Annotated in this window: 45 protein-coding genes, 1 rRNA gene and 1 pseudogene; 11 read left to right on the forward strand and 36 right to left on the reverse strand. The window is 55.0% G+C overall.

The window, feature by feature from the left end:
* Window positions 1–78 precede the first annotated feature (78 nt).
* Complete coding sequence (locus tag Q8W32_RS04425; RefSeq protein ID WP_303432976.1) at window positions 79–1,923, forward strand: ABC transporter ATP-binding protein; 1,845 nt, start codon at window positions 79–81, stop codon at window positions 1,921–1,923.
* Window positions 1,924–1,966: 43 nt separating this feature from the next.
* Here the strand turns inward: Q8W32_RS04425 and Q8W32_RS04430 are convergent, their stop codons facing one another.
* From Q8W32_RS04430 to Q8W32_RS04575, 30 genes and pseudogenes are all read right to left on the reverse strand, one after another.
* Window positions 1,967–2,833, reverse strand: a complete 867-nt coding sequence (locus tag Q8W32_RS04430; protein ID WP_305413863.1) for a crotonase/enoyl-CoA hydratase family protein — start codon at window positions 2,831–2,833, stop codon at window positions 1,967–1,969.
* Window positions 2,834–2,956: 123 nt separating this feature from the next.
* Entirely contained in the window at window positions 2,957–3,238 is a 282-nt protein-coding gene (locus Q8W32_RS04435; RefSeq protein WP_303432978.1) for an RNA-binding protein, read from the reverse strand.
* Window positions 3,239–3,556: 318 nt separating this feature from the next.
* Complete coding sequence (gene hemH, locus Q8W32_RS04440; RefSeq protein WP_305413864.1) at window positions 3,557–4,552, reverse strand: ferrochelatase; 996 nt, start codon at window positions 4,550–4,552, stop codon at window positions 3,557–3,559.
* A 66-nt stretch (window positions 4,553–4,618) separates the two neighbouring features.
* Window positions 4,619–4,771 carry a transposase gene (locus tag Q8W32_RS04445; RefSeq protein WP_305413865.1) on the reverse strand — a complete coding sequence of 51 codons (153 nt, stop codon included), beginning with the start codon at window positions 4,769–4,771 and terminating at the stop codon, window positions 4,619–4,621.
* Between the two features lie 314 nt (window positions 4,772–5,085).
* Entirely contained in the window at window positions 5,086–5,349 is a 264-nt protein-coding gene (locus Q8W32_RS04450; protein ID WP_305413866.1) for a type II toxin-antitoxin system RelE/ParE family toxin, read from the reverse strand.
* Window positions 5,336–5,569, reverse strand: a complete 234-nt coding sequence (locus tag Q8W32_RS04455; RefSeq protein ID WP_305413867.1) for a hypothetical protein — start codon at window positions 5,567–5,569, stop codon at window positions 5,336–5,338. Before Q8W32_RS04455 ends, Q8W32_RS04450 begins: the two co-directional genes overlap by 14 nt.
* Before the next feature lie 280 nt (window positions 5,570–5,849).
* Window positions 5,850–6,889, reverse strand: a pseudogene (locus Q8W32_RS04460) (IS3 family transposase); the annotation flags it as partial.
* Window positions 6,890–7,048: 159 nt separating this feature from the next.
* Window positions 7,049–7,654, reverse strand: a complete 606-nt coding sequence (locus Q8W32_RS04465) for a hypothetical protein (protein ID WP_305413868.1) — start codon at window positions 7,652–7,654, stop codon at window positions 7,049–7,051.
* A 1-nt stretch (window position 7,655) separates the two neighbouring features.
* Window positions 7,656–8,930, reverse strand: a complete 1,275-nt coding sequence (locus Q8W32_RS04470; RefSeq protein ID WP_305413869.1) for an ATP-binding protein — start codon at window positions 8,928–8,930, stop codon at window positions 7,656–7,658.
* A 400-nt stretch (window positions 8,931–9,330) separates the two neighbouring features.
* On the reverse strand, window positions 9,331–10,431 hold the full coding sequence (locus tag Q8W32_RS04475; protein WP_305413870.1) for a poly(3-hydroxybutyrate) depolymerase: 1,101 nt from the start codon (window positions 10,429–10,431) through the stop codon (window positions 9,331–9,333).
* Between the two features lie 138 nt (window positions 10,432–10,569).
* On the reverse strand, window positions 10,570–11,283 hold the full coding sequence (locus Q8W32_RS04480) for a metal-dependent hydrolase (RefSeq protein ID WP_305413871.1): 714 nt from the start codon (window positions 11,281–11,283) through the stop codon (window positions 10,570–10,572).
* 84 nt (window positions 11,284–11,367) lie between these two features.
* Window positions 11,368–12,789, reverse strand: a complete 1,422-nt coding sequence (locus Q8W32_RS04485) for an aspartate ammonia-lyase (RefSeq protein ID WP_303433930.1) — start codon at window positions 12,787–12,789, stop codon at window positions 11,368–11,370.
* A gap of 19 nt (window positions 12,790–12,808) precedes the next feature.
* A complete protein-coding gene (locus Q8W32_RS04490; protein WP_303433932.1) occupies window positions 12,809–14,443 on the reverse strand; it encodes a thiamine pyrophosphate-binding protein in 1,635 nt (544 codons plus the stop codon).
* Between the two features lie 34 nt (window positions 14,444–14,477).
* Window positions 14,478–15,956: an aldehyde dehydrogenase gene (locus Q8W32_RS04495; protein ID WP_305413872.1), complete on the reverse strand. Its 1,479-nt coding sequence runs from the start codon at window positions 15,954–15,956 to the stop codon at window positions 14,478–14,480.
* Window positions 15,957–16,064: 108 nt separating this feature from the next.
* Window positions 16,065–16,856: an aspartate dehydrogenase gene (locus Q8W32_RS04500; protein ID WP_303433936.1), complete on the reverse strand. Its 792-nt coding sequence runs from the start codon at window positions 16,854–16,856 to the stop codon at window positions 16,065–16,067.
* A gap of 56 nt (window positions 16,857–16,912) precedes the next feature.
* Window positions 16,913–17,707 carry an SDR family oxidoreductase gene (locus Q8W32_RS04505; RefSeq protein ID WP_305413873.1) on the reverse strand — a complete coding sequence of 265 codons (795 nt, stop codon included), beginning with the start codon at window positions 17,705–17,707 and terminating at the stop codon, window positions 16,913–16,915.
* Window positions 17,704–18,588 (reverse strand): alpha/beta fold hydrolase, encoded by an 885-nt coding sequence (locus Q8W32_RS04510; RefSeq protein ID WP_305413875.1) that lies wholly within the window; start codon window positions 18,586–18,588, stop codon window positions 17,704–17,706. Before Q8W32_RS04510 ends, Q8W32_RS04505 begins: the two co-directional genes overlap by 4 nt.
* Before the next feature lie 29 nt (window positions 18,589–18,617).
* Window positions 18,618–19,145: a cupin domain-containing protein gene (locus Q8W32_RS04515; protein WP_303433942.1), complete on the reverse strand. Its 528-nt coding sequence runs from the start codon at window positions 19,143–19,145 to the stop codon at window positions 18,618–18,620.
* A gap of 269 nt (window positions 19,146–19,414) precedes the next feature.
* Window positions 19,415–20,386: a PDR/VanB family oxidoreductase gene (locus Q8W32_RS04520; protein WP_303433944.1), complete on the reverse strand. Its 972-nt coding sequence runs from the start codon at window positions 20,384–20,386 to the stop codon at window positions 19,415–19,417.
* 12 nt (window positions 20,387–20,398) lie between these two features.
* Entirely contained in the window at window positions 20,399–20,851 is a 453-nt protein-coding gene (locus Q8W32_RS04525) for a RidA family protein (RefSeq protein ID WP_303433946.1), read from the reverse strand.
* Window positions 20,852–20,862: 11 nt separating this feature from the next.
* Window positions 20,863–21,888, reverse strand: coding sequence for an aromatic ring-hydroxylating dioxygenase subunit alpha (locus tag Q8W32_RS04530; RefSeq protein WP_303433948.1), 1,026 nt, complete (start codon window positions 21,886–21,888; stop codon window positions 20,863–20,865).
* 27 nt (window positions 21,889–21,915) lie between these two features.
* Window positions 21,916–22,137: a recombinase-like helix-turn-helix domain-containing protein gene (locus Q8W32_RS04535; RefSeq protein ID WP_303433950.1), complete on the reverse strand. Its 222-nt coding sequence runs from the start codon at window positions 22,135–22,137 to the stop codon at window positions 21,916–21,918.
* On the reverse strand, window positions 22,138–22,497 hold the full coding sequence (locus tag Q8W32_RS04540) for a hypothetical protein (protein WP_303433951.1): 360 nt from the start codon (window positions 22,495–22,497) through the stop codon (window positions 22,138–22,140).
* Window positions 22,494–23,654: an FAD-dependent monooxygenase gene (locus Q8W32_RS04545; protein WP_305413877.1), complete on the reverse strand. Its 1,161-nt coding sequence runs from the start codon at window positions 23,652–23,654 to the stop codon at window positions 22,494–22,496. The genes Q8W32_RS04540 and Q8W32_RS04545 overlap by 4 nt, the downstream gene beginning before the upstream one ends.
* 10 nt (window positions 23,655–23,664) lie before the next feature.
* Window positions 23,665–24,633: a VOC family protein gene (locus tag Q8W32_RS04550; protein ID WP_305413879.1), complete on the reverse strand. Its 969-nt coding sequence runs from the start codon at window positions 24,631–24,633 to the stop codon at window positions 23,665–23,667.
* A 47-nt stretch (window positions 24,634–24,680) separates the two neighbouring features.
* Window positions 24,681–25,445, reverse strand: a complete 765-nt coding sequence (locus Q8W32_RS04555) for an SDR family oxidoreductase (protein ID WP_305413881.1) — start codon at window positions 25,443–25,445, stop codon at window positions 24,681–24,683.
* 14 nt (window positions 25,446–25,459) lie between these two features.
* Window positions 25,460–26,230 carry an ABC transporter permease gene (locus Q8W32_RS04560; RefSeq protein WP_303433955.1) on the reverse strand — a complete coding sequence of 257 codons (771 nt, stop codon included), beginning with the start codon at window positions 26,228–26,230 and terminating at the stop codon, window positions 25,460–25,462.
* Between the two features lie 27 nt (window positions 26,231–26,257).
* On the reverse strand, window positions 26,258–27,316 hold the full coding sequence (locus tag Q8W32_RS04565; protein WP_303433956.1) for an ABC transporter substrate-binding protein: 1,059 nt from the start codon (window positions 27,314–27,316) through the stop codon (window positions 26,258–26,260).
* Between the two features lie 71 nt (window positions 27,317–27,387).
* A complete protein-coding gene (locus tag Q8W32_RS04570; RefSeq protein ID WP_303433957.1) occupies window positions 27,388–28,263 on the reverse strand; it encodes an ABC transporter ATP-binding protein in 876 nt (291 codons plus the stop codon).
* Window positions 28,264–28,651: 388 nt separating this feature from the next.
* On the reverse strand, window positions 28,652–29,449 hold the full coding sequence (locus Q8W32_RS04575) for an IclR family transcriptional regulator (RefSeq protein WP_303433958.1): 798 nt from the start codon (window positions 29,447–29,449) through the stop codon (window positions 28,652–28,654).
* Window positions 29,450–29,760: 311 nt separating this feature from the next.
* Between Q8W32_RS04575 and Q8W32_RS04580 the strand changes: the two genes are divergently transcribed.
* Entirely contained in the window at window positions 29,761–30,789 is a 1,029-nt protein-coding gene (locus Q8W32_RS04580; protein WP_303433959.1) for a hypothetical protein, read from the forward strand.
* A 185-nt stretch (window positions 30,790–30,974) separates the two neighbouring features.
* Here the strand turns inward: Q8W32_RS04580 and Q8W32_RS04585 are convergent, their stop codons facing one another.
* From Q8W32_RS04585 to argS, 3 genes are all read right to left on the reverse strand, one after another.
* Window positions 30,975–31,841, reverse strand: coding sequence for an alpha/beta fold hydrolase (locus Q8W32_RS04585; protein ID WP_305413884.1), 867 nt, complete (start codon window positions 31,839–31,841; stop codon window positions 30,975–30,977).
* Between the two features lie 42 nt (window positions 31,842–31,883).
* Window positions 31,884–32,459: an SPOR domain-containing protein gene (locus Q8W32_RS04590; RefSeq protein ID WP_303433961.1), complete on the reverse strand. Its 576-nt coding sequence runs from the start codon at window positions 32,457–32,459 to the stop codon at window positions 31,884–31,886.
* Window positions 32,460–32,529: 70 nt separating this feature from the next.
* Window positions 32,530–34,215 (reverse strand): arginine--tRNA ligase, encoded by a 1,686-nt coding sequence (argS, locus tag Q8W32_RS04595; RefSeq protein ID WP_303433962.1) that lies wholly within the window; start codon window positions 34,213–34,215, stop codon window positions 32,530–32,532.
* 678 nt (window positions 34,216–34,893) lie between these two features.
* On the opposite strand from argS, the gene Q8W32_RS04600 reads away from it, so the two are divergent.
* From Q8W32_RS04600 to Q8W32_RS04640, 9 genes are all read left to right on the forward strand, one after another.
* On the forward strand, window positions 34,894–36,147 hold the full coding sequence (locus tag Q8W32_RS04600; RefSeq protein ID WP_303433963.1) for a PucR family transcriptional regulator: 1,254 nt from the start codon (window positions 34,894–34,896) through the stop codon (window positions 36,145–36,147).
* 10 nt (window positions 36,148–36,157) lie between these two features.
* The gene (gene codA, locus Q8W32_RS04605) at window positions 36,158–37,408 is read left to right on the forward strand and encodes a cytosine deaminase (protein ID WP_305413886.1); all 1,251 of its coding nucleotides are present in this window, start codon (window positions 36,158–36,160) and stop codon (window positions 37,406–37,408) included.
* Window positions 37,409–37,749: 341 nt separating this feature from the next.
* Complete coding sequence (locus Q8W32_RS04610; RefSeq protein WP_305413887.1) at window positions 37,750–38,790, forward strand: isopenicillin N synthase family oxygenase; 1,041 nt, start codon at window positions 37,750–37,752, stop codon at window positions 38,788–38,790.
* Window positions 38,791–38,831: 41 nt separating this feature from the next.
* A complete protein-coding gene (locus tag Q8W32_RS04615; protein ID WP_305413889.1) occupies window positions 38,832–39,929 on the forward strand; it encodes a BMP family ABC transporter substrate-binding protein in 1,098 nt (365 codons plus the stop codon).
* Window positions 39,926–41,458, forward strand: a complete 1,533-nt coding sequence (locus Q8W32_RS04620) for an ABC transporter ATP-binding protein (RefSeq protein WP_305413891.1) — start codon at window positions 39,926–39,928, stop codon at window positions 41,456–41,458. Before Q8W32_RS04615 ends, Q8W32_RS04620 begins: the two co-directional genes overlap by 4 nt.
* Window positions 41,451–42,542: an ABC transporter permease gene (locus Q8W32_RS04625; RefSeq protein ID WP_305413892.1), complete on the forward strand. Its 1,092-nt coding sequence runs from the start codon at window positions 41,451–41,453 to the stop codon at window positions 42,540–42,542. The genes Q8W32_RS04620 and Q8W32_RS04625 overlap by 8 nt, the downstream gene beginning before the upstream one ends.
* Before the next feature lie 15 nt (window positions 42,543–42,557).
* Entirely contained in the window at window positions 42,558–43,484 is a 927-nt protein-coding gene (locus tag Q8W32_RS04630) for an ABC transporter permease (protein WP_305413893.1), read from the forward strand.
* A 678-nt stretch (window positions 43,485–44,162) separates the two neighbouring features.
* Window positions 44,163–45,998, forward strand: coding sequence for a dihydroxy-acid dehydratase (ilvD, locus tag Q8W32_RS04635; protein WP_305413903.1), 1,836 nt, complete (start codon window positions 44,163–44,165; stop codon window positions 45,996–45,998).
* Window positions 45,999–46,128: 130 nt separating this feature from the next.
* Window positions 46,129–47,163 (forward strand): hypothetical protein, encoded by a 1,035-nt coding sequence (locus Q8W32_RS04640; RefSeq protein ID WP_305413894.1) that lies wholly within the window; start codon window positions 46,129–46,131, stop codon window positions 47,161–47,163.
* 26 nt (window positions 47,164–47,189) lie between these two features.
* Here Q8W32_RS04640 and modF read toward each other — a convergent pair whose 3' ends face one another.
* From modF to rrf, 3 genes are all read right to left on the reverse strand, one after another.
* Window positions 47,190–48,626: a molybdate ABC transporter ATP-binding protein ModF gene (modF, locus tag Q8W32_RS04645; protein WP_305413896.1), complete on the reverse strand. Its 1,437-nt coding sequence runs from the start codon at window positions 48,624–48,626 to the stop codon at window positions 47,190–47,192.
* A 7-nt stretch (window positions 48,627–48,633) separates the two neighbouring features.
* Window positions 48,634–48,978, reverse strand: a complete 345-nt coding sequence (locus Q8W32_RS04650; protein ID WP_303433972.1) for a histidine triad nucleotide-binding protein — start codon at window positions 48,976–48,978, stop codon at window positions 48,634–48,636.
* A 194-nt stretch (window positions 48,979–49,172) separates the two neighbouring features.
* Window positions 49,173–49,281, reverse strand: a 5S ribosomal RNA gene (rrf, locus tag Q8W32_RS04655); the annotation flags it as partial.

The raw sequence follows: 49,281 nt of genomic DNA on the forward strand, positions 1-49,281 counted from the left end.
GCTTTCGTGAATCAGGCCATTGGGCCAAACCCGCCTTCCTGATTCACTCTGCCTGACGAGTGTCCGAGCTTTTATCCTATGCTGAATTTTTTCGAACGATTGGTTAACCCTTTCCCACCTGAGCAACCGGAACAGCCCCCCAAAGGCCTGTATGCCTTTTGTCGCCATTACAGTCATGGAGTTGAGATTCCACTGGTCTGCATGTCATTGCTGACGGCGCTGGCAGCGATTCTGGAGGTATCCCTGTTTGGCTTTATGGGTAATCTGGTTGACTGGTTATCGGAAAAAAATCCCGATACCTTTTTGCAGGAAGAATACGCCAGCCTGATCGGCATGGCGCTGGTGATTCTGGTGCTGATGCCATTAACCAGCTTTCTGCATTCGGCGCTGGTGCACCAGACCCTGATGGGCAACTACCCGATGAAAATTCGCTGGCTGGCACACCGTTATCTGTTGCGCCAGAGTCTGGCTTTTTATCAGGATGACTTTGCCGGACGTGTCGCCACCAAGGTGATGCAATCGGCCCTCGCCGTGCGCGAAACCGTCATGAAACTGCTGGATGTACTGGTCTATATCCTGGTGTATTTCACCGCCATTATTGTGATGGTCGCGGCAGCCGACTGGCGGCTGATACTGCCGATGCTGGGTTGGCTGCTGGCCTATGTGCTGATCCAGATCTATTTTGTACCACGACTCAAACGGGTTTCGGCGGCACAAGCCGATGCCCGCTCACAAATGACCGGCCGCATCGTCGACAGCTACACCAATATCCAGACCGTCAAACTGTTTTCCCACAGCCAGCGTGAAACCGCCTACGCCCGTGAATCAATGACTGGATTTATGGACTCAGTACACCAGCAAATGCGACTCGGCACCGGTCTGAATGTCGCCGTGCAATCCATCAACTACTTGCTGGTATTTACCATAGCAGCCCTGTCGATCTGGCTCTGGATGGAGCACGCCATCAGTGTCGGCGCCATTGCCATTGCGGTCAGCCTGGCCTTGCGTATCAACGGCATGTCGCAGTGGATTATGTGGGAAGTCGGCACCCTGTTTGAAAACCTGGGCACCGTCTCCGATGGCATCAATACCTTGTCGACACCATTGAGTGTGCTGGACAAACCGGACGCCCAGGCACTGACCGTCCAACGTGGAGAAATCACGCTGGACAAGGTCAACTTCCGGTATCAGGGCATCGACTCCGACACCCACCGGCAGATTTTCAGTGATCTGGACATTCACATCCAGCCAGGTGAAAAAATTGGTCTGGTCGGCCGCTCAGGGGCGGGCAAGTCCACCCTGATCAACCTGTTGTTACGGTTTTACGATATCGACAGTGGCACCATTCGTATCGACGGCCAGAACATTGCCGACGTTACCCAGGACAGCCTGCGCGCCAATATCGGCATGATCACTCAGGATACCTCGTTGTTACACCGCAGCGTGCGTGACAATATTCTGTATGGTCGCCCGGATGCCAGCGAAGCAGATATGATAGAAGCGGCCCGCAAAGCCGAAGCCCTCGACTTTATTCACGGCCTGCACGACCCTTATGGCAACAAGGGGTTTGATGCCCAGGTCGGTGAACGTGGTGTCAAACTGTCGGGTGGCCAGCGCCAGCGGATCGCCATCGCCCGGGTGTTGTTGAAAGATGCGCCGATCCTGATGATGGACGAAGCAACTTCGGCACTGGATTCTGAAGTCGAAGCGGCGATTCAGGCCAGCCTCTACAAATTGATGGAAAACAAGACAGTGATTGCCATTGCCCACCGGCTGTCGACCATTGCCGCCATGGATCGCCTGCTGGTAATGGATCAAGGCCGTATTGTCGAACAAGGGTCTCATCAGCAACTGCTGGCTCAGGGCGGAATTTACGCCCAGCTCTGGGCCCATCAGACCGGTGGATTTATTGGCGAAGACTGATACCTCTTACCTCTCTGCCATGCCATGCCGGTAATCACTGACCTCAGCGCCGCGGCTCAAAGGGTCGTGGCTCTTTCGAGCCTTTATTCAGGCCATTCTTCATCGCTATTTGCTGGTTTTTACGCCCCAGCAAGCCGTATTGCAGCCAACGCTCCAGTCGTAACGCCGACCATTCGCCTCGCTTCCAGCCTTGATTAAACAGCCGCTTGGTCGCCACAATCGCGTCCGGCGACTGCTGGGCCAACTTCTGGGCCAGGGCCATGGCGGCATCCATCGGCGTCTCACTCACTTGCGTTACCAGTCCATATGACTGCGCTTCCGCAGCATCGAACACCCGTCCAGTCATGGTCAGTTCTTTGGCAATATCCTGACGTGTGAGATTGGTCAGGCTGGTCAGAATACTCATATCCGGTATCAACCCCCATTTCATTTCCATAATGGAAAAACGGGTTTGCACATCGGCAAAACGAAAGTCAGCCGCCAGCGCCATCTGCAAGCCACCACCAAAACAGTTGCCGTGCACCACCGCAATCACGGGCACCGGTAAGTCTCGCCAACACATGGCAATTTGCTGGGCCAGATTGGTTTTGCTCCAGGGCCATTTCAGCAGCAGATTGGGAATCATCCAGCGGTCCTTGCTGACCGCCGCAAAATCCAGCCCGGCGCAAAACGAATCGCCCCTGGCGGCCAATATCACCACCCGGATCGAACGATCCCGACGAATATCACGGGCGCACTGAATCAACTGTTGGAACATGGGCCGATCCAGCCCGTTCAGTTTATCCGGCCGGTTCAGATACACCACGGCGATGTGCTGACTCACCTCCCAGGTCACACGCGGCGCAGAGGGTGAGCTAGTCGATGGGTAGGAAGAAGTCATGGCATGCAGTTCCGGCAGAAAGAGTGCCATCATGCTTCCACAAGAGGGTAACGGCGGCTATGACCAGAGAGGACAAAAACCGTCCTCTATCGTACAAAACCGGAAGCAATGTCTCGTTATGGAGATACCAGCAGCCCACTGCTGGCCAGAGACTCAGCTCGGCCGCGGTGCCCGTGGTGTACGAGGTCGATTCTCTCTGGGCTTGGCTTCGTTCACCCGTAAAACCCGACCATTCAAATCGGTGTTATTCAAGGCTTCAATAGCGCTGCTGGCATCACTGCTGCTGGCCATTTCGACAAAACCGAATCCTTTGGAGCGATTGGTTTCACGGTCGATGACTACCGTTGCCCGCTCTACCTCGCCAAAGCGGGAAAACAGCTCGTGCAGTTCATCCTGGGTTGTGGAGTAAGGCAAGTTGCCAACATAGATATTCATACGTCATTCCAGTCAACAGGGTTGTCCATGGTTTATTCCGCATCGTTTCACGGCACGGCCCACATCATCATTTGCAGGTGATATACCAGCCTGCTTCGTCTCTGTAGTCAGGCAGATTATTAAGCCGTTATAGCAAAGTCAAAGATGTTTTTATGACAATTGATCAACCCATGCGAAGAGGCAATCATGGGCATAATTGGCACCCGTCAACACCACCACACAACCCCGCTCGGGATGGATTTTGCTTGTCTATCCTCCGGCCCGACATCAACGCCTGCCGCCCTGTCAATCAGCCGTTTATAGCCCGGTTCCCCGGAATCAGCGCCAGCCCTGGGTGTTACTGCTGACCAGCTCCACCATCATCTGAATATGATCGTCACGATCGTTCAGGCAAGGGATGTAATGGAAATCGCTGCCACCCGACGCCAGATACAGCTCACGGTTTTCAACATCCAGTTCTTCCAGGGTTTCCAGACAATCAACGGCAAAGGCTGGACTGATAATATCCACCCGTCCGGCCTTTTCTGCGCCCCACGCCTTGAGCGTATGGTCAGTGTAAGGCTTGACCCACTCTTCCCGACCAAAGCGCGACTGAAAAGAACAGATCCATTGCTCTGGCGACAGCTTTAATGCGTCTGCCAGCAAGTGAGCCGTTTCCCGACACTGTGCCGGATAAGGATCTCCCTTATCTTCATAACGCTGCGGAATACCGTGAAACGACATCATCAAGCGGTCGCCCCGCCCATGTTCCTGCCAATAATCCCGCACCGACTGGGCCAGCGCCTGGATATACAAAGGATGATTGTAGTAACTATTGATCCAGCGCATGCCAGGCAGATGCGGGCAGCGTTTTAACCCTTTGGCCAACCGATCAAAAACCGCCGCCGTTGTGGATGAGGAATATTGTGGATAAAGCGGCAGCACCAGCATATTGCTGACACCATCCTGACGCAGGCTTCTGCCAACCTGTTCCATATCCGGCTGGCCATAGGTCATGGCGAGGGCAACCGGAATATCGCAGCCATAGTGCTGGCTCAGTGCTTCTTTTAATGCCTGCTGCTGTAACAGGGAAAAGTGCATCAGTGGTGAACCGTCTTCACGCCAGACCGAAGCATAGGCCCTGGCTACCCGGGCAGGACGAATACGCAAAATCACGCCATGTAAAATCAGCCACCACAATGGCCGCGCAACATCCACCACCCGGGGGTCCCACAGAAATTCCGCCAGATACTTGCGCACCGCCCCAGCGGTTGGGGCCTCTGGTGTCCCAAGATTGACCAACAGCACCCCGAACGGTGGTTGATTGGATGACATGAACGCTCCTTAGCAGCCGCTTGTATAAGTTTTGCGTAAGTTTACCCAGCTCCCTTTTAAAGGTCATTAAAAGTCTGACAATCGCTCACTTTCGATACAGAGGATATTGGTTTCACAGCACCACTGAATCTCACGGCTGGAAGTGATGCCTTTGGAATAAGCAAACAGGCTGATTTTTAGCAAAATGGCTGGATCGTACTGAGCGGCCTTCTTGGTCATTTTTGTAGGGCTGGTGAAACGCGGACAGATCCAGCTTTTCAGCCTCTTTATAAAAAACAGGGGTAATGCAGAGCGTGCTCAAATGCCCCCGGCTGTAACTGATCCAGGTAATTAATAACCATCGACGTTTGATTGTAGTCGTAGTGCTTGAATCGGGCCATCACCGCCTCCTGCGTTTCAAACGCCCGATCAGACCATCGTTCGGGAGGTTTTTCTACAGCCTGAACGCCTCGTTAAGAGGCAAAAAATTGTTGGCTAAAATTAGTGACGAAGGAGCAAAAGCCAACTGTTTTTTGTCCTGCTTAATTGACTTGTTAGTTGCTTTTATACACATGTGATCTATGAGCAACTTTTACTACATTAACAACAAGTACATCATCTTTTATTTCATACACTATTCGATATAAACCTTGGCGAACTCGATAATTTTCTTGCCCTGAAAGTTTAATACAACCTTCACCACGGGGGTCTACAGCTAATGTATCTATTTTACTTAGGATCTTTTTTATATCGTTTTTAGGTATAACTCGTAAATCTTTAGCCACTGACTTTTTAAACGTTATTCTATATTTTTCCATGTGACTTCAAATCATTTAATAAATCTTCATATGAAATATCAGGCTCATTGGCTCTTGCTGATACAGCGGCTAAATCTTCTTGATCTTCACGCATTAATAAACGAACAGCTTCATCTATTAACTCAGAAATTGATAAATGAGCTGAAGCAGCACGTATTTTTAGTGCTTGATGTATCTCCGGCTCAAAGTAAACGGTAGAACGTTTTGATAGGTTACTCATGATTATGTCTCCATTAATTCGACAAGAACATCGTAGCACCATGACACCATAATGTCACGACACCACAAGAAGCAACTAACGAGACTGCAGAAAAATCTCAGCCTCAAAAATTGATCATTTTTTGTACTAAAAATGGCGCTTCTACGTGAATTCTAGAGCGGTTTTCATTAGCGAATACGCTTAAATCAACGTAGCACCGCGATAAATTCTCAACAACCAGAACTGTAGGTTGGTAGTGTTCAAAATTCTGTGTCACCCCTTCTGTGTCACCCTGTAGTGGTCAACTAATCCCGGACAGTATTTTAAAGTTTTCCTCAGCTGCAACGGGCGAAATGCCGTCGTTGAATGTATGAGGTCGCTGCCGGTTGTAGTAGTCCATCAGATAACCACCAACATCCTTCTTGGCCTCGGCTAGGTTGCGATAGCCTAGGGCCGGTATCCACTCAGATTTCAGACTTCGGAACAGTCTTTCCATCGGTGCGTTATCCCAGCAGTTGCCACGACGGCTCATGCTTTGGGTCATTCGATAACGCCATAGCCTCTGACGGAACTTACGACTGGCATACTGGCTTCCCTGATCCGAGTGGAACATAACTTTCTCTGGCTGACCACGGTGTTCCCAGGCGTGATCCAGTGCTTTTACAACCAAGTCCGCATCCGGACTGGATGACATTGCCCAGCCAACAACACGACGGGCGTACAGATCCAGCACCACAGCCAGATAGCTCCATCGCTGACCGCTCCAGATGTAAGTGATGTCGCCACACCAAATCCGATCGGGCTGCTCTACTGCAAACTCACGATCCAGGTGGTTGGGAATATCCGGCCGTTCAACGGTGGCCTGCTTGTAAGCGTGAGGGCCTGGCTGCTTACAGATCAGGCCCAGCTCGCTCATAAGTCGTCGAACCTTGAAACGACCGACGGCAGTGCCTTCCTCCCTGAGCAAGCCTTTGATTGTCCGGCTGCCGGCAGAGCTTCGGCTCTTGGTGAACAGGCGGTTTACCTGGGCCCTCAGGGCCATGCGCTCCACATCAACGTGGTTCCGCCGATGGCGGTACTCGTAATAGCTGGAACGGCTGATATCAAACGCATTGCAGACCATTTCAACAGACATTCGCTCACTCAACTGGTCTATCAGCGCGTACGATTCATCTCGTCCGACATCAAAAGAGCGGTAGCCTTTTTTAGTATGTCTTTTTCCTGTTCAAGGCGCTTGCAGCGGGCTTCCAGCTCCTGAATACGACGCTGCTCCGGGGTTAAGGCCTTGCCCTTCGGGGTGATACCGTCACGCTCCTCGGTTAGTTGGTTAACCCAGCACCTGGCTAGCTTTTTCCTGTTTGTACTCAGGAGAAAAAGAACCTCGGCGATATTTCCACCGACGTTGGTGTCTGAAATCATTGGACTAGAGTGTCTGGGGTTATTTGACCACTACACAGCAGCACAGGCACTCGGCACAGCATCTCCAACTTGGTCTGAAACTCAACGACATAACAGTCCTTGCCGATTGGCTTCATACCAGACAAATGGCGACATTTTTTTCAGAAAACTGGCGGTGATATCCTCAGAGAGGTAATAACCAAAATGCTCTGCTCTCAGACTTCTACAACCAGCATCATCCAACCCAAGGCGAGCAATCGTATCGATAACCCTCTTTCTTGTTGCGGCACCCAGATCTGGGTTTGGGAAGATCCGACCACTCACCAGTTCAAGTTGGAAGTAGCCGTTTTCAATCAGGAACGGGTCGAGCACATCCTGAAACTCACGTTTACGGCTATTCATTCGACTACAAACCAAACGATAGTTTGACCATTCATACGCTTGGGCAGGCAGCTGTGATTTAGGGGCAAAATGATCGACACTGCCAGTCGCTGTTATCCGTTCAATATGAACAGCCAGGTAAGCACAGGTACTGCTGTATTGATCGAACAGATCATCGAGACAGCTCGTCCAGTAGGCTTCTATTTTGGCCTTGGGCGGCAAAGGCTGATCGAGAGCAAAGCCCTGTTTATCGAGATAGGCCAACCCTTTCTGGCGAACGTTGACATCGAAGTCGGCTGGCTCTGGCTGTGGAGGTACGTGCAGCATGTCAGAGCCACCCTTTTTTCTCGCCAACAAAGCGCCAGCGTATCCAGAACGGATCGGTATCACTGAGCACCTTCTGTAATTCCGAATGTAACGCGAGCGCATCCTGTTTGGAAAAGTTTGGGGCCGCCATAGCATAGGACGCTTTTTCGAGAGCCTGCTCTGCTTCCAGAGATCCAGCGCCTTTTTGATCAAAGGCTTCGCTGGTCAGCCAGCTCGCTGCATCGCCCTGACGGATAAACTCACGTCGGGTGAGTGCAACCTGCTGAGCTCTGAAGTCCAGGTCAAACCAGGCGTCTTTACGAGCATTAAACAACGGCTCTGCCGAGGCCATAATCAATGGAGAATGCGTTGCCGTTACCACCTGCACATCAGGGCCGGTAGCCAACTCTTCCATCACTCTGAGCAACGACGGTACAACTGACCGCTGCCAGCTTGGGTGCAGGTGAGATTCCACTTCATCAATCAGGAAAATTACTTGCTGTGTCGGTTCTTCGTCCAGCAATCTGGCGGCCATCTTGTGTTCTTGCCAAGCCCAAATCAGAAAGTAGGCCAAAGCCAGAATCCTGCGAATACCGGAAGAAGCATGAATAACAGCAACATCCTGACCATAAGGCATACGGATAGTTGGAATATCCCGAGCGTCATCGAGGCTAATCCGGGTAAGGTCACCAAGTGCCAAAGTCTCATGCTGTGAAGGTGACAATGTTTTGAGCACCTTTTGAATCAGGGAGAACGCTTCCCCCTTTTCCTTCTGCCAGGACGACAAATCATCAATCAAACCATTGCACAGCACAGTCCCGTCTACTTCCAATCCTTGCCAAACTTCCTGCGGCGTAAACACATAGGCTGGACGACGCTCCTGAACGTCCATATTTCCCTGTTTCTTCCAATAGTTTCGAGCAGGGTCCCATACTGCAAAACTGCCATCCGTCATGGCGTATAACACCAATCCAGGATTAGCCGGACGTCCAGCGCGACCGGTCCAGGATTGTTCCCGACGCTGGTACTTGCTGGTGTATATCTCTGGCTTTTTTTTACCGCTGAATTTGAATGAAATTTCCGCTTCACCACTGCTATGGGGCAAAACTTTTTTACCAACATTCAAACGCAAATTAATTTCTGCAGGCCACTTGCGCGTAAGAGACCACCACATAATGTCGAGCAAGAAGCTTTTGCCAAGACCATTGTCTCCAGTGATCAGATTCAGACGGTCGCCAAACTCCAGCGTCATACTGCTGGCAGGCCCGACGTTTTTCAGTCTGAGTTCTTTAAACATGGAATGCTCCACTCAATGTGTTCATAACGATTATTGCTTGTATCCTACTATGGTTCATCAGCCGGGATATCATAGATCAGGCTACTCATTTGCCTCTATCCTGTATCACTTCAATGCCACCCTGCTAAACAGAGAATATCAACGTCCCAGCGGCTGCTTCGTCATCACATTCTTTTACTCGTATAACCACTCTTTGTGTTGCTTTGGAAGTATTGGTGATCACGACCAAGCATTGGCATTGGATCGGATCGGATCGCGTACCACGACAAATCCAAACGACTCAACGACCTTGTTCATCGTTTGCCTTTGTTAATCTGCTACTTTTGGTATTCGGCTGGTCTGAAACGACCGGGTTGATTGGTTACTATTCTGAATCTCTGTCTGTTTGTCGAGCGGTTCGTTACGCGTCACTCAATCGCTGGATCATGGCGTAGATCGCTTGTATCTGCGGTGCTTTCTTGCTGTAAAAATCCGCATCAACCAGATCTTCCGATGAGTATCCCCAATAATCCCAGCAACCGAGCGGGTTCAGTGGTGCAAAGTCAGACACGTTCACCTGGGGGTAAAGCACAATCAGCCGATTACTGTCGGCCATCTGGTTGTAGCCAGTGGTGCGGATATAGGCGTCGCCAATTTCATCGTAGGATTGTTTGCAGCCATGCAGCGCCACATGAATACGGCAGCGGCTGTTTTGCTGACAATATTGCGGTACATACACATAGCCGGTCTCTGCCATGCTGGTTCGTTCACCGACCAGAAAGGGGCGCTGGTCAAATGCGAGCAGTTCTCCGGATACCTCTGGAGCCGGTGGAATCGCATCCATATACAGGTAGGAAAGAATGCGGGTGGACTGCATAAACTGGCAGTTGTTGATAAAGGGAGCACGGGTCAGGGCGCAATCGGTATCATCGCTGTTATTGGTGAGGATCGCATGGCCAGCGTTAATCTGGTCGTTGTAGAGTATTTGCTGGGCTGGTACGCCAAGCTGTACAAAATAGTCTCGGGTGGCGTCCACTACTCGACTGATCACGGTATCGTCACTGCGACCACTGAACAGGTATAGATGGTCATCCTGCAGGTTGATAACCGCATCGATGCGGCCTTGCTGCTCCAGCTCCCGGGTCAGGCCAACCAGCCGCGAGACATTGGGTCGCAACAGCTCGGATTGCGGTGTCATGCAGGTGGTGGTGGCAGTCAATGCCGGAGCGGCCATCGGCCAGGAGCGGGAACACAGATATGGACCACCGGCAATTACCCCGATGCCCACCATAATATCGGAGTGAGCCATATACAGCTGAGAGGCCATAAAGGCCCCGGATGACAGGCCAGAAACCGAGGTCTGTTGAATATCGGCGTTATAGCTGGCCAAAGCCGATATACCAGAACCGGCGGCGGTATCGGCTGCTGCAGCCGCTGGATCAGAGGCGTCATCCCTTGAGCAGCCACTGTTCAGGGCTGCCAAGCATACTATCAACGCCGTATAACGTACCAATGGGAACACACAGGCCTCCTTGCCGGGCTGATTATCGTTGTGTCATCCGTGTCATTACGATACCGCCAACATGGCGACTTGTCTGCGAGCCATACATCAGTTACGGGCCTACAATACGCCTGTTTCTACAAACGCCTATAGCCGTTGTTATGACTGTCCGACCAATGGTATCCGGGTCATAACCTGGTCAATCAGAGACTGAACCGGCTGCGTCAGTCGCATGGGTGCCGGAGCAACCTGATACAGCACGCCGCAAGTGATTAACAATACAATGGTTCCACGCCAGTTAACCAGACTGATGGGTTTGATGGCAGTACCAAAGGACTTTTTTAACCGCATCCCATTAAAATCCACGGCGTAGAGTTCATCCAGCAATAAATGTACAACAAAGCCACCGGTCACAAAACCACCACCAATCCAGCAGAAATCCGCGACACGATCAAACAGCTGATCAATGATCACAACGGTCAACAAACCACAGCAGAAAGCCGCCAGCAGGGAATGAATCACGCCCCGGTGCACCGTTAACCGCGTAAACAACTCCATCGCAGCAGGGCCAGCCAGGGCATAAGCCAGCGCCATGCCACCCCAGACAGTGGCCAGCGACGTCCAGCTGGCGTTGGCGTGAGGCAGTAGCAGCCACAACGCCACCCCCGCCGCCAACGATCCGAGACAGTTGAATACCCAGACCACCGGGCGGGATGTATCCGAGTCGATATCGGGCAAGATACCGCCCAACATCCCCAACAGAAACAAGACGAGGGCTTCAGGAAACGAAGCCCAGCTGGTCACGACTAACAATGATGAAGCCATCGCGCTGACGATCGCGGCACCGCCAAGATGGGTTGAGAAGCTGGCCATAAATACCTGTATATCCACACATGAAAGCTGCAAGGGTAACAGAATATCCGGGGCTTGCTGAATTAGTTGCTTTACAGCCTCAGACTATTGGACAGCGACGTCCTGTACCGCATGGATCAGGCGTTTTGGCTCCAGAATCCGGCGTAGTTCCGCGGCAGGCAAGAGTTGCTCTTCTTCCACCAGGTCGATCACTGTGCGATTTTCCTGCAAGGCCCGACGGGCAATCCGGGTCGCATTTTCATAGCCGATATAGGGGTTTAATGCCGTTACCAAACCAATGGAATGATGCACCATATCCGCACATTCCTGGCGATTGGCGGTAATGCCGTTGATACAACGTTTTTCCAGCATCACCATGGCACGTTTGATCAGTCGCATGGATTCCAGCAGATTGTAAACAATCAATGGCTCCATCGCGTTCAGCTGTAACTGGCCAGCTTCAGCTGCCATACAGATGGCCAAATCATGACCCATGACTTGATAGGCGACCTGATTAACGGCTTCCGGGATCACCGGGTTAACCTTGCCAGGCATGATCGAGCTGCCAGGTTGCTGCGGCGGCAAGTTGATTTCATTGATACCGGCCCGTGGCCCCATGCTCAACAAGCGTAAATCATTGGAGATTTTGGATAGCTTGATCGCCAATCGTTTCAACATGGAGGAGAACAGCACAAACGCGCCCATGTCCGATGATGCTTCAATCAGATCTTCCGACTGGGTCAGGGCGAAACCACTGATACTCGACAGGTGCTTGATGGCCAGTTTGCCATACCGGGGGTCGGCGTTAATGCCGGTGCCAATGGCTGTACCGCCAAGATTGACTTCCTTGAGCAGCTCCGACAGGGCCGCAATCACCCGTACATCTTCACCCAGGGTTGAAGCCCAGGCACCAAACTCCTGTCCCAGGGTCATGGGCACAGCGTCTTGCAACTGGGTGCGACCCATTTTGATCACATCGGCAAATTCGTGGCTTTTGTCTCGCAACGAGGCCTGCAGGCTGACCAGTGACTCGACCAGATCGCCATGGCTGAGCAGAATGCCCAGCCGGGCCGCCGTTGGGTACACATCGTTGGTCGATTGTGCCCGGTTAACGTCGTTGTTCGGGTGTAGATACTGGTAGTCACCACGGGCATGGCCCATCAGCTCCAGACCGATATTGGCAATCACTTCATTGGCATTCATATTGGTCGAGGTGCCCGCCCCGCCCTGAATCATATCCACCACAAACTGCTGGTGAAACTGTCCTTGCAGCAACCGGTCACCCGCCGCCACAATGGCGTTGCAACGTTGCTGATCCAACAAGCCCAGCTCGGTGTTGGCCAGCGCGCACGCCTGCTTTACCATCGCCAGGGCGTTGATCAATTTGGGGAAATGCGCCAGCGTCACCCCACTCAAGTCAAAGTTATCCTTTGCCCGCTGACTCTGAATGCCAAAATACGCGCTGGCAGGTACTTCTCGTTCGCCCAACAGGTCTTTTTCCAGCCGATATTCAACAGCATCCGTCATGACGTCAGCAATCTCCTCTCTAATACAGTTTTTTCTGGGGTGGTCCGGCAAACTCCAGCGGGCCAACCAGTGTCATGTCGACTTCAATCAGCGCCGGGCCATCCAGCGCAATGGCTTCCGCAATGGCGCTGCGGAATGCGTCACTGGAACCCACTTGCCAGCTTGGCATTGCCATCGCCTTGCCCACTTCGGCGTAGTTGGGGGTGTGCAGCTCGTTGTAATACTGACGGCCACCAAAGTAGTTGTTCTGGATACCGCGCATCACGCCATAACCACCGTCGTTCATCACAATCAGCACCATGTCGGTGTTTTCCTGCACCATGGTGGCCAGCTCACCAATACCCAGCATCAAGCCGCCGTCACCCACAATGGTGGCGACTTTTTTGTCCGGGTTGGCCAGCGCCGCACCGATGCCGTGAGCCAGGCCCAGACCAATGGCACCGGCCAGCGAGTGGATATTCTGGTTTGGCTGCTGGAACGGCAACAAGCGGCTGCCCCAGGTTGAGCCGGAAACCGTGATATCGCGAACAAAAATGCCATCAGCAGGCAAGGCATCACGCAACGCCTGACAGATATTGGCGTAGTTGCCGACCTGCTCAATCAAGGTGCTTTCGGCCTGTACAACGGCTTGTGTGATCGCTTGGTCATAATCGCTGTCGATACGTTCTGGCAGATATTCCGCCAGATACTCCAGTACCGGCGCACTGTCTGAGCAAATAAACTGGTCAACCTGATAATTACGATTATGGGCACCGGGATGAGCATCCACCTGAATCAACGGGCGGCCAAATTCAGTCGAATAGCTGGCTGTCTCATTACTGCGCAAGCGTGAACCCACCACCAGTACCAGGTCGGCGTCTTCCAGCAGTTGCTTGACCGATGGGCTGTTGTGGAAGGCTCGCAGGCTGCGCGGATGCGCATCAGGCAGCAAGCCCCGGGCATGTGTGGTCGACAATACCGGAATGCCTTTGTCGGCCAGTGCCGTAACGGCGGCAACGGATGCAACAGCACCACCGCCCACCCAGATCACAGGACGACGCGCCTGTTGCAGCTGCTGCAACAGGCCATTCAGTTCTTCCTGATTGGCAACTGGCATGGCCGGGACGGCAATCGGCCCCAGATTGTCGGGCAAATCAATAGTGGTGGCTTGTACATCGATCGGAATTTCAACACTGACCGGCCCCATCGGCACGGTACGGGCAACACGAATGGCCTCACACAGAATGCCAACGACCTGGTCCGGGTGCGTAATCCGGTAAGCTGCCTTGCTCGCCGCACGTAAAAACGTCAGCTGGTCTTTGGCTTCGTGGATAAAGCTGGCATCACGATCCAGATACGCCGACTCCACCTGACCGGTAATATGCAGCATCGGGCTGGCCGCATTGCAGGCTTCGATCAAGGAGCCAATGGCGTTGCCGGCTCCGGCTCCGGTGCTGGTCAAACACACACCCAGCCCCTGAAAACGGCTATGGGCATCGGCCATGGTGGCCGCACCGGCTTCACCCCGGGCGCAAACAAAGTGCATTTTTTCACGACGGCCAATCGCATCGGCGATGGGCAAGTTATGAATCGATATCACGCCGTAAATATCAGAGACCCGATGGGCTTCCAGAATACGAGCGACGACTTCACCGACGGTTACTTGTTCTTTCATTCTATTCACTCCAACAATAGCGGTTCGTCGCCCATCAGGCAGACCAGTTGTTGGGCTCGTCACTCAAGCCCACATAAATACTTTTTTGTTGCATGTATTCGAGCACTCCGGCGCGGCCTTTCTCGCGCCCCAGACCACTCTCTTTAAAGCCACCAAACGGCGCCGATACCGAGAATTTTTTATAGGTGTTCATCCAGATGGTGCCGGTTTCCAGAGTCCGGGCCAGACGCCAGCCGCGCCGGAAGTTCTCCGTCCAGATACCCGCAGCCAGGCCAAAAATACTGTCGTTGGCCTGGGCGATCAGGTCGGCTTCATCATCAAATGGCAGCACCACCAGCACCGGGCCAAATATTTCTTCCTGACAGACATAGCTGCTGTTGTTCAGGCCACTGATGATCGTCGGGGCATAAAAACACCCGGCGTCGTAATCACAGCTTGCTGTTTTTCCGGTCAGACGTTCTCCACCGCACAACACGGTGCCGCCATCAGTACGAGCCCGTTCAACAAATCCGGCCACACTGTCGAGGTGAGCCATATTGATCAGCGAACCCATATGGGTATCGGCGTGTTCGGGATGCCCGACCCGCAAACCCCGGGTCAATTCCAGCAAGCGCGCCATAAAAGTGTCGTATATGCTCTGATGCACAAACAGTCGGGCACCGGCGATACAGGCCTGGCCCGCGGAGCTGAAGATGCCGTAACACACGCCACGGGCAGCCATTTCAATATCGGCGTCTTCCAGCACGATGGTGGGCGATTTGCCGCCCAGCTCCAGCGAGATCGGAATCAGCTTTTCAGCGGCAATATGAGCCAGGTGGCGACCGGTTGAGGTGCCGCCGGTAAACGAAATCTTGTTCACTTTCGGGTGGCGGGCCAGCGCTTCACCCACGACCGAACCCCGGCCAGGCAAGACACTCAGCAAGCCTTTGGGCAAGCCGGCCTGTTCAAACAGTTTGGCCAGTTCCAGAGCAGCCAGCGGTGTGGCATCGGCGGGTTTGACGATCACCGCATTCCCGGCGGCCAGCGCTGGAGCTATTTTCTGCATCTCACTGGCAATGGGGGAGTTCCACGGCGTGATGGCCACCACCACTCCCAGCGGCTCGTGTACGCTGGCGGTCATAAAATCGCGGGAGCGTTGGCTCGGCAAACTTTCATCCAGCGTTTCACAGGCGGCGGCAAAGTAGCGAGCAGTGCCTGCGGCGCTCATCACCAGACCCATGGTTTCCGTCAACGGCTTGCCGTTGTCGCGGGTTTGTAACGCCGCCAGTTCGCTGGCGCGGGCGGTGATCAGATCCGCCACACGGTAGAGAATCGCAGCGCGCTCATGGGGCAAGCTGTTGCGCCAGGACGGATCACGCCAGGCCTGGTCGGCCGCTTGTACCGCTTCTTCGACATCATCGACATTGGCGGTGGCGATGTCGGCATTGCTGCTGCCATCCGCAGGAAAAAAGGTGCTGCGAAGATCGCCACGGCCATTTTTCCATTCACCTGCGATGTATATTGGCTTGACCATAATCCGCCTCCTCATCTGTTATTGCGGTCGAACGGCAAGGGGAGCCCCTTCCCACTCGGGAATCTTTTTTTGCACATCGGGTTAACTTGCCCAGTACGGGACGACGAACTAGATCACGATCGTCGACACACTCTGGCGACAGGCCCGGACCACACTCAACGCCGCCAGGGTCGAGGTTTTCGGGTTACGTTCCAGTGGTTTGCCACACAGCTGGATGCTCATTTCACCAAACCGGCCACGGGCTGAAATCTGGTGTTGGTTGGTGGTCGTCGTCGGGTCTACCACCAGCTGCACCCGGGTGTCGTCCAGACCCAGACTGGCCAGCGCGATCGTTGCGGCGACATTGGCATTGGCCGGAAAAGTCAGCGCGGCTTGCCGGGCGCTGCCTTCAAAAAACACCTGCGGCTGCTCAACACACGCCAGGTCAATCAGTTTTTCTGCCGGGCTGCCACGCCAGCTTTGCGGGCTTTTACGGCAGGTATAGGTCACCTGATCCAGACCACCTTCGCGAGCCGCAGCCAGACCGTCGATACCGGCAATGGCGCCAGGCAGGGCATGCAAACGGGCGTTACCCACCGTCGCGGCCGCTTGCAGTTGATCCGCCAGCTGACGATCCGCCAGCGCACCAATCGAAATCATCATCAGGTCCCAGCCACGTTTCAGCACTTCGACACCATGGGCGCGAATACCCGGCTGACCGGCACATTCCAAAACCAGATCGGGCTGGCCATCACATGCCGCAATGGCCGTAATTACCTGTACCTGATCGCCCAGTTGCGCGGCGATACGCTCGCGGCTGCGCTCTGTGGTCACGACCCAGCCCAGGCGCAAGCCTTCTGGCAGTAACGCCAGTACTTCTTCTGCCATGGCTCCAAAGCCAATCATCATCAGTTGTTTCATGTGTCGGTTCCCGGTCTGATTACCGTCTGCAGGTCGCTGGCTGAGTCAGCGACAATTCAAATCTGTTTGGCAAAACCGCCGGAGACATCCAGGGTTGAGCCGGTGGTGTACGAGGCCAAGGGCGAGGCCAGAAAAACCAGCGCCCGGGCCGGTTCTTCCGGACGACCCAGTCGACCCATCGGAATGCCTCGCTTGTTGGCAATTGCCCCGGTCCACTGTTCCCAGCTGGCATCGGTATCGGATCGATCCAGATAGCGGCGACGCCATTGGCCAGACTCCACCATACCGAGCAGAATTGAATTTACCCTTACGCCCTTTGGCGCATACTCGTGGGCCAGTGAGTGGGTAAAATTCAGCAACGCAGCTCGCGCTGCGGAAGTCGCCATCATGTGTGGCTCCGGTTGTTTGGCCAGCAAGGAGTTCACATTGGTGACAGAACCCATTCCCGATGCCAGCAACTGATCCATAAAAGCCCGTACCGGACGGATCACGCCAAACAGTTTTAACCCGGTTTCAGCCATCCAGTCATCGTCGCTGGTGTTATCAAAGCCGGAAACCCGCCCTTGCCCGGCGTTATTGATCAGGCAGTCGGTGTTGCCCAGCTGCGTCTTGACCGCTTCGGCAAACGTGGCAACGTCGTCGGCGTTCAGAACATCGCAAACCCGGGTCATAAACTGGCCATCAGGGAAGGCGGTACGCATCGCGTCTTCCGAGGCCAGCAGACGCTCTTCGTTACGGCCACACCAGGCAACTTTGGCTTGTTCCTGCAGCAGCAGCCGGACGGTTTCCAGGCCAATACCAGAGGAGCCGCCGGTGACAACCACAACACGATCTTTCAGCATAAAACTCATAACGAGGTACCTGTCCGGGAGGTCGCCGAAGACATCCAGTCCTTCAGCGCCTGATTCACTGCCGCCGCGGCTTCGACATAACAGGCGTGGCCTGCGGCGGCGATTTCAACAAATTCGGTAGTATCCAGGTCGCTGGCCAATTGCCGGGCGGCCTGCGGTGGAGTAATGGTATCGGCAGCGCCACAGATGACCCGGCGAGACTCAACATCGACGGGCAAGTACGACCAGATATCATCGTTGGCCAACAGCCAGGAAGCGGCCTGAAAGCCGGACAAACGCAGCTGGCGCATGCCATCGGCAACCAGACTCACCTGTGCGGCGCTGGCATTAACAGAAACCAGTGCGGCGGCACGTTGTGCAGCCAATCCGGCAGGCCCCAATTGTGCCAGCATGGTTGGGCGTTGACGGTACACCCGTTCCCGGGTTTCAGCATCGGCTTGGCCATACCCCTGGGCCGGGCTGGCCAGCATCAAACCGGCCAGACGCTGCGGATAACGAGCAGCAAAGGCGGCGGCAACCATGGCACCCAGCGAGTGGCCAACCAGCCAGCAACGTTGAATACCCAGCGCATCCAGCCAATGAGCCAGCCGTTCGGCATAATCTTTGGCGTTGGCCCCGGTTACACTCAGGTCATCACTGTCGCCATATCCGGGGGCATCCCAGGCCAGCACCCGGCAGTCAGTTTCCAGTGCGGCCAATTGTTGCACCCAAGAGCCGGAACCCGAGCTGATACCATGCAGTAACACCAGCACCTCACCATTACCACCACTCTCCGGGCCAGACTCGCGCCAGGACTGGTTAACGTCGCCCAGCCGGATGCTCTGACGGGGAAAGTCGTCGAGTTGTTGAATCAATGTGGTAGTACATGTGGCTGTGTTCATGGCTATGCTCTGGCTCCCGACAATTGAGCTTATTTTTTATCGCGTTTGATCTGTGACAGCGGGTGATCGGCCGGATAGGTCGGGATCACCGGCTTCGGCGTTCCCAGCATCACACACATCAGCGCGTCTTCCTGGGTGAAGTTGTACAGGCCCCGGTAGATGCCTGGTGGAATCGACACCAGATCACGTTCGTTCAAGACGGTCTCACAGGTCTCGCCGTTCAGTTCCATCGTCAAACGGATCGAACCACGCAGCATAAAGAACACTTCTTCAACATCGTCGTGCAAGTGCAGCGGGCCTTCACACTGCGCCGGTAACAACATGGTGGAGAAGGTGAAATGTTCCGATGGCACGGTATTGGTATCGCTGGTTACACCGGCAGCACCGGTGCCCATGTAGCGCATTTGGGCACGGCGGTATTTGGGGTCGTAATCTGCCTGGAATTTCAGTGCATTAAAATCGTAGGTACGATTTTCCTTGCGGGCAATCCGGCCAGCCATGAAGTCTTCAAGGCTTGTTTCTGCTGGCTTGTTCCAGCTTTCGAATGTCTCAGACATGCTGTTTTCCTCAGGTTAGTTCACCATATGTGGCGGGCGATAAAGCGGCCCGACTGGTCTGCTGCCGTACCCTCGGCGGCTTGCGTTACGGGGATCATGATCCATAACGCGGTCGTACTTATTATGCGACATTTGTTTTATATTTAAAACATCAGTCTTTATATGAAACATGCTAGGCAGATTTCCGCCCTCGGTCAAGGTGAAAATCTGACCAGTCGTGACTGTTTCGTCGTCTTTGTCGCTACCGCCGTACGGCAGCGACCAACCGATCAGATATCCAGTACCAACTTGCTTGATTTACAACCCGACACACAGATCATCATGGTGTTGTTGGCGGCCCGTTCGGCTTTGGTCAACACGCCATCGCGGTGATCAATCTCGCCTTCCAGCACTGCCACTTCACAAGCACCACAAACGCCTTCACGACAGGAGCAATCAAGGTCAAGCCCTTCGCCTTCCAGCCGTTCCAGCAAGCTGTCGCCCGGGTTGATCTGGATAATCTGGCCGGACCTGGCCAATTCCACTACATAGCTGCTGCGGGCATCGTCCGACGCCGCAATCTCGACGGCGGCAAAACGTTCGATATGCACATTGGCATGGTTCAACTGGGCACAAGCGGCTTCAAACGCATCCAGCATCGGCGTCGGGCCACAACAATAGAAGTGGGTGGAGGCCGCCTGACCCTGCAACAGCTGTTCAAGATTGGGCGGTGTACCGGCTTCGTCGTCAAAGCGGAAGCGGACAGTCCCGCCCAGCTCTGCTGTCAGTGCCTCGATTTCAGCAATAAAAGCAGCCTCTGAGCGAGTACGGGCGCAATAGATCAGTTCCGCCGATTGCCCTTGTTGCAGCAACTCACGGAACATACACAGCACCGGGGTGATCCCAATGCCACCCGCGACCAGCACGCTGTGGCCATTATGCGGCTGCAGCGGGAAGTTGTTCCGCGGAGCGCTGATGGCCAGGCGGGTGCCCACCCGCAACTGGCGATGCACCCACTCTGAGCCACCGCGACTCTTTTTGTCTCGCAGGATGCCCACCACATAGCGGTTTGGCTCCGCCGGTGAGTTATACAGTGAGTAGCTGCGCACCATGCCGTTGGGCAAGTTCAGATCAATATGCGAACCGGCCGTAAACGCCGGAAAATCGGCAGCCCCGGGCTCGGGACGCAGTTCGATACTGATGATGCCTTCCGCTTCGTAGCGTATCTGGGACACCAATGCGGTGAGAGTTTCATTGCTCATAGTCCGGCTCCGTTAATCAGCCTGTTTGATCGTGTTGCCAAGGTCGGCATCCAGATGAATACCGGCTTCGATTTCGACGCACAACTCTGGAAATACCAACCCGGACACTTCCACCAGGGTGGAGGTCGGGTATACCGATTGCCCCACAAAAAAATCCTTGCGGGCGCGGCTGATGGCGTCTTTATCGCGAATATCCGTCACGTACACCGTCAGCCGGTAGATGTTGCCGATATGACCACCGGCCGCTTCCGCCAGAGCCTGGATCTTGCCCAAAACCACCAGGGTTTGCTGGTACGCATCCAGTGGCTCACCCGCCGCCGCGGCTTGACGAGTCGCCGGGTGGCCGGTCATGCCGGATGTCACCAGCTCCCGCCCCAGTAACAGGGCATTGGACCAACTGGCGGTAGCCAGCTCCGGGACGCTGTCTGCCCGAACATGGGCGACCAGGTTGTTCATATCCGTCATCTCAATTCCGCCTACTTGCTGGCTTCCAGTTCTTGCTTGGCCAGGTTTTTCATATAACGACGCAAACGCACCAGTCCAAGATCGTGCTGGTACAGCATTTCACGCTGGTTGGCGTCCGGCTCCATGGCTTCAAGGGCAACCCGGTCTTGCTCCAGCACGTGCCAGTGACGGGCTTCCAGACGGTTCTTGTACAAGAAGCGCCAGGTATCTTCCTGCCAGCCGGTCAGCGGGCGACAACGCCAGTGGAACACGCCTGCCAGCTGTGGATTCAGGGGAACGTACATACCGATAATATGGAAGTTGCCACCAGGCCCACCGGTCTTGGGATAGGGAATTTCCAGCCGTTGCCACATCAGGTTGGTATCGGCAAATTCACTCCAGTCGAAGTTGACGCCACGCTGACCTTCTTTCTCAAAGATAAAACCGTGATCAGTATCGGTGGTTACAAATTTGGCCTGGGTTTCGCCTTCCGACATGGAATGCGACATCTTGTGCAGGAAAGCCCCGTGCATCGGATCAGCCACGTTATCCAGTACATAACGGTAATCGGCTTTCCATTCGCAGTAGCACAGGAAGCTGGAGTATTCGTCCGAGGTCAGCTGCTCTGGCAGGATCAGCTCTGGTGGCGTTTCCAGCTGTGGATCGACGGCGTTATAAAGAAAGATCGCACCGGCAACTTCCTGGGTGTGAAAACGACGGGTCGGTCTGCTACCTTCCAGTTTGCAGCCCGGGCTGCCCGGTACCTTGCGGACTTTACCACTGCAGTCCACTTCGACGCCGTGATACGGGCACTGCAACCGGTCGCCAAGATTGGCTCCCAGAGACAGGGGTGCACCCCGGTGTGGGCAGTGGTCTTCGACCGCATGCGCGGTATTGTCGGTATCGCGCCACAACGCAATCTTGTAGCCCAGAATCCGCAACGAGACCGGTTTGTCAGCCGTCAGCTGGTCGGATGGCAGCACCGGATACCAACGATCCTTGATGCCTTGCTGAAGAATTTTTTCGACCGGATCGGCGCTGGTTTGAATGATGTTCATACTTGATTCTCTCTCTGCTATGCCGCGTTACTCGCCCAGCTTGCTCATCAGGGTTTTATAAGACTCTTCGGTCCACAGACCAGTGGCTGTCGGGCACGGTGGGCCAACCACATTGAGAAAATTCACCAGGCCATCCAGGTCGTGAATTTGTTCTCCGAATGCACGCTCAATCGAATCGGCCAGCAGGTCTTCAAAGGGTGTGTTATCACGGGTGCGAGCCTGATGGGGCTCCAGATACGGTGCTTTCATTTATTGTCCTCCATTCTGTACACGTTCGCGGATCATGGCGCGTACCGGTACAAAGTCATACGTCGGGTAACATTCGGTGCGGAATACGCCCCAGGCGGAGCGCTCCAGTTCTACGTTGATTTTGGGCAGTAAGGCCGGTGGCAATCGCAAGGTCACGATTTGCCCCAGGCCCATGGCCACGGTCCAGGAAACGACCTCTACCCCGGCCACTGGAAAACGTTCCCACCAGTCCATTTTTTTCATATGGCTCTGGATGTCTTCCAGGTTTTTTGACTGATCATGCTTCAGCAATACCGTCAGCAACATGGTGTCCTGTGCTGGCTGGGTATCCTGTGTCAGCTCCTGAGATTCACTATTCATGCTGTCACTTCTTCTGCAGTGCCTTGCAGGGGTACCGTCCAGGCGTCATAACCATAAACCCAGTCGGCACTACCCGCGTTCTTGAGCCATTGGTTGGAGCGCGAACCGATCTGGATCTGACGCGCACGATCCTGACGCACCGCCTGATACAGGTGTAAAGCCGCTGCTGCTTCGTCGCCGTTGCTGGCGTGCTCCAGCGCCCGCGCCAATACGATGGCGTCTTCAATCGCCTGACCGGCACCCTGGGCCATAAACGGCATCATCGGATGACAGGCATCGCCCAGCAGGGCAATCCGGCCTTTGCTCCAGTATTGCAGAGGGTCCCGTTCGTACAGGGCGGTTTTCAGCACGTCATCACAACGATCCAGCAAGGCCCGGGCCTGTGGATGAAAATGAGTGTAGTGGCTGCGTAATTCGTCACAGTCACCTGCGCCAGTCCAGCTTTCTTCCGTCCAGCTGTCTTGTGCGGTGGTGGCGAAGATAAAGATGTCCTTGCCCTGATTCAGCGGGAAAGTGACGATCTGGCTTTCCGGAGTTTCACCCCACCATTTGGTGAATGCCTGGATATCGGGCAGGTCTTGCAGCTGTTCTGCCGGCACGACCGCACGATAGGCAACCACACCGGTAAAGCGCGGCTGTTCGGCTCCAAACAAATAAGCACGAACCGCGGAGTGAATACCGTCGGCACCAATCACCACATCCAGTTCATCGCAGCGGCCGCTGGTGGTGGTTACACGCACACCGGTGCCGGGCAGTTCAGTGATTTGATCGATACGGGCGTTGAAGACGACATTCTGGATATCAAAGGCATCCGCCAGCGCCACCAACAGGTCGGCCCGGTGAATGGTCAGCTGTGGTGCGCCGTATTTGAGTTCGGCTTCATTCGACATCGCCAGTCGTGAGGTCTCTTTACCGCTGTCCCACATCCGGCTGATACGGTGGGTCGGACGTGCGGCAGTTTTGCGAATCGCGTCGTTCAGACCCAGGCCATCCAGTGCCTTGACGGCATTCGGGGTCAGGTTGATGTCGGCTCCGATACGGGCGTACGCCTTCGACTGTTCATAAACAGTGACACGATGCCCCATTCTCTGCAGGGCAATGGCGGCGGTCAATCCACCAATACCACCACCCACAACACCAATCGATAGCTTTTCCATAACCAGCTCCTTACGATTTTTCGCGGGCAGTGATAAAAGTTTTGCTGGCGGCTTGCGGGCCATTGGCCTGACGCCGGGTATTGCCGTCGATGCCGCCTGAAATCGCCCATTCGGCGAACACGGTCGGGCCAGGCTCAAACTCGCGAGGCTGCCATTCAGCGGTCAGCAAGTCTTCGTCAGCGTAGTACTCCACCAGCGCACCGGCCGGATTGCGGAAGTACCAGAAAAAGGCCGATGAAATCGGGTGACGGCCGGGGCCCAGTTCGGTATCCCACCCTAACCGTGACACATTCATGCCGCCGCCAAAGACTTCGTGCAGATCCCGTACCGTAAAGGCGACGTGGTTGAGTCCGGCGCGTGGTTCGGGCGGCTGCAGCAAAAAGATATTGTGGTGACTGCCTTCCTCCGAGCAGCGCATAAAAGCGCCTTTGTTGGGGTAACGGTCGGAAATCACAAAGCCGAAGGTATCCCGGTAAAACGCTTCGCAGGCGTTGACGTCCTTGACAAAAAACACCACGTGACCGACTTCGATCGGTGTTGCCTTGTCGTACACCGGGCTTGGTGTATTGATACGGCCGCGCTCACCCCAGGTGTTATGGCCGACACATTCCAGCGTTACCGCCCGTTTGCGGCTTTTTTGCAGTCGTACGCCCATGCCGTTCGGATCGAGACAGCCAACCCGCTCGGTGCTGGAGAAGAAACCGGGCTTGGTGACCATGCGTCCGGCGTACAGATCCAGATCGTCGTCCGATTCTACCCCCCAGACCACTTCACGCAGGGTCGGGCCTTCTTCAAACGCCGGGGGCAAGGATGGATCATCCTTGTGCTTGATTACGACCCGACAGCCGTTCAAGGTTTCGAACACCTGTTCGGTATCCGACTGACTCAGCAACGTCAGCCCCCAATCGCTGAAAAACTGCTGACACAAGGCCAGGTCTTCAACACCGAAGGTGATTTCATCAATTCCTAATACACTCATTCGTCTGTTCCTGCTCAGAGCTTGCTTTAATCAGGTTTGCACCCGATTCATGGCATCACAAAACCGCCGTTCACCGGCAGGGTCTGGCCGGTGATAAAACGGGCCATATCCGACAAGGCAAAAATCACTGCGCCACACACGTCTTCCGGCACTTGAGTCCGTTTTAATGGACGTTGCTGGCAATACAGGTCCTTGCGGTCTTGCGGTACATATTCGGTGGCTTCCACAGCGACCAGTCCCGGTGCGATAGCGTTGACGGTGATATTGTCGTCACCCAGTTCGGTCGCCAGCGTGCGGGTCATGGCCATCACAGCCCCTTTGCTGGCGGTATAGGCCAACAACTTGGGCGCACCCCAGATCGCGGTATCCGACGCCAGGTTCACAATCGCGCCCCGGCCACTGGCCCGCAGCGCCGGCAAACAGGCGTTGGTGACCAGCCAGCAGCCCCGGACATTGACTTCCATCACCCGGTTCCAGGTATCCATATCCAGCTCTTCGGTGGTTTTGCCACCGGAGTTGGTGATGGCGGCGTTATTGACCAGACCATCCAGACCACCCAAAACCTCTATCGCCTGTGAGACAGCGCTGGCGACAGCGTGCGGATCACGGACATCGATGCTGACGCCGGTGGCGTTCAGACCGGATGCCCGAAGATCAGCAGCGGAAGCCATGACCTGCGCTTCCAGAATGTCGGCCAGCACCACCTCGGCACCGGCCAGTGCCAATTGTTTGGCGAAGGCAAAACCAAGGCCTCGTGCGGCTCCGGTGACCAGTATCTTGCGACCATCCAGCAGTTGGTTAACCGTATTCATTGCTGCATCCATCCTTACGCGGTGGCCAGATTGGCTTTCGGCATGTAATGCAGTACCCGCTTCTCTGCGAACACCACCGCGGCGTATGCCACAATGCCAATCACGGTCAGGCCCACAATGGCGACAAAGACCCCAGCGGTATTACCCTGCCCTTCGGAATCCACCAGCAAGTAGCCCAGTCCCAGGTTGCCGCCGACCAATTCACCAACGGTGACGCCAATCACCGCCAGAGTGGAGGCAATACGCAGGCCGGAGAACAGGGCTGGCATCGCGGATGGAAATTCCACCAGCCGGAAGATTTGCCAGCGACTGGCGTTCATGATGCGAATCAGATTGACCATGTCCGGGTCAACGGCACGGACCGCCGACAAGACATTGATCATGACCGGGAAGAACACGATCAGTACGGCAACCAGGATTTTCGGGTAGATGGTGTAGCCCAGCCACATCACAAACAGCGGAGCAAAGGCCACTTTCGGGGCAATCTGCAGCGCCAGAATGTACGGTGACAACATGGCTTCCGCGGTTGGCGACAAGCCCAGAGCCACACCGATTGCCAATCCGAGGAATGCCCCGATACCAAAGCCGAGCAGTACTTCTGCGGCGGTAATCAAGGTATGTTTGAGCAGTTCACTGTGCTGCCACATGATGAAAAACTCATGCCATACATTGCTTAGGCTGGGTAGCACGTATTCCGGCATACCCATGGCCGCAGGACCCCACTCCCAGCTTGCCAAAAACACCAACAGGATCGCGATGCTGCCAGCAATGGTTCGGTAATTCATGATTAGGTCTCCCGGTGTACGTTGGTATTACAGATTGTTATGTTTTTCAGGTGCCCGAAGGTGCGGCTTGACTGACTGAGATGTCACCGTGCTGCCAGGGCGTGCGTTTCTGGCGAACTCGTTGGTGAACAGGTCTTGCAGCGGCACTTCACGCTTGACGATGCCTTCGTCGAGGTAGAACCGGGCAACACCCGCCAAACGGCTTTCGTCAATCAGGCCAGGCATTAACTGGTTTTTGTAAACCCGCTCGTTAAACAGCATAAAGGCACGTTCAAGGTAGCTTTCCCGACCTTTGAATGACGGCACGGCAGCAGCAAAATCAATCGCGGCTTGCTTCGGATCGACCATGATGTCGCGCATGCCTTTCAGCGTCGCAGTCACTACGCCCTGCACCACGTCAGGATGATTCTTGATCGCATCATCCGAGGCCAGAATGGCCTGAGCCATGCTGTCGAACATATTGGCTTCGTCGACCAGGCTGGCACTGCGACCGCCATCACGAGCAGAAACCACCCAATCCGGCGCACCGGCCATGGCATCCGCCTTACCTGCTGCAAACAGCTTCCAGACACCGGCAGGGCCTGCCGCCTGAATGTCCAGATCGGTCTTGCTGAGGCCGGCTTTTTTCAGCGTCGCCAGCAAGGCGTAATAAGTAGTGTCGGAATAAGACATCACGGTCACGGTTTTGCCTTTCAAATCAGCCACGCTCTTGATACCGGCATCATCACCGGTCGCCAATACCGTCAGGCTGCCTGCACCCAATACCGCTACGGCCTTGACCGGAATACCATTGGCACGCACGATCAGTGGCGTATCACCAATAGCACCCCCCACCATGGCGTTACCGGTACCAATCTGTTTGGCAACGTCCACACCACCACGGGCGGTGACAAAATTCACTTTCAGATTTTCACTCTCGAAGTAACCCTTGTATTGGGCCAGGGTCCAGGGGGCAAATGCCGGCAAAGTAGGTGGAGCTGGCATCAAATAGGTAATTTCCTTCAGTTCTGCCTGAGAGAAGGCAGACCAGATTATGGCCGCGCTGGCCATCGTGACTCTGGCGAGGTTTTTGCTAAACAGCTTCATCGTATGCTCCTGTGGGTACAGTCGGTCAGTGTCTTGCGGTATTCGGGTTATTGCTCAGAGAGTTATGGCTCTCAGTGCATGGCGTCTTCATCACCCACATGCAGCAGCTCCATCAAGCGACCGATCAACGGACCAGTACCCGCCAGTTTGCGCCGTTCGAGAGGATTGTTGCGGTGAGGAAGGTCAACGGTGATTTCTTCGATAATGGTGCCGGGACGGCTGCTCATCACCAGAATGCGGTCCGACAGCGCAACGGCTTCGGCCAGATCGTGGGTAATAAACAGAGCGGTTTTCTGTTCGTTATAAAGAGTGTTGGCCAGATCCTGCTGCAGCACCATTTTGGTCTGGGCATCCAGCGCCGAGAAAGGTTCATCCAGAAACAGTACATCCGGTTTCATCGCCAGAGTACGGGCCAATGCCGCACGCTGACGCATACCGCCAGATAGCTGGAAGGGGTAATGTTTTTCAAAACCGGCCAGATGGCATTTATGCAGCATTTCCTGGGCAACAGCTTGACGCTCGGCCTTGGGAACCCGCGCGATTTCCATGCCGACTTCCACGTTTTTCTGAATGGTACGCCACGGCATCAGCAAATCTTTTTGCAGCATAAAGGCTACCCGTTTGACCGGGCCTTTGACTTCCTGCCCGGCAACCATCACGGTACCCGTGGTGGCTGAGTACAATCCGCTGCCCATGTTCAGCAGCGTGCTCTTGCCGCAGCCAGATGGCCCGATCAGTGAAACGACTTCGCCTTTACGAATCGAAAAGGTCAGATCCTTGACCACTGCAGGCGCATCTTTCTGGCCTTTTTGTGCAAACGCCTTGCTGACACCGCGAAACTCAATTTCAACCCGTTTTGAATGGTTCGAGCTATCAGGACCAGCCGCCACAGTGGACTCTCCGCTTGCGGATTCATTGACGACATACACAGGGCTGGTTGAGGTCATTGGTAGTACCCTTTGTTTCAGATATGAATTATTGATTTATATATGAAATTATAATGCAGATATAATGCCAGCCCGTCAAGATCCTTGGGTAACAGTCTAAAAAATAGTACAAATTTCTTTGTTTTCAATAAGTTATATAATCAAGACGAGTGCATCCAAGTTATCCGGCCAGACTCCTGATGGGTAGCCAGGTAACCATTTCAGCTCAATGTGTCGAGACGACACACTAATTTCGCGCACTCAAGGGGTGCTCGCACCAATAGTGAGCAGGTATTTGCCATATCCGCGCCATATCCGCGCCATAGCCTGCCCGGGGCACTCGTCGTACGGCAAACAGGCAAAAAAAAGCCCCGCATCTGCGAGGCCTGATCTGTTCTACATCCTTGATTCAGTATTCAAGCGCTCGTCGGCCCCTGGTATAACCCAGCAGGCGGGACAGCTCATCGGCGTTATTACGCACCAGCTTCACCAGCGGCTGCAGTTGGTCATCGATATGACCAGAAGGAATGGTCGCTCCCAATGCCGCAACCACTTTGCCGGTACTATCCCGTACCGGTGCCGCAATGGTGGAAATGCTGGATTCGAAAAACCCCTCACTCAGCGCATAACCGCGCTGCATGTCTTGCTGCACCATGGCATGCAAATCGGGCACGGTGCGCGGTGTACTGTCAGAATAGCCAGGTAACTGTTCCTCTGGGTACAGCTCGTGCAATTCCGCCAGACTCAGATCTTCCAGCAGGATACGCCCCAACACCGTCGCATGAGCCGGCAGACGAGTCCCCACGTTGACCGAACTGGCCAAAATCGTAGGTGGCGTCACCTTGGCAACATACACAATCGAGCGTTCATCCCGCACCACCAGGTTACAACTGTAGCCTATTTCCTGACTCAGGCGATTCAGTATTGGCTGACCCAGCTCCGTCAACTCCAGCGATGCCAGATATTCAAAGCCCAACCGTAACACCGCCATACCCAAACGGTATTCATTCCCGTGACGCGTCACAAAGCCCATGCTTTCCAGTGTTGCCAGCAGCCGGAAAACGGTGGTGCGTGGCAAGTCCAGCCGTTTGGCCAATTCTGGTGCCGTCAGCAAGGTATTCTGGCGGTTAAATTCCAGCAGCAGCTTCAGCCCACGTTCAAGGCCCGGTACCACATACCGCTCCAGGCCTTCTGATTTTTCACTCATGGTTTGCTCCGTATGCACTGTTCGATACCTGCCATCCTGCTGGCGGCACGACTCCGGGTCTGGAAATTCTCACAGCGAGACAAAGCTTGTCAAACCGATATATGCCGCAGCGGTGGTAATCCTGCGGAAAACAGGACGATTTATTCCATTCAATCGCCCAAAAGCCGATTTTGATGAGAAAAGCAGCAATCTCAACAATTTTACTCGTTCAGTAATTGACCTGAGGCCGTTTGACACTTAGTTTTATTTTAAATACAAAACACCGTTTCCTATATGAAACGTAAACAACCGGCACCCGAGGGAAATTCTGCATGAAACAGACTCTAACTGCTCTGACTGGCGCTTGTGTCCTGGCTCTTTCGACCCAGGCCATTGCAGACACCAAACCACCCCATGTCTACGGCACCATGAGTGCACGCGTCGTTGATTTCAGTGATACCAACTTCATTGGTCAGGATGTCGACGCCACACCGACCCTGTACGAAGGCATCGTCGGCCTCAAGGGCATGCACTTCCTGAGCAACGGCATGAAGCTGGCCTATCAGTTTGAGGCTGATTTTGCTCCGATTGCAGAAGCCGACGGTACCGAGAGTAAATACTACGGCTCCACATCAACCGAAGACCCTATTTTCATTCGCTACGCCGGTGCAGCCCTGATCACAAAATACGGTCTGTTTGCCTTCGGTGACGCCATGTCCGGGGTTTACTCTGAGTTCTACTCCGCGGTTGACGTGTTCGAAGTCAACACCCAGGACAGCACCCCGACCGGCGCACCGAATGGCTCACGGATGTGGACGCAAACCAAATGGTCCAAAGATGGCCTGGTTTACAAAACACCGGTCTGGAACCATATGTTTGCCAAAATGGTGTACGCCTCGACAACCAACGAATCCGGCGAAGCCGATGACCTGAAAATCATCCACGGTGTTTACCGTGATGACCGCTTTATGTTTGGTGTCAACCTGTCGGTCTATGACAAGTCATTGACTGGTATTTCCAACGGCGTCGATGACCGTAAACGTCTGGTCGTCGCTTCTCACTACAACTGGGACAACTTTGGTCTGGCCGGTGTGTACGAGAAAAACACCGCCATGGGCACTGCCGGTGCCGACTTTAACGTCAAGGCCATTACCGGCAAGTACACCGATGGGGCATTCTCTGCGGCCGTATCCTGGCAGAACCGTGAAGAGCCAAGTGCCGGTGTGCTGACCGCTGATACCGCCAAACTGGCCAAGGTCAGCTATCAGGTTGATCCGATGCTGGAAGTCTGGATGGAAGCTGGTAAATACAGCGATTCCGACAATGACAATATCGGCGTAGGTACCAAGGTAAAATTCTGATTGGCAGCCCGCAAGCCAAACAGATATGAAACGCAGGGATGCGCTTCATAGGTCATCAATACGGTTCCCCCGTTCACTGATGGTCGATGCAGCAGGATAAATCCGCTTGCTGCAGGGCTGGTTATTCTTCGTTACCAGACCTTCATCTTTTGCGTGTAATTGCTAGTCTGTGATACACGCCTTTTTTACCGACAGCCAAGAAAATGGCGAATCGCACGAATCTGATCCCGCGCCATCAAGGCCGGTGCATGACCAATACCGGGAAACTCCACCAGCGTGACATGCGCTTGCGCGGCCATGGTTTGCGCCGTTTCGCGGAGCAGCAGATCAGAATCCCCACCACGAATCAGCAAGGTCTCGAGCTGCACCAATTGCCAGATCGCCGACAGGTCAACGTCTTCCGGTGTGACCCCCACAAACGCCTGGGCAATGGCAGGATCGTATCGCAGCCGGTAACGGCCGTTGGATAATTCAACGCTGTAACGGGCCAGATGTTGCCATTGTGCATCGGTCAGCGGCCCAAACGTGGCCGCCACCTCGCGCAGATAGACTTCCACTGCGGCCAGATCGGCAAAGTCGGTACCCTTGCCGACATAACCCGACAAGCGCTCCAGCGAGGCCTTGGGAATAAAAAAACCGACGTCGTTGATCACCAGCTTGCGCAACGGACATACCGGTTGGGCAGCCAGCATCATGCCGATCAGTCCCCCCATGGAGGTGCCGACCCAGTCGAATTCGGTCACCTGGTACTTCAGCATCAGGTGCTGCAGGCATTGCTGCATCTGGCCAACATAAAGCGGATAGCCATACAGCGCTGGCGTGCGCAGCCGTTCGCTATCACCTCGTCCGGCAATATCCGGGCAGATAACACGATAGTGATCCGTCAATGATTGCGCCAGAATATCGAAGTCGCGAGCGTTACGCGTCAGGCCATGCACACACACCAACAGTGGCGCATCCGGGCAGGCTGAAGGCCAATACAGATAATGACCCTGATGCGAACCTTCGCTGGTCTGATAGGTATAGCGGCAGGATTGGGCTTGCTGACTCATACGGCTTCCTCGCCATCGCCATCAGCAAACCCGGAGTGCAAGTTACTGCGTTCCAGAGGTTGCGGGCAGCGGTTTCTTGATTAATAAAGGACTGATGTTGTTACTGACCAGAATATCCTGCGCTTTGTTCAGTTTTGAGCGATTGCTGAACGGGCCAACAAATACCCGATGCCAGGTGCCATTATTGACGCTGGCTTCCACCGCGTAGGCACTCATGCCCAACAGCAATAAATTGGCCCGCATTTCGTCGGCATCCTCACCGGAACGGAACGAGCCAACCTGTAGCAGGTATTCGTAGCTGACCGTCGCGTCTTTGGGCGTCGAGACATAGGCATCCACCTGTGGCGCTTCTACCTTTTGCTGTTCCAGCAACTGGTAAAAGTCGTAGGCCGGTTCTCCGGCTTCCCTGGCTATCTGCTCCTTGACGGCCTCTGTCACACTGGCCTTGGCCCGTTCAATCCCTTGTTGCAACGCCTGACGGGCATCGTCCTGGGCTGCACCGGGTTCATCACTGGCAGGCAAGGTGCTGAGATAAATCACAAATCCGACAAAGGCAATGGCCAGTGTCGGTGTTGTAATCCATACCCAACCGGGGATGCGGCTGGAACTGTCGGACATAACTCTATCATCCTGGTAAATAGTGAGCGGCAACAATCAATTGTGTTAGCGGACGTTATCACCAGCGGATTTACATAACGTCCGGAGCACTGACACCCAGCAGGTACAAACCGTTGGCAATCACCTGACGTACAGCTTCTGCCAATGTCAGACGAGCGTTACGCAAGCCTTCGTCGTCGACCAGTGTTTTCTCAGAGTTGTAATAAGTGTGGAAATCACCGGCCAGATCCTTGAGATAATTGGCCACCTGATGCGGTTCGTTGGCGGCACCCGCGGCTTTGACCACTTCTGGAAAACGTCCCAGCTTCACGATAAGTTCTTTCTCGGAATCCAGCTGCAAATGCTCCAGCGCAGCCAATCCGGTGGCGCTATCCCAGCTCAGACCCGATTCCGCCAGCTTGCGGAAAATGGAGCGAACCCGGGCATGGGCGTATTGAATATAGTACACCGGGTTATCGGAAGACTGCTCACGGGCGAGGTCGATATCAAAGGTCAACTGACTGTCGGCCTTGCGCGCCGCCAGGAAATAACGGGTCGCATCGCGGCCAACTTCATCGATCAGGTCTCGCAGGGTCACGTAGCTGCCTGCTCGCTTGGATATTTTCACTTCTTCGCCGCCCCGCATCACCGTCACCATCTGATGCAGCACGTAATCCGGCCAGCCTTGGGGAATACCGACATCCAGTGCCTGTAATCCGGCGCGTACACGGGTAATGGTGCTGTGGTGATCCGCGCCCTGTTCGTTAACAACCCGCTCGAAGCCACGCTGCCATTTATCCAGATGGTAAGCCACATCCGGGACAAAGTAGGTGAAACCCCCATCGGATTTACGCATCACGCGGTCTTTGTCATCGCCGAATTCGGTGGTTTTCAGCCACAGGGCGCCACCGTCTTCGTAGGTGTAACCGCTGTCGATCAGCCGTTCAACCGTGTTGTTCACCTTGCCCTCATGGTAGAGCGAGGACTCGAGAAAATAGACATCAAAGTCGACCGCAAAGGCCTTGAGATCAAGATCCTGTTCACGACGCAGATAGGCTACCGCGAAGTGGCGAATGGCTTCCAGGTCATCAGCATCCTTGGCACCGGTATAACGCTGGTCGGCGGCTTCCACCACGTCACCATTCATATAGCTGGCGGCCAGATCGGTAATGTAATCACCGCGATAGCCGTTTTCTGGCCAGCCTTCGTCGTCCGGGGTCAGGCCCTTGCAACGGGACTGTACCGACAGCGCCAGATTATTGATCTGCTGCCCGGCATCGTTGTAATAAAACTCACTGGTCACTTCCCAGCCATTGGCATCCAGCAGGCGGCAGAGACAATCCCCGACGGCGGCACCACGACCATGACCAATATGCAGTGGCCCGGTGGGGTTGGCCGAGACAAATTCCACCTGCACTTTTTTGCCCGCACCCGAGCGATTACGACCGTAGTCTGCACCCGCTTCCAGCACTGCTCGTACCAGATGACTGGTTGAGGCCTGACTGAGGTAAAAATTGATAAAGCCAGGGCCTGCGATTTCAACCTTTTCGATCAAGGGCGTTGCAGGCAAGGCATCCACCAGCCGCTGCGCCAGTTCCCGAGGGTTTTTGCCCGCCGGTTTGGCCAGAGTCAAAGCCAGGTTGGTGGCGAGATCGCCATGGGCCTTGTCACGGGTATTATCGATCTGAATGCGCACTTCATGGGTGGCAGGAATCACATCCTGATCTTTTAGGGTGACAACGGCGGCGGACAACAGCTCAGCAATTTGCGGTTTCATAAGCAGGGAATCAGATTGATATCGATAAACAGGAAAGGAAGGCGAGTATCGCAAATTCAGCGCTCCGGGTGAAGGACGCACCCGCTCCAGACTCAAAAACTCACGATTTTGCGACCTTGTGCAGAATCCGTGCTGCAACCGGGCACAGCCGTTCTCTTGATGAACCGGGAATCATCCTGTCAGGCCGGGCTATTCTCTTGCCATTTCATTGCCTTTCATCCAACCCATCACCCTGCCCTCCAATAAAGCATTCAATGAACCGGCACAGGGCAGCCACCGCCTGCCCACTTATCCGTATTCCCTGCCTGCTTATTATTAATGTGCATATTGCACAACATATAAACCAGAAAGCCACCGATACCGACCACCAGCATTAACCGCCACAAGCCTCCCTGAAGACTGGAACAAGCCTTGCTTTATCTGCACTCAGGCAAAACGACCATGGATAAAACCAGACGGAGCAGGCGATGCAACACCCAGACAACTTGTTAAGCGAAGTGCCCAATCAGAAACACCCAACGGCACTCCCTTTCGCCGAGCCAGCCATAAAGCTGTCCACCCTGATCGATCAATACATCAATCGACACTCAGACCAACAGACTGACCAACACACAGATCGACAGGCCCACCAGCGTCACTGCCGGTTCCGCAGCGTACCAACAACGATGGAGAGTTGAGATGGCCATCACCTGCGCCGATATTTCACGCCTGCCCGGTTTGGAGGAAATTCTCTTTCGGGCGGGCCTGCAAGGCGGTAACCGGCCCGTTCGCTGGCCCTATGTTGCCGAAAACGAAACCATCGCCCCCTGGGTTCGCGGGGGCGAGCTGGTGTTTGTCACCGGCATCAACCTGCATCGCAGCGAAGCCAACCTCAAGCAACTGGTGCAGGAAGCGGTTGAGCACCAGGTCGCTGGCCTGGTGATCCTGACAGGCCCCGAGTACATCCGCCGGATTCCGGCCGGTGTGCTGGAGCTGGCCAACGCGCTCAACTTCCCGATTCTGGAGCAACCCTACTCCCTGAAAATGGTATTGGTCACTGAAGTTATCAGCAACGCCATTGTGCAGGACAACCTGATCGGCCAGTCCACCAAGCTGTTCCTGACCCGGCTGATCAACGGTTTTGCCGATGCACCGGAGCTTATTCATTTACGGGCAGCCGAACTGGATCTCAACGACAACCGCCCCTATACCGTGGTCTCCGTGCGCCTTTCCGGCTTCCACCAGCGCCTGCTCAGTGAAGACAAGGAACAGCATTGGCAGCTGATCAACCAGCGTAATGAGCTGGAGCAGCAGTTTGGCGAACTACTGAAACGCCGGGGTATCGACTGGCCAGTGCTGGTACTTGAACAGGATCTGATCGCCATCTGGCCAACCGAACGTGACCACGCCAGCGACTTGGCCGAAGACCTCAGTTCGGCACTCGACCAGCTGCAACAGCGGATGCCGGACTTGCAGCTCTACGCCGGGGCCAGTGATCTGCAACCGGGCCTCAGCCAACTGTCTTCCGCCGTCGAACAGTCCCGTCAGGCGGTACAATTTGCCGTTCAGCACGGCGGCCAGCGCCTGTTCTTTTACGACCAGCTCGGCATCGCCCGTCTGTTTGCTGCCATTCCGCAACGCAGCCTGCTGGCCCAGTTCTGCCAACAACAGCTGGGCAGTCTTTGTTTTTCCCGCAACGATCAGTCACTGCAGCTAAAGGAAACCCTGACCCAGTACCTCAACCTGTTCGGCAACCAGCAACAGACCGCTGAAGTGCTGGGCATCCACCGCAATACGCTCAGACATCGCCTGAAACGGATTGAACAGCTGGTCGGCCATCGACTCGGCGACGCCTTTGTGCGTCTGAATTTGCAAAATGCCCTGCTGATCGAGCAGATCCTGTTTCAGCATCACAATATCGACACCCAGCCCCCCAAGGCTGAAGAACTCTGAAGAGGTTTCCATGAAAATCGTTAACGCCCGTCTGCGACAGAAGTCCCAGCTCCACAGCCTCGAGATCACCGACGGCGTATTCAGCCAGATAACGCCACAAAGCGCTGCTCTGCCTTGCCCTGCAGACGCCATCGACGCCGCCGGCACCTTGTTATGCGCGCCTTTTGTTGAACCACATATTCACCTTGATGCGGCACTGACCGCTGGCGAACCAAACTGGAACCAGAGCGGCACCCTGTTCGAAGGCATTGAACGCTGGGGTGAACGCAAACCGATGCTGAACGAGGCCGACATTCGTCGCCGCGTGCTCGATACCATCGAGTTGCTGGTCCAGAATGGTGTGCAACATATACGGACCCATGCCGATACCTCCGACCCCAGTCTGGTCGGACTCAAGACCTTGTGCACCCTGCGTGATGAACTCAAGGACAAGATCGAACTCCAGGTCGTCGCCTTTCCTCAGGATGGGCTGCTCTCGTTTCCCAATGGACTGCGATTGATGGAGGAAGCGCTGGAATTTGGTGCCGATGTGGTCGGCGGTATTCCGCACTTTGAATACACCCGCGAGCTGGGTGTCGAGTCAATGCAAACCGTGATCAAGCTGGCGCAAAAATACGACCGTCTGGTGGATGTGCACTGTGATGAGATCGATGACCCTCATTCCCGTTTTCTTGAAGTACTGGCCTATGAAGCCCTGCGGCATGAACTCGGCTCCCGGGTCACCGCCAGCCATACCACCGCCATGCATTCCTATGACAACGCTTACTGCTCCAAGCTGTTCCGTTTGCTCAAGAATGCCGGCATCAATTTTATTTCCTGCCCGACCGAAAGTATTCACTTGCAGGGCCGGTTCGACAGCTACCCCAAACGGCGCGGCCTGACCCGGGTCAAAGAGCTGAACGAAGCCGGTATCAACGTCTGTTTTGCTGAAGATTCCATTATTGACCCTTGGTATTCCCTTGGTAACGGCAAGCTGCTGCGCAGTCTGGATTTTGGCCTGCATATCTGTCAGATGATGGGCTATCGTGATTTTGCAACCGCACTGGACCTGATTACCGACAACAGTGCCCGCACCCTGAATATCCAGGCGCACTACGGCATCGAGATCGGCAAGCCCGGCAGCTTTATCCTGCTCGACGGCGAAGATGACTACAGCGTATTACGCAAGCAGGGTGACGTGCTGCTGTCTGTCCGCCAGGGCAACATCATCATGCAACGCACACCGGCGCGAGTAATCAGCGACACGTATCTGTCCGCATGATGGCCGCTACCCCACCATGCCCAATACCGACCGGTTATCGCCGGACAACGCACTGATAGAGAGCAAAAAAACAGCAGACAGAAAACGGCTTTTGCGGCGTAAGGGAACCAGTCTTTACGCTGCGCCACCAGCCCACCATCAAATCAGAACAAACAGTGCAACCTGCACATACCTTTCTGGCATATGGTGTTCATTATCCACTGCGGAAATTTTCCACCAAAGCCCTTTATTACTTGGTATAGCCCTTGCTCTAGTCTACTGACAGAGACTCAACAAACCGGGTCTCAGGCGAACAAAGTGCACAGCCAAAAACCGAACAAAAGCCAACTCAGGAATTTATCATGGCAACAGTGATGACGGGTAACGGCCCCCGCGCCGTCAAAAACAACGACCTGGACAGCCTCGCGGTGCCGTTCTCATCCATTCCGGTGATTGATTTTTCCGCCATGTATTCCGATGACAGCGCGGCCTGGGCCGCTGTTGGTGAAGCCGTGCGCCGGGCCTGTACCGAAGTCGGTTTTTTCTATGCCAAAGGCCATGGGGTGCCTGAGCAGGTAATCGCACAGACATTCAAGGCAGCGCAGCAGTTTTTTGATCAGCCGCTGGAAGACAAGATAAAAGTCGATATTGCCCAATCGCCCAACCTGCGCGGTTACACCGGATTGCTGGAAGAAAACACCAATGCCGAAGGACTGGGCGACCTGCATGAAGGTTTCGATATTGCCCTCGACCTGCCTGCCGATGATCCTGACGTTATGGCTGGCAAATTTGGTTATGGCCCCAATCAATGGCCGGAAAACCTGCCCGGTTTCAAGGATGCCCTGCTCGATTACCAGCGTGCGGTACTGGATTTTGGACAAAAAATCTTCTCTGCCTTCGCGCTGGCACTGGATCTGAAAGCCGATTTTTTTGCCCCCCTCAGCAACAAACCCATGGCCCAGATGCGGGTACTCTCTTACCCGAGCCAGGAAGGCCCCATCGATGAACGCCAGATCGGCATCGGCCCTCATTCCGATTACGAGTGTTTCACCATTCTCTGTACCGATGAAACACCATCGTTACAGGTACTGAACTGCGCTGGCGAATGGATACAGGCGCCACCGATCCCCGGCGCCTTTATCGTCAATGTCGGCGACCTGATGGCGCGCTGGACCAATGGCTATTTCGCCTCCACCCTGCACCGCGCCATTAACCGCTCCGGCAAGCAACGCTACTCCATTCCGTTTTTCTACGGCACCAACTCCGACGCCATGATTGAAGTATTACCTTCATGTCAGCGCCCGGATTGGCCAGCCCAGTTTGAACCGATCAAGGCCAGCGACTACATCCAGTCACGTTTTAACGAAACCTATGCCCATCGCAGCACGGAGACGCCGTCCTGAAGGACAGCGCTCACCCCGCACCCAACCGGAGAATCCAACCGATGCGTAACCCTGTCTTTGCTTCAGCACTATCCCTGACACTTCTCAGCGCCAGCCTGCTGCCGAATCTGGCTCAGGCTGATGCTTTTCAGCTGAAAGGTGAACCCAAAATCGCATTTATTTATGCCGCGACTGCCCGGGATGGTGGTTGGAACGAGGCGCTCGACGATGCGCGTCAAGTCGTCGCCGACAAGCTGGGCTACCCGATCGCTGTGGCTGAAAGCATCCCGGAAGATGCCAGCGCCCTGAAAAACGCCATTGATCTGTACGTTCAGCGGGGATTCAACATTATTGTCGGTACTACCTACGGTTACTCCGATGGCATCGCGGAAGCGGCGGAAAAATACCCCAATGTAGCGTTCGTCAATGCCTCCGGCACCCGTAATGCCGACAACCTCGAAAGCTTCTATGCCCGCACGTATGAAGGCTGGTATCTGGCAGGTATTGCCGCCGGGGCCATGGCCGATAGCAATAAACTGGGCATGTTGGCCGGCTTCCCCGTCAGCGTGGTCAACTGGGATATCAACGGCTTTACCCGAGGGGTTCAGGTCAGCAAACCAGATGCGTCGGTAGCGGTGCTCTACACCAACTCCTGGTGGGACCCGGTAAAAGAAGGTCAAGGGGCCAAATCCCTGTTGGAGCAAAACGTCTCCGTTGTTGCCAATAACCTGTCTTCCGCCGCGCCTTTCACCGAAGCGGAAAAAGCAGACAAATACAGTATTGGCTTCCAGCTGGATATGAGCGCCAATGCCCCCAAAGGCCATCTGACCTCGGTCACTTTCCACTGGGACAAATACCTGGTTCCAACTATCGAGGCGATCGCTGCAGGCACCTGGGAACCGTCTGAATACGGTGCCTTCCCGGGTTTGGCGGAAGGCGTTGTGGATATCACGCCACTGCCAGACAGCGTTCCGGCGGCGGTCAAACAAACCATCGCCACGCAACGGGCCGCCATCATCGCGGGAGAGATGACCCCTTTTGATGGCCCGATCCTGGCCCAGGATGGCAGCGAAAAGCTGGCCAGCGGCGCCTCTCTTGATGACGAGCAACTCTGGTCCATGGATTATCTGGTGAAAGGTACGCAGGGAGGCGCCCAATGAGCCAGGGGGCTCCCCTGTTAACACTGAGCGCCATCGATAAAAGCTTTGATATCCATCGCGTGCTTGAGGGTGTCTCGTTCGATCTGGCCAAGGGCGAGGTGCATGCCTTGCTCGGCGAGAACGGCGCCGGAAAATCGACGCTGATGAATATCCTGATCGGCGTCTACAGCGCCGATGCCGGTTCCCTGACACTGGAGGGGTTGCCGCTGATTATCGGCAAGCCCTCTGACAGTGCGCGCCATGGGATCGGCATGGTACATCAGCATTTCCGGCTGGTGGATCGGCTGACGCCAACAGAAAACCTGTTGTTGGCGGCCGACGACCATCCTCACCTGAAGACCCGCACCGCCGCCCGCAACGCCTTGCTGGCAACCGCCAGGGAAGTTGGCTTTACGCTCAATCCGGACTGTCCGGTGGGCGAACTGTCGGTGGCCGAAAAACAACGTGCAGAGATCTGCAAGGTGTTGGCCCTCGGCGCTCGTATTCTGATTCTGGACGAACCCACTGCCGTTCTGACAGACGCCGAGGCCAGCTCCATGCTCGGTGCCATTCGTCGCATGGCCGAATCCGGCCGCAGTATTATCCTGATTACCCACAAGCTGCGCGAAGTAGTGGGTTTCAGCCACCGGGTGACCATTATGCGTCGCGGCAAGACCGTTGCGGCGGGGCTGGACACGACCCAACTGTCGATCGAAAAAATCGCCAGCCTGATGATGGGCAGCTCGGCATCCAGCGTCGCACCCAGCAGCACACCGGACACCACGACCAGCAGCCTTCAACCTCGAGGGCCGGACCTGCTGGCTATCGCCCACTTGCACGCCCAACGGGATGACGGTGCTCCGGCACTCACCGATGTCAGCTTGCGGGTTCGGGCCGGTGAAATACTCGGCCTCGCGGGTGTCGGTGGCAACGGTCAGCACGAGCTGGTTGAAACCCTGAACGGTATTCGTTCCGCCAGCGCTGGCAGCGTCATGATTGATGGTGCCGATGCCCTGGAGTTACCCCCCAACCAGCGCCGTCAGCTGGGTCTGCGGGTGATTCCCGCTGACCGTATGGCAACCGCGCTGGCATCCGACCTGACGATTGCCGCCAATCTCTCCCTGACCGCGGTGGTCAGGGGCCGCTTCGGACGCTTTTGGCTCAACCGCCGCCGTATGGAGCGTGAAGCCAAAGCCAGTATCGAACAGCACGACATTGCCGGAGCGCGTCCCCACGGCCGTATGGGCCTGCTGTCGGGCGGCAATGCACAGAAAGTCTTGCTGGCCCGAGAGATCGACAGTGGCATGAAGCTGTTACTGGCGCATTCGCCCACCCGCGGCCTGGATATCCGGGCGTCAGCGGCGGTGCATCAGCGACTGCGTGAAGCGGTCGCCCAAGGGGCTGCTTGCCTGTTGGTCAGTGAAGATGTGGAAGAAATCATGGCGCTGTCTGATCGTATCTGTGTGATCAGCGCCGGTAAAATTACCGGAGAGCTGCCCGGCGACGCCAGTGCCGCTGATATTGGGAGGCTAATCCTTGGTCATGAGTAATTTCCGCTTAACGCTCGAACGGCGACAGCAAGTCAGTACCCTGCGCTCCGCCGCGACTTATATTCTGGGTTTGCTGGTTGGGCTGGGCTGCGGTGTATTGGTTTTGCTTGCCGCTGGCGCACCGGCTTCAACCTTGATGGATGACCTGGTGGTTCAGGTCTTTTTCAGCGCTCGCGGTCTGGCGCAGACCCTGACGCTGGCCGTACCGCTGATTCTGGTCGGTCTGGCAGCCCTCGCGGCCATGCGCCTGCGTTTCTGGAACGTCGGGATCGAAGGCCAACTGTGGCTCGGTGCCATTGGGGCCACGCTGGTCGCCAACAACGACTTCGGCAGTGAGGCGCTGCGTCTGCCCATCATGCTGATCGCTTCGGCGTTCGCCGGTGCCATCTGGATCGCCGTACCACTGCTGTTAAAGCTGAAGGCCAATGTCAACGAGCTGGTGGTAACCCTGTTATTGTCCAACGTCGCCTATCTGCTGTTACAGCATCTGCTGTTTGGTGCCTGGAAAGATCCGGTCAACAGCTTTCCGGTTTCTCCCCGTTTTGATGACAACGAGCAGCTCGCCAGTCTGGGCTTTGGCAATCTGCATTCCGGTATTTATCTGGCGCTGGCCATCACTTTGCTGATGGCGGTGCTGGTACAGAAAAGCCGTACGGGTTTCTACATTGATGTTATTGGCCATAATCGCCGCACGGCTCTGGCGATCGGTATTCCGGTCACTGCGACCCTTACCCTGATGATTCTGCTCTCGGGGGCGCTGGCCGGGTTGGCGGGTGGGCTGATCGTCACCGGTGTCGAACATCGCCTGACCCAGACCATCGGTATCAATACCACCTTCAGTGGCATCGTTATCGCCTTTGTGGCGCGTTTTAATCCGCTGGCAATATTGCCAACGGCTATTGCGCTGGCGGGCATTTATAACGCTGGCAGTACGCTGAAGGTGTTCTACGGTATCCCGGATGCCATTGTGGTGCTGATACAGGGCATCGTGCTGTTAACACTGCTGATGGTGCAGTTTTTCCGCAGTTACCGTGTATCCCTGCTGCGCCGGACCTCACCCCAAACCGCACGCCAGATCACCTGAGAGAACAAGAGATTTATGGAACAGTTCATCACCCACTGGCTCGGTAGCACACCGGCATTTGCGATTCCCCTGGCTCTGGCCAGCATGGGACTGGTGCTCTGCGAACGCGCTGGTGTCCTCAATATGGGTGCCGAAGGCTATATGTCTCTGGGCGCCATGACTGCGGCGGTTTTGACCCTGACGCTGGGAAACCCCGCGATTGGTATCCTCTGTGCGGTCCTGGCTGGCGCGACCCTGGCACTGGTTTTTGGCTTTGCCGTGGTCGTGATGCGCTGCGAACAGATTCTGGCTGGCCTTGCCACCATGGCGGTGGGGCTGGGTATTGCCGGAGTGGTCGGGCGGTCTTATGTCCATAAAAGCTTTGAAGGCCTGCAACCACTGGATCTCCCCTGGCTGGATCAGCTGCCGCTGGTCGGCCAGCTACTCTTTCATCAGGATATTCTGGTCTATCTCACCGTGCTGATCGGTTTTGCACTCTGGTTTCTGCTGGAACGTACCCGCGCAGGCCTGAAAATCCGTGCTGTTGGAGAAGACCCTGCCAGCGCCGATGTCGCCGGAGTGCAGGTGCAGGTGCAGCAACTGCTGGCTATCACCGCCAGCGGTGCCCTTTGTGGTTTGGCCGGGGCATATCTGTCGGTGGCAAGTAGCAGCATCTGGGTCGATAACATGGTGGCCGGACGTGGCTGGATCGCCCTTGCGCTGGTGGTCTTTGCCCGCTGGGAGCCACTCAAGGCATTGGCCGGGGCTTTTTTGTTCGGTGCTATCGAAGCGCTGTTGCCACGGCTGCAGGCGATCGGTATACCGGCTCCGATCTATCTGATGAATATGCTCCCTTATCTGTTCACCATCGCGGTGCTGCTGGTCGCGGCTTGTTCCGGTTCCAAAAAAGGCATGGAGCCTGCGGCACTCGGTCAGCCCTATGTGCGCCAGGATCGACACTGAGACACGCATGGCGTCTCACCAGATGCGCGACACCAGAACAGGGCGAACAGACACAAAACAGACAGCTATCCAAAAACAATAACCCAGTCCGGCGCTTGATTCCGGGATAGGCTCAATTGTCGACCAACGATCAGGATAACGGCAGTTATCCTGACGTTATGCACAGACTTATCCTGCCAAGAGATTTTCTTATCCACAGCTCAGCCATTAGCAAGCCAGAGACTGTCATCAATCCCCAGGCAAGGCGAGTCCGCCAGCATGTGTAAGCACTTCCAAACAAATCAGAAAATATGAATAAAATACAAAGACTTATAATAAAAAGCCCAAATCTTGAGAAATAATCCAATACCCAGCAGGACTGTGCGTTTTTTGACCAGACCAGCGTGTCGATAGCCAGCATCAGCGATGTGGCCTGTTATCCTTAGGCTACCCCAAAGTTATCCCAATATTTATCCACAGAAAACAGGGATAACTTTACGACCTTGGCCACCGCTTGTTTTCCTGTCGAGCACCGGGCGATCCGCCTCTGGCACACCAAGAGCACTGCGTTGTGACCCGCCTTTTGCTAAACTGAAGGTCTTTCACGTACCCGGGCTGCGACTGACGCCACCCGAGGCACTATAAAACAGCCCGACTGCCCGCTCTGTGGCAGGATCTATGAACAAAGAGAGAGACACCATGCCTGAGTACCGCTCCAAGACCTCCACTGCGGGTCGTAATATGGCGGGTGCCCGTGCCCTGTGGCGCGCCACCGGAATGAAAGACGACGATTTCCATAAACCGATTATCGCCGTCGCCAACTCTTTTACCCAGTTTGTCCCGGGACATGTCCATCTTAAGGATATGGGCCAGCTGGTGGCCCGCGAGATAGAAAAAGCCGGTGGCGTCGCCAAGGAATTTAATACCATCGCGGTTGATGACGGTATCGCCATGGGTCACGACGGTATGCTGTACAGCTTGCCCAGCCGTGAAATCATCGCGGATTCCGTCGAATATATGGTTAATGCCCACTGTGCCGATGCCCTGGTGTGTATTTCCAACTGCGACAAGATCACCCCCGGAATGCTGATGGCTGCCCTGCGGCTGAATATCCCGGTTGTGTTTGTCTCCGGTGGCCCGATGGAAGCAGGCAAAACCAAGCTGTCTGAGAACAAGCTGGATCTGGTGGATGCCATGGTGATTGCCGCCGATGACGCCGCCTCAGATGCAGACGTTGCAGAATATGAACGCAGCGCCTGCCCGACCTGTGGCTCTTGTTCCGGCATGTTCACTGCCAACTCCATGAACTGCCTGACTGAGGCAATCGGGTTGTCGTTACCTGGCAACGGCACCGTGCTGGCAACGCACTCTGATCGTGAAGAGCTGTTTCTCGATGCCGCTCGCCTGATTGTCAAAAACGCCAAACGTTATTACGAAGACAATGACGAATCCGTACTGCCACGCTCCATCGTCAGTTTTGATGCTTTCGAGAATGCGATCACCCTGGATATCGTGATGGGCGGGTCTACCAACACCATTCTGCACTTGCTGGCGGCAGCCCAGGAAGCGGATGTGGACTTTGACCTGAAAGACATCGACCGTCTCTCTCGTGTCGTGCCACAACTGTGTAAAGTGGCGCCCAACTCGCCCAAATACCATATCGAAGATGTTCATCGTGCTGGGGGCATTATGGGGATTCTCGGCGAGATCGAACGCGCTGGGCTGCTGCATTCCCAACTGCCAACGGTGCACAGCAGCACCTTGCTTGAGGCCTTGGACAAGTGGGATATTATGCGTAATCCAACGCCGGAAGTACTGGAGTTCTACAAGGCCGGACCGGCCGGGATTCCGACCCAGACCGCCTTTAGCCAAAGCACGCGCTGGCCAACCCTGGACGGTGACCGTGCCAACGGTTGTATTCGTAACCTCGAACACGCCTATTCCCGTGAAGGCGGCCTGGCCGTGTTGTACGGCAATATCGCTCTGGATGGCTGTGTCGTGAAAACAGCCGGGGTGGATGACTCGATTCTGGTGTTCAACGGCAAGGCCAAGATCTTTGAATCCCAGGACACAGCCGTCAAAGGTATTCTGGCTGACGAAGTGGTGGCCGGTGATGTGGTGATCATTCGTTACGAAGGTCCAAAAGGTGGCCCGGGAATGCAGGAGATGCTGTATCCAACGTCCTACCTGAAATCCAAAGGTCTCGGCAAAGCCTGTGCCCTGCTGACTGATGGCCGCTTCTCTGGTGGTACTTCTGGCCTGTCGATCGGCCATGCGTCACCAGAAGCAGCTTCCGGTGGTGCTATTGGCCTGCTCAAGGACGGCGACCCTATTCTGATCGACATCCCCAATCGCAGCATCAATGTGCTGTTGGATGATGCAGAACTGGCGAGCCGTCGTGCCGAGCAAGACGCCAAGGGCTGGAAGCCAGCGGAGCTGCGTCCTCGTAAAGTCAGCACGGCGCTCAAGGCTTATGCCAAATTTGCGACCAGTGCCGACAAGGGTGCAGTACGTGACAAATTGTTACTCGATTGATACCAGCCATCGAGAACCGGCTTGCCACAAAGCAGTCTGATTTATTGACGCCCAGATGCGTCATTGATGGTGGCGCAGCGACATCACAATGGATGTCGCCGCGCTGTTTTTGCCACCAGAGGAGATTTATATGACGCTCAGGCACGGTACTTTCTTGTCTGTTCTGCTGGCCTTGCTACTGGTATCAGGCTGTGCCAGCAAACATATTGCAAACGAAGATGCATTCGATGATCTCGCCGCCCGTAAAGCCAAAACCTTTACCGGTGATACCCATACCGCTCTCGATGCCGCTGAAGAGTCAGTAATCACCGGCCGAAATGAAAATCTTGCCCTCTATTCACCACTGCATTGGCAACAGATGAATACTGCCATCAGCGCCGCCCGTAAAAGTGATCTGGCAGGCAATGACCAACAGGCACTTGAGTCTGCGGCCAGGACATTGACACTGTTTGAAAGCGGCATGGCCAATAAACACAAGGTCGCCGAAACACTGTCCGTGCTGCTGGCACAAAAACAAATTCTGGAAGACATCAAGGCCGACAAGGTCTTGCCCTCTGCCTATAAAAAGCAATTCGAGAAAATCAAATCATTGGCTCAAGCGATTGAAGCCGGACGTGATAACAGCCTCGATGACGATATCGGTGACTTGCTGGAAGACATGCAAGAGCTGGAACGCGACACCATGCTTGAACTGCATTGGCGACCGGCTCAAAAGACCCTGGAAAAAGCCGAGGATGAAGGGGTGGATTATTTTGCTTTGGAGACGTTCAAATTTGCAGAAACGCTAACGGAAGAGGCCAACAACACCATCAGCGACCAATATACCAATCGGACCTTATCGGAACAGATTGGTAAGCGTGCACTTCGAGCAGCACAGCATGCACTCTATATTGGCCGCGAAGCCGAGAATATCATTAACATGGATATTGATGACGCAGAGCAAGCAGCCCTGCGCTTTGAAAGTTATCTGCACCAGTTAGCAGAAGCGTTGAATGCCGGTGATCTACGCAATATGGCCTTTCTCGACCAGACCCTGGCATTGGTACAGAAAGCGAACGAGCAGGCGACCAATATAAAGGCACCGCTGGAAAAGAAAATTCGTGAGCTGACCAACCGCCTGCAGGCACTGGAGTCTGGTACTGCGACTGCACCCAGGAACCCCTGACACCAGGGGATAGACTCCGGAGACCATCAGGCCTCCGTTACTTGCAGAATCAGGCTGCGGCCCTCTGCTTGCGGCTGAAAAACCAACCGATGGGAAAATTCCGTCGGAATTTCATCCGCATGGTGAGTCACATACAGCATCGTCATACGCTGCTGCTCCACCAGGCGGTTGATAAACGCCAAGACCATATGACGGCTCAGATCATCCAGCCCTTGACAGGGTTCATCCAGAATCAGTAACGCCGGTTGCTTGATCAAGGCCCGTCCAATCAGCACCAGACGCTGCTCACCATACGACAGGTGTTGCAGGCTCTGGTTAGCTTTCTCTTTCAGCCCCAGAATATCCAGCCATTGTAATGCCAGCTTTTTGTCATCATCGCGTACGGCTTTGTACAAGCCGATGCTATCGTGCAGCCCGGAAACCAACGCACTGATCACATTGGTCGATGCGCGGTACTGCCACTGCAGAGAAGCCGAGACCAGCCCGATATGCTTTTTAATATCCCAGATACTTTCACCGGTGCCGCGCTGAATACCAAACAAGCGCAGGTTATTGCGATAACACTGTGGGTTATCCCCCGTCAGCATCTGTAACAGACTGGTTTTGCCACAGCCATTCGGCCCTTGTACAGCCCAATGCTGCCCTGGCGTAATTGTCCAGTCCAGCTGATCAAACAACACCCGTTCCTCATACTGGATGCGACCTTGAGTCAGGCACACCAACGGTTCGCCATCGGCAAGCTGTAGCGGCGGGACAGGTGCAAGAGGTAACTCGGGTAATTCCTTGTCGAAGTGAATCAAGGCGTTTACTTCTGGCAGCGCCAAAACTTCTTGTCGGGGCCCTTGAGCCAGCAACTCTGCATCGTGCATAAACGCGACGTGGGTGATCCAGTCCGGCAGTTCATCCAGCCGATTGGCAACCCAGACAATCCTCCGGCCTTGGGAAGCCAAATCGTCCAGACACTGTTTGATATAGGCGCGACTGGTAACATCCAGGCCTTCATAGGGCTCATCCAGCACCAGCATGTCCTGTTGTTGGCGTAACCGGCTGACCCACAGCACTTTGCGGCTTTCACCGGTCGACAACGACCGGAAGCCCTGATCAAGCAAATGCCGAATACCCAAGCCATCAACCAGCGCTGCAACATCCTCTACCGGTGCAATCAGATCCCGAACCAGAGTCCCTTTACTGGCCATATCCGTCAGGTCGCTTTCATCGACCTTGCGCTCATGCTCAATAAGCTCCGCCTGTGCCTCGAGAGACACATAAGCGACGCTATCCAGCAGCCCATCAACCGCCCCATGGCTCAGCTTGACCTGATCGCCCAGCAGGCAGGACAGCGCCGTTTTACCGCTGCCATTGGTGCCGGCAATGGCCCAGAACTGTCCGTCAGTCACTTCCCACTGCGCTACCTTCAGGTAACGACCATCGTGCAGTTTTGCCTGTATTGCTTCAAACTTCATCGTTATCTCAACCCGGCGGCCAGGTCAGCGGCCGACCACCAATCACGTGCATATGTAAGTGAAAAACCGATTGGCCAGCATCTGCGCCATTGTTAATCACCAAACGGAACTTGTCGCCCAACCCCTCGCTCTCGGCGACCTGATTTGCGGTCAGTAGCATATGACCAAGCAATGCCTTGTCTTCGATTGCGGCATCACACAAGCGAGGTATGGGTTTACGCGGAATAATCAGAATATGAGTCGGTGCTGCCGGGTAAAGATCACGAAAAGCGACCACCAGATCATCTTCATAAACTATATTGGCCTGGGCTTCACCGCGCGCTATTTTTCCAAAAACAGTATCTTCTGTCATAGTATTCTCCTGTCACGACAGGACACCTTACTGTATAGCTCATTCTGTTTTCAATCCAAAAACCCGCCCGTACTCAACCGTCGGTATCCGTTACCGGCTCAGTCCCGGGTTATTTATTCTCAGCGTCGCCCTTGCTTTCTCACAGGCATAAAAAAACCCCGCCCTGCAAGCAGGACGGGGTATTTCGTTTAAGAGCTTGACGATGACCTACTCTCACATGGGGAAGCCCCACACTACCATCGGCGATGCTGCGTTTCACTTCTGAGTTCGGGATGGATTCAGGTGGTTCCACAGCTCTATTGT

This window comes from Oceanobacter sp. 3_MG-2023 (genome assembly GCF_030688925.1).
GTDB lineage: Bacteria > Pseudomonadota > Gammaproteobacteria > Pseudomonadales > Oceanobacteraceae > Oceanobacter.

Coding starts and splice junctions, on each gene's coding strand:
- Q8W32_RS04425 (WP_303432976.1), top strand. CDS start 79: ATGCTGAATTTTTTCGAACGATTGGTTAACCCTTTCCCACCTGAGCAA.
- Q8W32_RS04430 (WP_305413863.1), bottom strand. CDS start 2,833: ATGGCACTCTTTCTGCCGGAACTGCATGCCATGACTTCTTCCTACCCA.
- Q8W32_RS04435 (WP_303432978.1), bottom strand. CDS start 3,238: ATGAATATCTATGTTGGCAACTTGCCTTACTCCACAACCCAGGATGAA.
- hemH (WP_305413864.1), bottom strand. CDS start 4,552: ATGTCATCCAATCAACCACCGTTCGGGGTGCTGTTGGTCAATCTTGGG.
- Q8W32_RS04445 (WP_305413865.1), bottom strand. CDS start 4,771: ATGACCAAGAAGGCCGCTCAGTACGATCCAGCCATTTTGCTAAAAATC.
- Q8W32_RS04450 (WP_305413866.1), bottom strand. CDS start 5,349: ATGGAAAAATATAGAATAACGTTTAAAAAGTCAGTGGCTAAAGATTTA.
- Q8W32_RS04455 (WP_305413867.1), bottom strand. CDS start 5,569: ATGAGTAACCTATCAAAACGTTCTACCGTTTACTTTGAGCCGGAGATA.
- Q8W32_RS04465 (WP_305413868.1), bottom strand. CDS start 7,654: ATGCTGCACGTACCTCCACAGCCAGAGCCAGCCGACTTCGATGTCAAC.
- Q8W32_RS04470 (WP_305413869.1), bottom strand. CDS start 8,930: ATGTTTAAAGAACTCAGACTGAAAAACGTCGGGCCTGCCAGCAGTATG.
- Q8W32_RS04480 (WP_305413871.1), bottom strand. CDS start 11,283: ATGGCCAGCTTCTCAACCCATCTTGGCGGTGCCGCGATCGTCAGCGCG.
- Q8W32_RS04485 (WP_303433930.1), bottom strand. CDS start 12,789: ATGACGGATGCTGTTGAATATCGGCTGGAAAAAGACCTGTTGGGCGAA.
- Q8W32_RS04490 (WP_303433932.1), bottom strand. CDS start 14,443: ATGAAAGAACAAGTAACCGTCGGTGAAGTCGTCGCTCGTATTCTGGAA.
- Q8W32_RS04495 (WP_305413872.1), bottom strand. CDS start 15,956: ATGGTCAAGCCAATATACATCGCAGGTGAATGGAAAAATGGCCGTGGC.
- Q8W32_RS04500 (WP_303433936.1), bottom strand. CDS start 16,856: ATGAAACAACTGATGATGATTGGCTTTGGAGCCATGGCAGAAGAAGTA.
- Q8W32_RS04505 (WP_305413873.1), bottom strand. CDS start 17,707: ATGAGTTTTATGCTGAAAGATCGTGTTGTGGTTGTCACCGGCGGCTCC.
- Q8W32_RS04510 (WP_305413875.1), bottom strand. CDS start 18,588: ATGAACACAGCCACATGTACTACCACATTGATTCAACAACTCGACGAC.
- Q8W32_RS04515 (WP_303433942.1), bottom strand. CDS start 19,145: ATGTCTGAGACATTCGAAAGCTGGAACAAGCCAGCAGAAACAAGCCTT.
- Q8W32_RS04520 (WP_303433944.1), bottom strand. CDS start 20,386: ATGAGCAATGAAACTCTCACCGCATTGGTGTCCCAGATACGCTACGAA.
- Q8W32_RS04525 (WP_303433946.1), bottom strand. CDS start 20,851: ATGACGGATATGAACAACCTGGTCGCCCATGTTCGGGCAGACAGCGTC.
- Q8W32_RS04530 (WP_303433948.1), bottom strand. CDS start 21,888: ATGAACATCATTCAAACCAGCGCCGATCCGGTCGAAAAAATTCTTCAG.
- Q8W32_RS04535 (WP_303433950.1), bottom strand. CDS start 22,137: ATGAAAGCACCGTATCTGGAGCCCCATCAGGCTCGCACCCGTGATAAC.
- Q8W32_RS04540 (WP_303433951.1), bottom strand. CDS start 22,497: ATGAATAGTGAATCTCAGGAGCTGACACAGGATACCCAGCCAGCACAG.
- Q8W32_RS04545 (WP_305413877.1), bottom strand. CDS start 23,654: ATGGAAAAGCTATCGATTGGTGTTGTGGGTGGTGGTATTGGTGGATTG.
- Q8W32_RS04550 (WP_305413879.1), bottom strand. CDS start 24,633: ATGAGTGTATTAGGAATTGATGAAATCACCTTCGGTGTTGAAGACCTG.
- Q8W32_RS04555 (WP_305413881.1), bottom strand. CDS start 25,445: ATGAATACGGTTAACCAACTGCTGGATGGTCGCAAGATACTGGTCACC.
- Q8W32_RS04560 (WP_303433955.1), bottom strand. CDS start 26,230: ATGAATTACCGAACCATTGCTGGCAGCATCGCGATCCTGTTGGTGTTT.
- Q8W32_RS04565 (WP_303433956.1), bottom strand. CDS start 27,316: ATGAAGCTGTTTAGCAAAAACCTCGCCAGAGTCACGATGGCCAGCGCG.
- Q8W32_RS04570 (WP_303433957.1), bottom strand. CDS start 28,263: ATGACCTCAACCAGCCCTGTGTATGTCGTCAATGAATCCGCAAGCGGA.
- Q8W32_RS04575 (WP_303433958.1), bottom strand. CDS start 29,449: ATGAGTGAAAAATCAGAAGGCCTGGAGCGGTATGTGGTACCGGGCCTT.
- Q8W32_RS04580 (WP_303433959.1), top strand. CDS start 29,761: ATGAAACAGACTCTAACTGCTCTGACTGGCGCTTGTGTCCTGGCTCTT.
- Q8W32_RS04585 (WP_305413884.1), bottom strand. CDS start 31,841: ATGAGTCAGCAAGCCCAATCCTGCCGCTATACCTATCAGACCAGCGAA.
- Q8W32_RS04590 (WP_303433961.1), bottom strand. CDS start 32,459: ATGTCCGACAGTTCCAGCCGCATCCCCGGTTGGGTATGGATTACAACA.
- argS (WP_303433962.1), bottom strand. CDS start 34,215: ATGAAACCGCAAATTGCTGAGCTGTTGTCCGCCGCCGTTGTCACCCTA.
- Q8W32_RS04600 (WP_303433963.1), top strand. CDS start 34,894: ATGGCCATCACCTGCGCCGATATTTCACGCCTGCCCGGTTTGGAGGAA.
- codA (WP_305413886.1), top strand. CDS start 36,158: ATGAAAATCGTTAACGCCCGTCTGCGACAGAAGTCCCAGCTCCACAGC.
- Q8W32_RS04610 (WP_305413887.1), top strand. CDS start 37,750: ATGGCAACAGTGATGACGGGTAACGGCCCCCGCGCCGTCAAAAACAAC.
- Q8W32_RS04615 (WP_305413889.1), top strand. CDS start 38,832: ATGCGTAACCCTGTCTTTGCTTCAGCACTATCCCTGACACTTCTCAGC.
- Q8W32_RS04620 (WP_305413891.1), top strand. CDS start 39,926: ATGAGCCAGGGGGCTCCCCTGTTAACACTGAGCGCCATCGATAAAAGC.
- Q8W32_RS04625 (WP_305413892.1), top strand. CDS start 41,451: ATGAGTAATTTCCGCTTAACGCTCGAACGGCGACAGCAAGTCAGTACC.
- Q8W32_RS04630 (WP_305413893.1), top strand. CDS start 42,558: ATGGAACAGTTCATCACCCACTGGCTCGGTAGCACACCGGCATTTGCG.
- ilvD (WP_305413903.1), top strand. CDS start 44,163: ATGCCTGAGTACCGCTCCAAGACCTCCACTGCGGGTCGTAATATGGCG.
- Q8W32_RS04640 (WP_305413894.1), top strand. CDS start 46,129: ATGACGCTCAGGCACGGTACTTTCTTGTCTGTTCTGCTGGCCTTGCTA.
- modF (WP_305413896.1), bottom strand. CDS start 48,626: ATGAAGTTTGAAGCAATACAGGCAAAACTGCACGATGGTCGTTACCTG.
- Q8W32_RS04650 (WP_303433972.1), bottom strand. CDS start 48,978: ATGACAGAAGATACTGTTTTTGGAAAAATAGCGCGCGGTGAAGCCCAG.